The following is a 56789-nucleotide window of genomic DNA, read 5'->3' on the forward strand; positions in this document are numbered from 1 at the left end:
CTGGAATCCGCAGGCCGAGGCGGAGTTCCTCGACGGCGTGCTCGGCAACCTCTACCTGCTCACCGTCGGGGAGGACCGCCCCGGCGACGCCGCGGTGCCGCTGCCCGCACTGGCCGCGTCCGTGATCGTGCCCAGCGGCATGGGCGACCCCACCAACGACGTGCTGGAGCAGGTGTCCGACGCGATGATGCGGCTGGACGACCAGTTCCGGCTGCTGGAGCCCATCGGCCTCGTCGAGTACCGGCCGGTCGACGAGGCCCTGATGGCCGACGCGGACGAGGAGCCCGCGGCACCCGTCGACGAGGCCGACGTCGCCCGCTACGGCATGGTGCGGCTCACCCCGCTCGGCCTGTACGGACTGCGCGCCCGGCTCCTGGAGGCCGGCTTCGAGGCACCCGCCGTCGGCGACCTCGCCGACAAGGGCGCCGACGCGCTGCTCGACGGCACGGCCCCCTTCCCGCCGGCCGCGGCCCACGCCGAGACCGAGCTGTGGCTGGCCGGCCGGGGCCCCCTCGCCGCGGCCCGTGAACTGCTGGCCGCGGCACGCGGCTCGGACGCCGGCGCACCCCTGCGCCGGCTGCGCTGCCAGCAGGCGCTGTCCCTGGTCGGCGCCGAGGCGGAACCCGCGCTGCGGGAGGTCCTCGACGACGGCGAGCTGGGCGGCCTGGCCAGGGTCTGGCTGACCGAGCACGGTGCCGGGGACGTCCCCGCCCCGCCGCAGGAGATGGTCTTCTGGCTGACCATCGACACGGTGGCCGCACAGCTCGCGGCCGAGGGCAACTCCGAGGAACTGCGCGCCCTGGTGGAGGGCCTGGCCGGACAGCACGGCGGGTTCTTCGACACGGCCTGGCGGGTCGAGCACCCGGCCACCCCGGACGTCCTGGAGGCCATGGGGCGGCTGCATCCCGACAAGAAGATCGCCAAAGAGGCGCGCAAGGCGGCGTTCAAGGCACGGTCGCAGCAGGGCGGCTGACGCCGGCCTGCCGGTCGGGGCGAACGGCGACCCCGGCCCCCCCCCGGCCCCCCGGCCCCCGGCGCCCCCCGGCCCCCGGCGCCCCCCGGCCCCCCGCCCCCCCCCGGCCCCCGGCGCCCCCCCGGCGCCTGCTGGATGCCGCCCTCTCGGGGCCGGGAGCCGCACGGGGGGCGCACGAACACCCGCGGTCCACGGATTCCCGCAAGCCGGCAGGGAGAGGTCGCGCTCAGTTCAACCACCGTTCAGGCGTGGGCGGGACCGTGTCGCCGAACCGAGGTCCGCCACCCTCCACGGCACGTCCACCGTCACAGGAGACACCATGTCGCTCACCCGCAGGGACTTCGCCGGCCGATCCGCGCTCACCGGCGCCGGAGTCGTGCTGGCGGGCAGCGTCGGCGCCCTCGCCACCGCCCCGAACGCCCTCGCGTCCACGGACACCGAGAGCGCGGGCGGGGAGCACGGCCACGGCTATGACCACGACCACGGCGGGGTCGGCTACGGACCGCTGCTCCCCGACCCGGAGGGCATCCTCGCGCTGCCCGCCGGCTTCCGGTACGAGATCATCACCTACTGCGGCCGGACCAAGCTGGAGACGGGCGAGTACACCCCGTCCAACCACGACGGCACCGCCACCTTCGACGGCCCGCGCGGCACCACCCTCCTCGTCAACAACCACGAGATCGGCGGCCACCGCGACGACTCGCCCCACCCCGTCCCGCTCACCGAGGGCCTCGTCTACGACCCCGCCGCCGCCGGCGGCTGCACCGTCGTCGAGGTCCGCCGCGACGGCCACGTCGCCGAGTGGGTCGGCATCGCCGGCACCGCCACCAACTGCGCGGGCGGCAGCACCTCGTGGGGTACCTGGCTGACCTGCGAGGAGACCGAGGACAGGGCCGGCGAGGAGGGGATGACCAAGGACCACGGCTACGTCTTCGAGGTCGACCCCGAGGACCGCCGCGCCAACCGGGACCCGAGGCCCGTCAAGGCGCTCGGCCGCTACGCCCACGAGGCCGTCGTCATCGATTCCAAGCGCGGCCACGCCTACCTCACCGAGGACGCCTCCAACCCCAACGGCCTCCTCTACCGCTGGGCCCCGCCGGAGGGATTCCGGCACGGCCGCGGCCGGCTGCGCACCCTCGCCGACGACGCCGGGACCCTCCAGGCCGCCAAGTGCTACGACTCCGGCGGCAAGTTCGTCGACGACCTCTCCCGTGCCACGAAGACCGGCACCGTCTACGGCGTCGACTGGATCGACGTCCCCGACCGCGAGGCGAAGACCACCTCCGTGCGCAAGCAGTTCACCGACGGGGAGGTCACCCGCGGCCGCAAGCTGGAGGGCATGTGGTGGGCCGACGGCGGCGCGTACGTCGTCTCCTCCTTCGCCCGTGACGAGAGCCCCGGCCGCCCGCACGACGGCCAGGTCTGGTTCTACGACCCCAAGCGCCGCACCCTCACCCTGAAGGTCCTCCTCGGCGTCAACCCCGACCCGTCGGCGGACGGCGCCTTCGACGGCCCCGACAACATCACCGTGTCCCCGTACGGCGGCCTCGTCATCGCCGAGGACGGCGACGGCGTCCAGCACCTGTTCGGCGCCACCGACAGCGGACGCACCTACCCCATCGCCCGCAACGAACTGAACGTCGGCTCCGAAGACGAGCCCGAGTACAGCGAGTTCACCGGCGTCACCTTCTCACCCGACGGAAAGACCCTCTACGCCAACATCCAGGACCCCGGAATCATGCTGGCGATCACCGGGCCCTGGAAGCGGCAGAAGCGCCGGTGATTAATTCGCTCGCCCGAGCGAAGGCCGCCCTTCTAGAGTGATGAACGTCCAGGTGCGAAGGCAGGACCTACTTCCACTCATAATGGGGCGGCCACGGGTTCGAGTCCCGTCACCGGCACCACGCGCCGGTGTAGCTCAGGGGATAGAGCACCTTGTCGGTTCCGCCGACCTGAACTCTGGACACCCAGAACTTCACGCACCTCCCGGTGCGCGGGCCGCGGCTACTTCGTTGTGATCGAATCCAAAGCCGCCGCCGACCTGATCTCGGGAGGCGCAGCAGATGGTGGGTGCCCGGTGCGCGGGCGGCGGGTACTTCCTTCGGCCGGACGGTTGCGGGTTCGAATCCCGTCACCGACCTCGGGTCGGTGCAGCTCAAAAGGCAGAGCATCCGTATGTTCCCGTCGCCGACTCGGCCCTCGGGCACCCTCCTTCTGCCGCGCCCTCCCACCGGAAGGAATTCGGGGGAATTCACCATGGCGCGTTTCAACACCAAGGCCGCGAAGGCACAGCCCACCTCGCGTGTGACGTCGACGGGCCGCGTGCTGCGCACCTACGAGGGCGGCCGGGGCCACGAGCGTGACGCACGCTCCGAGCTCTTCCTGCTCTCGGTCGCCAACCTCGTGTCGCAGCAGACCTCGTACGAGACCGGCGCCGCCCGCGACGACCGGTTCGCCACGCTCGTGCGCGAGCTCGCGCTCACCGACCCGTCCTGGACGGCCGGCCTGCTCGGCTGGCTGCGCGGCGAGGGCAACCTGCGCACCGCCTCCCTCGTCGGCGCCGCCGAGTACGTCAAGGCCCGCCTCGACGCGGGTGCCACCGACGGCCCGACGAACCGGCGGGTCGTCGACTCCGTCCTGCAGCGGCCCGACGAGCCCGGCGAACTGCTCGCGTACTGGACGTCGACGTACGGCCGCGCCGTGCCCAAGCCGGTCAAGCGGGGGATCGCCGACGCCGTACGGCGGCTCTACCACGGCAAGTCGCTGCTGAAGTACGACACCGCGTCCAAGGGCTACCGCTTCGGCGACATCCTCAACCTGGTGCACGCGGCGCCCGACCCGGACAAGCCGTGGCAGGGCGAGCTGTTCGAGTACGCCCTCGACCGCCGGCACAACCCGGACACCGCGGTGCCGCCCGCCTCGAACCGCGTCCTGACCGCGCACCGCGAGCTGATGGCGCTGCCCGTCGACCGGCGGCGAGCGGTCGTCACCGCGCCCGACGGTGCCGAGCGGCTCGCGGCGGCGGGCATGACGTGGGAGATGCTGGCGGGCTGGCTCCAGGGGCCGATGGACAAGGCCGCCTGGGAGGCGGTGATTCCGTCCATGGGGGCGATGGGTCTGATGCGCAACCTGCGTAACTTCGACGAGGCCGGCGTGTCCGACGAGGTCGCCGCCCGGGTGGCGGCGCGGATCAGCGACCCGGCCCAGGTGGCGCGCTCGCGGCAGTTCCCCTTCCGCAACCTCGCCGCGTACCGTCACGCGCCGTCGCTGCGCTGGTCGTACCCGCTGGAGCAGGCGCTCGGCCACTCGCTGGCCAACGTGCCCGCGCTGCCCGGCCGGACGCTGGTCCTCGTGGACCGCTCGGGCTCGATGTTCCACTCGCGGATGTCGGACCGCTCGGAACTCGACCGGGCCGACGCGGCGGCGGTCTTCGGCACGGCGCTCGCGCTGCGGGCGGCCAACGCGGACCTCGTCGAGTTCGGTACGTCGAGCAACCGTGTGAAGTACCGCAAGGGCGAGTCGGTGCTGAAGATCCTGGAGCGCTTCGGTGACCTCGGCGGCACCGACACGACCGAAGCGGTCCGCCGGCACTACAAGAAGCACGACCGGGTACTGATCGTCACCGACGAGCAGTACGCGTACAGCCGGCACGGCGACCCGACCGAGCAGGTCCCCGAGCACGTGCCGGTCTACACCTGGAACCTGGCCGGGTACCGGGCGGGCCACGGCCCGTCGGGCAAGGCAGGCCGGCACACCTTCGGCGGCCTGACGGACGCCGCCTTCCGGATGGTTCCGCTGCTCGAAGCCGCCCGGGACGCCGACTGGCCCTGGGCGGCCTGAGCCGGCGGCCGGCCCGCACCCCGCGCAGGGAGTGCGGGCCGGGTCGCGGAGCAGCGCGGTAGGGTGCGCGCGGAAGGTTGCCTGGTGGGCGGGGAGTGACGGGATGGCGCAGGTCAGGCCCATGCGTGCGGATGCCCGGCGTAATCGTGAGCGGTTGCTCGTGGTGGCGGCACAGGCCTTCGCCGAGCACGGTGAGGGTGCCTCGCTGGACGAGATCGCCAAGCGCGCGGGGGTCGGCGTCGGCACGCTGTACCGGCATTTCCCGACGCGGCAGGCGTTGCTGGAGGCCGCTTACCTGGAACGGATCGAGGCCATCGCGGCGCGTGCGGACGTCATCGCGGGGGAGCTGGCGCCGGGCGATGCCCTGGTCGCGTGGCTCGACGAGCTCGCCGCCGGGATGCTCCAGGTGCGGGGGCTCAGGGCGCTGCTGGGTACGGCCGTCACTGAGGGCGGGGCGGCGGCGGACCGGGCGTGCGGTGACTGCGTGCGGGGCGCCGTGACGCGGTTGGTCAGGGCCGCGCAGGACGAGGGCACGCTGCGTGCGGACGTCGAGCCGATCGAGGTGCTGCGGCTGGCGCACGGGGTGGCGACCGCGGCCGAGTCGACGGAGGGGGAGCACGGGACGTCCGTCCGGCGGTACCTGTCGCTGGTGTGGCGGGGACTGCGGGCGTAGGCCGTCGGCGGGGCGCTCCCGGTGCCGGGAGCGCCCCGCCGGCCGGCTGCTACAGCGCCTGGGCCGACGGCTTCACCATGCCCCGGACCGTGCGGGACTTGACGAAGTCGCCCATGGCGGTCATCTCCCACTCGCCGGAGTACTGACGGATCAGCTTCGCCATCATCACGCCGGTCTGCGGCTCGGCGCTGGTGAGGTCGAAGCGGACCAGTTCCTCACCGGTCGCGGCGTCCATGAGACGGCAGTAGGCCTTGGCGACCTCCGTGAACTTCTGGCCGGAGAACGAGTTGACCGTGAAGACCAGGCCGCTGACCTCCTGCGGGAGCCGGCCCAGGTCGACGGTGATCACCTCGTCGTCGCCGCCGCCCTCTCCGGTGAGATTGTCCCCGGAGTGCTTGATCGCGCCGCCCACGATCTGGAGCTTGCCGAAGTAGCAGCTGTCGATGTGGTTGCGCTGCGGGCCGTACGCGATGACCGACGCGTCCAGGTCGATGTCCTTGCCGCGGTACGCCGGCTCCCAGCCGAGGCCCATCTTGACCTGGGAGAGGACCGGCCGGCCGCCCTTGACGAGGGAGACGGTCTGGTTCTTCTGGAGGCTGACCCGGCCCTTGTCGAGGTTGATCTTGCCGGTGCCCGGGGCGGGGGCGGGCGGTGCGGCCGGTGCCGTGGGGGGAGCGGAGGGCATCGTGGGCGCGGCGGCGGGCGGGGCCGGCGGGGTGACCGCCCGGGCCCGGGGCGGGGCCGCCGGCTGCGCGGGAGCCGCAGGCTGGGCGGGGGCCGCGGGTTCCTCCACCGTGACGCCGAAGTCCGTCGCGATGCCGGCGAGGCCGTTGGAGTAGCCCTGGCCGACCGCGCGGGCCTTCCAGGCGCCGTTGCGCAGGTAGACCTCCACGATCACCAGCGCGGTCTCGGTGCCGAGCTGCGGGGGCGTGAAGGTGGCGAGGACGGAGTTGTCGTCCGCGTTGCGGATGGTGGCGGTCGGTTCGATGCCCTGGAAGGTCTGCCCGGCGGCGTCCGGGCTGGCGGTGACGACGATCTTCTCGATGCCCGGCGGGACCGCGGAGGTGTCGACCACGATCGCGTCCGGGGCGGCGCCGCCGCCGGAGCGGTAGGTCACGCCCTGGCCGGTGGGCTGGTTGTAGAAGATGAAGTCGTCGTCGGAGCGCACCTTGCCGTCGGCGGTGAGCAGCAGGCCCGATACGTCGAGCCGCACGGGCGCGGCGACGTCCACCGTCACGCGGGCGGCGGAGAGGGGGATGTTCGAGCCGGGGGTCATAGCTGTCATGCCGGGTGAACGAGCGAGGGCGTTTTACCGTTCCCTTACCCGGGGGCCAATCGGGTCGGGGGTGGTGGGGCGGCGTTCTCGGGGTTCTTCGCCCCCGCCGCCCCTTCCCGTCCCCGGGGGCTGCGCCCCCATACCCCCTCTTCAGGTCTCCGGCCTCGTCCTCGAACGCAGGACGGGCTGATCATCACGGCACGACCACGATCTTCCTGCCCACCCCCGCCGTGAACTGCTCCAGCGCCTGCGGGTAGCGGTCCAGCGGGATGCGGTCGCTGATGAAGACGTCAGGGTCCAGGACGCCGTTGGCGAAGAGTTCGGCCGCGCGTTCGTAGCTGTGCAGGACCGCCATCGAACCCGTGATGGTGATCTCCTGGTTGTAGATGCGGTACGGGTCGATCTGTACGCGCGTCGCGTAGTCGGCGACGCCGAACTGGAGGAACGTGCCGGCCTTGGCGACCCGGTCCAGGCCGTCCTGGATGGCCGCCGCGTTGCCGGTCGCGTCGATGACCAGATCCCAGCCCTGGGGGCGGTCCAGCTCGTCGGGGGTCGCGGCCGAGGCGGAGACGCCGAGGCCGCGGGCCGTCTCCAGGCGGGCCGGGTTGAGGTCGACCATGTCGACACTGGCCGCGCCGGTGCGCTTGGCCAGCTCCAGCATCATCAGGCCCATCGTGCCGGAGCCGTAGATCAGGACGTGGGCGCCGAGGCGGGACTGGAGGACGTCGTAGCCGCGGACCGCGCAGGAGAGCGGTTCGATCAGGGCCGCGTCCTGGGTGCGGACGTGCTCGGGGAGCTTCACGCAGTTGGCCACGGGTGCCACCGCGTACTTCGCGGCGCCGCCCGCCGTCGTCACACCGATGGCCGCCCAGCGTTCGCAGAGGTTGTTGTGGCCGGTGCGGCAGTAGCGGCACTCGTAGCAGTAGAGGGAGGGGTCGACGGCGACCTGGTCGCCGACGGAGACCTCGGTGACCTGCGCGCCGACGCCGGCCACCTCGCCTGCGAACTCGTGGCCCGGCACGATGGGGAGCTTGGGGGCGAACTCGCCCTGGAGGATGTGCAGGTCGGTGCCGCACAGGCCGCAGGCGGCGACCTCGACGACGACCTCGCGCGGCCCTGGCGTCGGGTCGGGGACCTCGGTGACGACGGCGCGGCCCACGGACTCGATGACGGCGGCCTTCATTTCACGGCTCCAAGCGACAGGCCCTGGACCAGTTTGTCCTGGGCGGCGAACCCCGCGGCGAGCACCGGCAGGGAGATGACGAGCGACGCGGCGCACACCTTGGCCAGGAAGAGGCCCTGGCTGGTGATGAAGCCGGTCAGGAAGACGGGGGCGGTCTCGGCGACCACGCCCGTCAGCACCCGGGCGAAGAGCAGTTCGTTCCAGCTGAAGATGAAGCAGATGAGGGAGGTCGCGGCGATGCCGGGCAGGGCGATCGGGGCGACCACGCGGGCCAGGACGGTCGGCAGTCTCGCGCCGTCCACGCGGGCCGCCTCGATGATCGCGACCGGGACCTCGGCCAGGAAGGACTGCATCATCCAGACCGCGATCGGCAGGTTCATCGAGGTGTAGAGGATGACCAGCAGCCAGATGTTGTCCAGCATGTCCGTGTTCTTGGCGAACAGGTAGATCGGCAGCAGGCCCGCCACCACCGGCAGCATCTTGGTGGAGAGGAAGAAGAAGAGGACGTCCGTCCACTTCTTCACGGGGCGGATCGAGAGGGCGTACGCGGCGGGCAGGGCCAGGACCAGGACCAGGAGTGTCGAGGCGACCGACGCGACCGCCGAGTTGATCAGCGCCGGCCAGGGGCTCGCGCCGCCGTCCGCACCGAAGAACTCGCGGTAGCCGTCCAGGGTGAGGGAGGCAGCGAAGGACGGCGGGTTGGTGGCCGCGTCCTCCTCCGAGTGGAAGGAGGTCAGGGCCATCCAGGCGATGGGCAGGAAGAAGACGATCCCGGCCAGCCAGGCCACCAGGCCCAGACCCGCGCCCGCCTTTCGGCGGGCTCGTACGGGCTTGGTGCCGGTGGTGCCGGTGGCGGCGGGTCGTACGGCGGTGGCGCTCATGCGCGGCCGACCTCCTCGCGGAACAGGGACGACACCACGCGCAGCGCGAAGGTGGCGATGATGACGGAGCCGATGACGACCAGGACGCCCGCGGCCGATGCGAGGCCGTTCTCGTGGGCCTGGTAGAAGCTCTGGTAGACGGTGTAGGGCAGGTTGGCGGTGCCCAGGCCGCCGGACGTGATCGTGAAGACCGCGTCGAAGTTCTGGACGATGTAGATCGAGCCGAGCAGGGCGCCGAGTTCCAGGTAGCGGCGCAGGTGGGGCAGGGTGAGGTGGACGAAGATCTGCCAGTCGCTCGCGCCGTCCACCCGGGCGGCCTCGATCTGCTGCTGGTCACGGCTCTGCAGGCCGGCGAGCAGGATCAGCATCATGAAGGGCGTCCACTGCCACACCAGTGAGGCCTCGACCGCGAGCAGCGGGGTGTTCGAGACCCAGTCGGGCTGCGGGCCGCCCACATAGTGCAACAGGCCGTTGAGCAGGCCGTATTCGGGGTTGTAGAGGACGTGCTTCCAGAGCAGGGCCGCCGCCACCGGGACCACCAGGAACGGGGCGATCAGCAGGGTGCGGACCACGCCCCGGCCCTTGAACCTCCGGTCGAGGAGCAGGGCGAGTGCCAGACCGAGGACCAGGCTGGCCAGGACCACGGCCACCGTCAGCAGGATCGTCGTCCACACCGACTTGCGCAGGGCCGGGTCGCTGAGGACGTCGCCGTAGTTGGCGAAGCCGGTGAAGTGCCGGGCGTCCGGGTAGAGGGAGTTCCAGTCGAAGAAGGAGATCACCAGGGTCGCCACGAAGGGCAGCTGGGTGACCACGATCATGAAGATCAGGGCGGGGAGGAGGGGGGCCCGGGTGGCCCAGGCCCGCAGCCGGGAGGACGGCGGGCGGACGGTGGTCCGTGCGTGGTCGGGTGCGGCCGAGGGGGCCGTCGTCGTGGCGGTCATCGTCCCTCGTACTCCTCGGAGATCTTCTCGGCGAGCTGCTGGGACTTCTTCAGGGCCTCCTCGACGGACTGCCGTCCGGCGATGGCCGCGCTGATCTCCTGGGAGACCTTGGTGCCGAGGTCGGTGAACTCGGGGATGCCGACGAACTGGATGCCGGGCGCGGGACGCGGCTGCACGCCGGGGTCGTTCGGCTTGGCGCCCTCGATGGCCTCGCGGGTCATCTCCTGGAAGGCGGCGGCCTCCGCTCGGTAGGCCGGGTTCTCGTACGTCGAGGCGCGCTTGCCGGCGGGGACGTCCGACCAGCCGATCTCGTCGCCGACGAGCTGCTCGTACTCCTTGCCGGACGCCCAGGAGACGAACTTCCAGGCCTTGTCGGCGTTGCGGGAGGCCTTCTGGATGCCCCAGGCCCAGGTGTAGAGCCAGCCGGCGGACCCGGTCTTCTCCACGGGGGCGGACGCGTAGCCCATCCTGCCCTTGACGGGGGAGTTCGCCGACTCCAGGGAGCCGGCCGCGGAGGTGGCGTCGTACCACATGGCGACGTTGCCCTGGGTCATGTTGTTCAGGCACTCGGCGAAGCCGGACTGGGCGGCGCCGGACTGGCCGTGCTCGCGGACGAGGCCGACATAGAACTTCGTCGCCTTCTCCCACTCGGGGGAGTCCAGCCGCGCCTGCCAGTCCTGGTCGAACCAGGTACCGCCGAAGGTGTTCACGACCGTCGTGAGCGGTGCCATCAGCTCGCCCCAGCCGGGCAGGCCGCGCAGGCAGATGCCCTTCATGCCGGGCTGTGCCCCGTCGAGTCGGGCGGCGAACTCGGCCACCTGGGTCCACGTGGGGTGCTCGGGCATCGTCAGGCCCTCCTTGGCGAACACGTCCTTGCGGTACATGAGGAAGGACGACTCGCCGTAGAAGGGCTGGCCGTAGAGCTTGCCGTCGTCGCCGGTGAGGGACTCGCGCATCGGCCCCAGGACGTCCTTCTCGTCGTACGCCGGGTCCTCGGCGACGTAGGAGTCCATCGGCCGCAGCCACTCGTTGCGGGCGTAGATCGGTATCTCGTAGTTGGAGAGGGTGGCGACGTCGTACTGGCCCGCCTGGTTGGCGAAGTCCTGGCTGATCTTGTCGCGGACGTCGTTCTCCGGCAGGACGGTGAAGTTCACCTTGATGCCGGTCTCTTCGGTGAAGTGGTCCGCGGTGAGTTTCTGCAGCTCGGCCATCTGCGGGTTGTTGACCATCAGGACGTTGATGGCGTCGCCGCCGGATCCGGCCCCGCCCGCCCCGACCCAGCAGCCGGAGAGCAGCGGGGCGAGCAGCGTCCCTGCGGCGGCCATGGCGAGCGTGGCTCGCGGCCTCCGTCGGCTCTGGGTTCGCATGGATCGCTCCTGAACATATGGGGAGGTATGGGGCAGCGGAGGGTGTGAGGGTGCCCTCCGGGGGTGTGAGTCGGTTGTCAGACGCGGATGACCTGCGGGCCGAGCAGTGAGTAGCGGTGGGCCTCGGCCGTCGGCAGCAGTGTGCTGGTGACGATCGCCTCCAGGGCGCCGACCTCCGCGAACCGGCAGAAGCTGACCGCCCCGAACTTGGTGTGCGTGCCCGCGAAGACGGTGCGGCGGGCGGCGCGGATCGCCTGGGTCTTCACCTCGCTGACCGCCGGGTCGGGGGTGGTGAGGCCGTGCTCGCGGGAGATGCCGTTGGCGCCGATGTACGCCAGGTCGATGACGAAGCCGGCCAGCATCTTCGTCGTCCAGTGGTCGACGGTGGCCAGCGTGCCCGAGCGGACCCGGCCGCCGAGCAGCAGCACGGAGGTGTCGCCGGCCTCGGCGAGCGCGCCGGCGACCGGCAGGGACGCGGTGACCACGGTCAGCGGCCGGTCCCGGGGGAGGGCTTCGGCGATGAGCCGGGGAGTGAAGCCCTCGTCGACGAAGACCGTCTCCGCGTCGCCGAGCAGTTCGGCCGCCGCGGCGGCGACCCGGCGTTTCTCGGGCACGTGGCTGGTGGCGCGGAAGGCGAGCGTGGTCTCGAAGCCGGCGCTCTCCACGGGGTAGGCGCCACCGTGGGTGCGGCGGACCAGGCCGTGGTCCTCCAGGGCGCGCAGGTCCCGTCGTACGGTCTCCTTGGCGACGCCCAGGTCGGCCGCGAGCGCGGTGACGTCGACCGAGCCGGTGGCGCGGGCGACCCGCACGATCTCGTGCCGGCGTTCCTCCGCCGTCCTCGTGCCCATGTCCGACACCCGCCTCACCGCCTCGCGCCGTCTCCTTGCCCGTTCGGGCCCGTTCGGCCCTTGGGGGAAGTTCTACAGCGGCCGTGCGGCACCGACCAGGCCTGTTGCGGACCCGATGCTGCCCGGTTGTGCCCGTTCCGGTCCCCGGGGGCCCGCCGCGGACCTGGGAGGCGGCCGTGCGGAGGGTGGGAACGGGCAGTGCGGATGCCCGTACGCGGAAGCGGGCGGGCCCGTTCGGTGCCCGCCCGCCTCGTGTTCGACCGGTTCCGGTCAGTACGGCCAGATCGGGGGGTCGGTCACGAAGTGGCCGCCGAGGCAGGCGTGCGCCGGGTTGTCCGGGTCGAGGTCGCCCTGCTCGGCGAGGAGCTTCTCGGCGTACGGCTCGGAGTCGTCCTGCGGTGTGTAACCGAGCGCCCGCGCGGAGGTGAGGTCCCACCACAGGCGGGTGTTGGCGGAGGAGCCGTGGACGACGGTGTGCCCGACGTTCTCGGCGGTCAGGGCGGCGTGCAGGAGGCGGGCGCCGTCGGCGGGGCTCATCCACACCGAGAGCATGCGCACGCTGGTCGGCTCGGGGAAGCAGGAGCCGATGCGGACCGAGACGGTCTCCAAGCCGTGCTTGTCCCAGTAGAGCTGGGCGAGGTCCTCGCCGAAGCACTTGGACAGGCCGTAGAAGGTGTCCGGGCGGCGCGGCGTGTCGATCGGGATGAGGGGGTCGTCCCCCTGGGGGCGCGGGGTGTAGCCGACGGCGTGGTTGGAGGAGGCGAAGACGACACGTCCGACGCCTTCCTCGCGGGCGGCCTCGTAGAGGTTGTAGGTCCCCTCGATGTTGGCCTTCAGGATCTTCTCGAACGGGGCTTCCAGGGAGATGCCCGCGAGGTGGATGATCGCGTCGACGCCCCGGACCGCCTCCCGCACGGCCGCCCGGTCGGCGAGGTCGGCGACGATCGCGTCCGGCTCCCCCTCGACGGGGCGCAGGTCGAGCAGGCGCAGCTCGTAGCCGAAGCCGGGGAGCAGGTCCCGCATCAGGGTGCCGAGGCCGCCGGCGGCGCCGGTGAGCAGGACGGTGCGGGGAGCGGGCATCCTCGGGACTCCTAGGTCTCCTGTGGGTCTCTGCTGAAGCGGCAGCCGCCGCGTGAACGGCTGCCGCTCCAGCAGCAGCCGTGCGCATGAGCGGCTGGCGTTCATATGCGTGGACACGCTAAGGAATCGGTGGTCAGCCGTCAAGAGCTGGCCTGCTTGACGGTGTTCGCGGGGCGGCTTAGCGTGGTGGCGTTCAGAAATATAGACACAGATCACGAATATGATGTCGGCCGGTGGGCCGACCATGCATATGGAATGGGGAGCGCCCGTGACCTCAGCCCCTCTCGTCGCCCGGCTCGCCGCCCCCAGCGGCCCGCTGTTCTTCCCCGTCACGCCGTACGGCCCCGGCGGCGAGGTCGACCTCGACGTCTTCCGCACGCATGTGCGGCGCGGCGTCGAGGCCGGGGCCGCCGCCGTGTTCGCCTGCTGCGGCACCGGCGAGTTCCACGCCCTCACCCCCGAGGAGTTCCAGGCCTGCGTGCGCGCGGCCGTCGAGGAGACCGGCGGGCGGGTGCCCGTCCTGGCGGGCGCGGGCTACGGCACCGCCCTCGCCGTGCGCTACGCCCGCCTCGCCGAGGAGGCCGGGGCCGACGGGCTCCTCGCCATGCCGCCGTACCTGGTGCTCGCCGGGCAGGAGGGACTGCTGCGGCACTACCGGGAGGTGGCCGCCGCGTCCTCCCTGCCCGTGATCGTCTACCAGCGCGACAACGCCGTGTTCACCCCGGACACCGTGGCCGAACTGGCCCGCACGGACGGAATCGTCGGCCTCAAGGACGGGCTCGGCGACCTCGACCTCATGCAGCGGATCATCAGCGCCGTGCGCACCGGGGTGCCCGGCGACGGCGAGGCGTCCGGAGGCGACGGCTTCCTCTACTTCAACGGGCTGCCGACCGCCGAGCAGACCCAGCTCGCCTACCGCGCGCTCGGCGTCACCCTCTACTCGTCCGCCGCGTTCTGCTTCGCTCCCGAGATCGCCCTCGCCTTCCACCGGGCGCTCCGCTCGGACGACGACGCCGTCGTGCACCGCCTGCTCGACGGCTTCTACCGGCCGTTCGTCGAACTGCGCGCCCAGGGCCGCGGGTACGCCGTCGCCCTGGTCAAGGCGGGTGTACGGCTGCGTGGCCTGGACGTGGGGGAGGTGCGGCCGCCGTTGCAGGAGCCGACCGAGGACCACGTGAAGCGGCTCGCCCAGGTGATCGAGCGGGGTTACGCGCTGCTCGACGAGGAGGCCGGCAGGTGAAGGCGTCCGCGTTCGTCTACCCCTGGGACGTCAACGGCGACCCGCAAGCGCCCGCCTCGGTCGCGGGGCTCGGCGTCGAGCAGGTGACGCTCGCCGCCGCCTACCACTCCACCCGCGCCCTCACCCCCCGCCACCCGCGCCACCGCGTCGTCACCGCCGAGTACGCCGCCGCCCTCTACCCGCCGGACGCCGCCCGCTGGGAGGGCCGCGAGCCGCGCCCGTACGAGGCCGGCGACTGGGCGCCCGGCGACGCCTGGGGCGAGGCCGCCGCCGCGCTCGCGGACGCCGGACTGGAGGTGCACACCTGGGTCGTCCTCGCCCACAGCTCCCGCCTCGGCGCCGAGCAGCCGCACACCTCCGTCGTCAACGCCTACGGCGACCGCTACCCCTGGGCGCCCTGCGTCGCGCAGCCCGCCACGCGCGCGTACCTCACCGACCTGGCCGCGGAGGCCGCGGTACGGCCCGGGGCGCGCGGCACCGAACTGGAGTCCCTCGGCTGGTACGGGCTCGCCCACCTGCACGCCCACGACAAGACCGGCGGCGTCGGCCTCGGGGACGCCGGGCAGTACCTGATGTCGCTGTGCTTCTGCCCCCACTGCCGGGCGGGCTACGGCGGACAGGGCCTCGACCCCGACGAACTGGCCGCCGCCGTGCGCGCCGCGCTGGAGCCGGTGTGGCGGGGCACGGCGCCGTCGGACGGCGGTTGGGCGGGCGTGGAGAAGCTGCTCGGCGAGGCGCCGGCGAACGCCACGCGCGCGTGGCGGGACGACACCGCCCGCACCCTCCAGGAGGCGGCCGTCACGGCCGTGCGCGCCGCCGCGCCCGACGGCTTCCAGGTCCTGCTGCACGCCGACCCGGTGTCGTACCACTGCGGTGCCAACGCCGGCGTCGACCCCGCGCACATCCTGTCCTTCGCGGACGGCGTGGTCGTGCCCTGCACGGGCGGCGCGGGCCTGCTGACGCCGTTCGCCGAGCAGGACCGTGCCGGGGCCGTCCTCGCCGCCAACCTCACCGTGGTCTCCGGTATGGGGGGCCGGCCGGACACCCTCGCCGCGGACGCGGCACGGGCGCGTGAGCTGGGCGCGACGGAACTGCGGCTGTACCACGCGGGGCTGGCGTCGGACCGGGATCTGGAGGCGGTGCGGTCGGGGCTCGCGAAGGTGTGAACCGGCGGGCCGCGGGCGGCTCGGGAAGAGGGGCGGATCAGGCCGGCGTCGCGTCCGGGGCGGGATGATCCGAGGCGTCACGTCCGGTGTCCGCCGACCGCCGGACGAGCGCCCCTGCCGTCGCCAGCAGGACGACGCCCAGGGCCGGCAGCAGCCACCGGAGGCCGACCGTCTCGACCAGCGCCGCGCCCACCGCCAGGCCGAGCACGTTCGGCGCGAACACCAGGGAGCCGGCCGTGGCGCTCACCCTGCCCAGGAGCGGTCCGGGCGTCTCGTGCTGCACGGCGGTCACAGCGGCGACCAGCACCGCCGGCAGCCCCACGCCGGCCGCCGCACCGGAGGCCCAGGCCACGGCGTCGTACGGGATCGCCCGCACCGCCACCGCCACCGCGAACAGGGCGGTCCCGGCCGCCGCGAACCGCCGGGCGCCCAGCCGGCGCATGGCGGCCCCGGACAGCAGCCCGGCCACCACCGAACCGGCGCCCTGGACGGCGTACAGCACACCGGCGTACGCGGGCGAGTGGCCGAGCGCCTCGACGACGGCGTACGCCGTGGCGCCGCCGATCCCCGCGCACAGCATCGTCACACCGCCCGCGACGACGAGCGGACGCAGCCTGGCGTGTCCCCACAGGTACCGGACGCCCTCGGCCGTACGGCGCCGCCAGTTCGCCGTGGGGGGCTGCGGCGTCGCCTCGCGCACCCGCAGGGCGGCGTAGGCCCCCGCGGCGAGCACGAACGTCACCGCGTCCAGCAGCGCCACACTCGGACCGCCGTACGCCGCGTAGAGGCCCGCCCCGGCCAGGGGCGCCACGAGCTTCATGCCCTCGTTCGCCGTCATGCGCAGCCCGTTGAAGTCGCCGAGCAGGCGTGGCTCGACGGCCGAGGCGACCAGCGCCGACTCGGCCGCGTCCTGGACGACACCGGCCGCGCCGTATCCGAGCAGCACCGCGAACAGCAGCCACAGGCGGCCCGGGGAGTCGACGGCGAACAGCGCGAGCAGCAGCCCGGCCGGCACCAGGTTCGCGGCGATCAGCAGCGGCTTCCGGCGGACGCGGTCGGCCACCGCGCCCAGCGCCGGACCGGCCAGGGTCGGCGCCCACACGGCGAGCAGGCACAGTGCCGCCAGCCCGTCCGAGCCGGTGAGGTCCTTCACCCACACCCCGGAGGCCAAGGAGAGCGCCGAGGAACCGAATCCGGACACCACCACCCCGGTGAGATACAGGCCCGCGTTGCGGTCGCGCAGGACACGGGCCACGGGCCAGGCCCCCCGCGGCGTCTTCCTCGTATGCATCGTCCTTGCCGTCATGCCTGTTCATCGTGGGTCTGAGGCAGGGGGGCGGGCATCGGGCAGATGCCTCAGAAGCGGACCCGGCGACCGATGAGTTTCGCGGTCGCGATCGGTCTGCCTCCGCAGAGAGCCGGCCGCGCGTACCGAGGAGAAGCACATGAGCCACGACACCCCCCACCCCCGACCTCGGACCGCAGACGCGGATCCTGGCACGCCTCGCCGAGGGCGTCGGCGACGCGCGGCTCGCGGACCCGGCCCCGTGCCCGGACCTGGCCGTCCGCGACCTGCTCGGTCATCTGACCGGCCTGGCCGTCGCCTTCCGCGACGCCGCGCGCGAGGACCTGGGCGCCACCACCGACACCGGCCCCGGGGCGACCGCCTCGGACATCGGCGCCGGCCGGCGCGAGGAGCTCGTCGCGCCGGCCGGCGCGAGGAGCTCGTGCGGGTGCTCGGTGGACTCGCCGAGGCATGGCGCGTCCCGGACGCCTGGACGGGCATGACCCGGGCCGGCGGCGTCGGCCTGCCCGGTGCCGTCGCCGGTGCCGTGGTGGCCGACGAGCTGGTGATCCACGGCTGGGACCTGGCCCGCGCGACCGGCCAGGAGTACCGCCCCGACCCGGCCGCCCTTCAGGCGGCGTACGGCTTTCTCGCCGCCGCCGCCGCCGACGACGACGAGCCCGACCGGGACGGCGCCCTGTTCGGGTCCGTCGTCCCCGTCCCCGCCGACGCCCCGCTGCTGGACCGGGCGGTGGGGCTGAGCGGGCGGGACCCGGGCTGGACGTCCCCCGCACAGGCCCGGGACGGCCGCCCGGGGTCGGTGCCGCGCAACCTCAACTTCCTTTGTCAGAACCATTGACGTGGCTCCGCCGCCCTCTTACCTTCAACGCGTCGTACTCCGTACGTCATATATGAGACGCGATACGCGAGATCGGATATCCCAGATCGGATATCCGATGTCCGCGCATCCGACGCGAGATCCGAGAGGCGCGCATGACCTCTGTGCCCACGCCGATCCCCTCACGCACGCAGTACGTGCTGGAGGAGATCAAACGCCGCATCCTCACCGGCCGGCTCACCCCCGGCCAGGCTCTGGTCGAGACCGACCTCGCCGCACAGTTCGGGGTGTCCAAGACACCGGTGCGCGAGGCGCTCAAGACGCTGGCCGGCACCGGACTGGTCGTGATGAGCCAGTACAAGGGCGTCACGGTGCGCATGGTGGACGCGGACATGGCGCGCGAGGTCTACGACGTGCGGCTGCTCCTGGAGCCGGAGGCCCTCAAGCGCGCGGTGCGCCGAGGGGCCTCCCTGGACGCCGCCCGTGATGCGCTGAGCCGGGCCGACGGGGCCACGGACACGGCCGAACGGTCCCTGGCCAACAGGGAGTTCCACCGTGCCCTGTACGTGCCCTGCGGCAACCCGCTGCTCGGCCGGATGCTCGACGAGGTCCGCGACCAGGCGGCCCTCGTCTCCGCCGTCGCCTGGGCCGCCGACCCCTCCTGGGAGCGGGAGGCGGGCGAGCACCAGGAGATCCTGCGTCTCGCCCTCGCCGGTGACGCGGACGGCGCGGCCCGCGCCCTGCACGCGCACATCGCGTTGTTCGTCGAGCGGGCCTTCCCGGAAACGGGAGCACAGGCCCAGGAAGAGGACGGTCAGGCATGACAGCGACGTTCGAGTCCCAGCGGGCGGCCCTGGCCGACGTGGTGGCGATCCCGGCGACCCCGTTCGCCGAGGACGGCTCCGTCGACCCCGCCACGTACCGGGCCCTGCTGCGTCGTCTCCTCGACGGTGGCATCACGACCCTCACCCCCAACGGCAACACCGGCGAGTTCTACGCCCTCACCCCGGCCGAGCGGCGCCTCGTCACCGAGCTGACCGTCGAGGAGGCCGGCGACCGCGCGGCGATCCTGGTCGGTGTCGGCCACGACGTGCCGACCGCGGTCGCCTCCGCACAGCACGCCCGCGACCTGGGCGCCTCCATGGTGATGGTCCACCAGCCCGTCCACCCCTACGTCTCCCAGGGCGGCTGGGTCGACTACCACCGCGCCATCGCCGAGGCCGTGCCCGCCCTGGGCGTCGTGCCCTACATCCGCAACGCGCAGCTCACCGGTGCCCGCCTCGCCGAACTCGCCGACGCCTGCCCCAACGTCATCGGCGTGAAGTACGCCGTCCCGGACGCCGCCAGGTTCGCCGCCTTCGCCCGCGACGCCGGCCTCGACCGCTTCGTCTGGGTCGCGGGGCTGGCCGAGCCGTACGCGCCCTCGTACTTCTCCGCCGGCGCCACCGGCTTCACCTCGGGGCTGGTGAACGTCGCCCCGGCCGTCTCGCTGAACATGATCGAAGCGCTCCGGGCCAGCGACTACACGGCCGCCATGAAGGTCTGGGAGCAGATCCGCCGCTTCGAGGAACTGCGCGCCGCCAACGGCTCCGCCAACAACGTCACCGTGGTCAAGGAGGCCCTCGCCTCGCTGGGCCTGTGCCGCAGGGAGGTCCGCCCGCCGAGCAAGCCGCTGCCCGAGAGCGAGCGCGCCGAGGTCGCCGCCATCGCCGCGGGATGGTCGATATGACGGACACGCCGGACACGGCCGGCCGCAGGCGCCCCGAAGACCTCCGCAGCCACCAGTGGTACGGCACCGACGGCCTGCGCTCCTTCAGCCACCGCGCCCGCACCCGCCAGCTCGGCTACCTGCCCGAGGAGCACCTCGGCAAGCCCGTCATCGCGATCCTCAACACCTGGTCCGACATCAACCCCTGCCACGTCCACCTGCGCGACCGCGCCCAGGCCGTCAAGCGGGGCGTCTGGCAGGCGGGCGGCTTCCCGCTGGAGTTCCCGGTCTCCACACTCAGCGAGACCTTCCAGAAGCCGACCCCGATGCTCTACCGCAACCTGCTCGCCATGGAGACCGAGGAGCTGCTGCGCTCCTACCCGGTCGACGGCGCCGTGCTGATGGGCGGCTGCGACAAGTCCACCCCCGCCCTGCTCATGGGCGCCGCCAGCGTCGACCTGCCCGCCGTCTTCGTGCCCGCCGGGCCCATGCTCCCCGGGCACTGGCGCGGCGAGACCCTCGGCTCCGGCACCGACATGTGGAAGTACTGGGACGACAAGCGGGCCGGCCTCATCGGCGACTGCGAGATGCAGGAACTGGAGAGCGGCCTGGCGCGCTCGCCCGGCCACTGCATGACGATGGGCACGGCGTCCACGCTGACCGCCGCCGCCGAGGCCCTCGGCGTCACGGTCCCGGGCGCCTCCAGCATCCCGGCCGTCGACTCCGGGCACGACCGGATGGCGGCGGCGGCGGGTCTGCGCATCGTCGAACTGGTCCACAAGGACCGGAAGCTGAGCGACATCCTCACCGCGGACGCCTTCGAGGACGCCGTCACCACCGTCCTCGGCCTCGGCGGCTCCACCAACGCCGTGATCCACCTGATCGCCATGGCGGGCCGCGCGGGAGTCACCCTCACCCTCGACGACTTCGACCGCGTCGCCCGCACGGTCCCGGTGCTGGCCAACGTCCGTCCCGGCGGACAGACGTACCTGATGGAGGACTTCCACCACGCCGGCGGCCTGCCCGGCTTCCTCTCCCGCATCCCGGACCTGCTCCACCTGGACCGGCCCACGGTGTCGCACGACACGATGCGTGAACAGCTCGCAGGCGCCCTCGTCCACCACGACGACGTCATCCGCCCCCGGGACAACCCCGTGGCGGACGAGGGCGGGGTCGCCGTCCTGCGCGGCAACCTCTGCCCCGACGGCGCCGTCATCAAGCACATCTCCGCCGAACCGCACCTGCTCAAGCACACCGGCCCCGCGGTCGTCTTCGACGACTACCGGACGATGCAGCGCACCATCAACGACCCGGCCCTGAACATCACCGCCGACAGCGTGCTGGTGCTGCGCAACGCCGGTCCCAAGGGCGGCCCGGGCATGCCCGAGTACGGGATGCTGCCCATCCCCGACCACCTGCTCAAGCAGGGCGTGCGGGACATGGTCAGGATCTCCGACGCCCGGATGAGCGGCACGAGTTACGGCGCCTGCGTGCTGCACGTGGCACCCGAGTCGTACGTCGGCGGGCCGCTGGCCCTGGTCCGCACCGGCGACCCGATCACCCTCGACGTCGAGGCGCGCTCCCTCCAGCTGGGCGTGGACGACGAGGAACTGGAGCGGCGCAGAGCCGAGTGGACGCCGCCGCCCGCCCGCTACGAGCGCGGCTACGGCGCCCTCTACAACGAACAGATCACCCAGGCCGACACCGGCTGCGACTTCGAGTTCCTGGCCCGCCCGGGCAAGGTGCAGGACCCGTACGCCGGCTGAACCACCCGCAGGCCGCGGGGCCGCGCACAGCCCTGCCCCCTCAGAAAGCGCTTCCCGCACGAACCGCGCACCACCCATGCAAGCCGCACCAGAACGGAGAACTGTCATGGCCCAAGCCGCAGCCGTGGCGAAACCGCCCGCGCCACCCCGGCGGCGCCGTGCCTCCGCCACACCGCGCAGGCTCCCGTACCTGCTGATCGGACCGGCCGCCCTGCTGATGCTGGGCTTCATCGCCTACCCGGTCATCAGCGTCTTCTACTACAGCCTGCAGGAGTACAACCCCACCAAGCCGTGGCGGAACGGCTACGCGGGCTTCGACAACTTCGTCAAGATCTTCACCGACGACCCGGTCTTCTGGGACACTCTCGTCTTCAGCGCCAAGTGGGTCTTCGTCGAGGTCGGACTCCAACTGCTCTTCGGCCTGGCACTGGCGCTCATCGTCAACCAGACCTTCGTCGGCCGGGGCATCGGGCGCGCCCTGGTCTTCTCCCCCTGGGCCGTCTCCGGCGTGCTGACCTCCGCGATCTGGGTGCTCCTCTACAACTCCCAGACCGGCATCACCCGCTACCTCGCCGACATGGGCATCGGCGACTACGGAACCAGCTGGCTGTCGGACACCTCGACCGTGTTCTCCGCGGCGGTCGTCGCGGACCTGTGGCGCGGTGTCCCCTTCTTCGCCATCCTCATCCTCGCCGACCTCCAGTCCGTCTCGAAGGACCTGTACGAGGCCGCGGAGGTCGACGGGGCGAGCCGTATCAAGCAGTTCTGGCACATCACGCTGCCCCACCTGAAGGACGCCATCATCCTGTCCACGCTGCTGCGCGCGGTGTGGGAGTTCAACAACGTCGACCTGCTCTACACCCTGACCGGCGGCGGACCCGCGGGAGCGACCACCACACTGCCGCTGTACATCGCCAACACCAGCGTCGACGCGCACGACTTCGGTTACGCGTCGGCCCTCACCACGGTCGCGTTCGTGATCCTGCTCTTCTGCTCGATCGTCTATCTGCGGCTGAGCAAGTTCGGAGGCGACAACAAGTGATCACCAAGGAGGCCACCGCGCCCGCCCCCGTGCCCGCGCGGGCCGACCACGAACCACCGCGGCCGGCGAAGAAGCACCGCCCCGCCTGGGACGAGGTCCCCCGCTGGCAGATCTACCTGCCGCTCGGCATCTACCTCGTCTTCACCCTGATCCCGTTCTACTGGATCCTGCTCTTCGCGCTGCGCCCGGCCGGCTCGACCTCGCTCGTGCCCTGGCCGATGACCTTCGACCACTTCGAGAAGGTGTGGACCGACCGAAGCTTCGGCACCTACTTCGAGAACAGCCTGTACGTCGGGCTCGCGACCCTGGTGATGACGACACTCGTCGCCCTGGCCGGCGGCTACGCCCTCGCCCGGTTCGATTTCAAGATCAAGCGGGTCTTCATGCTCGCTCTGCTCTGCTCCCAGTTCGTGCCCGGCGCACTCCTGCTGGTCCCGCTCTTCGAGATCTTCGCCGAGCTCCAGCTGATCAACTCCCTCGGCAGCGTCATCATCGCCGAGACGGTCTTCCAGCTGCCGCTGTCGATCATCCTGATCAGCAACTTCATCAAGAACGTGCCGTACACCCTGGAAGAGGCCGCCTGGGTCGACGGCTGCGGACGGATGCGGGCCTTCCTGGTCGTCGTCCTGCCGCTGCTGAGGCCCGGACTGATCGCCGTCGGTTCCTTCGCCTTCGTGCACTCCTGGAACCACTTCCTGTTCGCCCTGATGTTCCTCAACAACCAGGGCAAGCAGACCATCCCGGTCGGCCTCAACACCCTGATGAGCGCGGACAGCGTCGACCTCGGCGCGCTCGCCGCCGGCGGCATCATCGCGGCCGTACCCGTGGTGCTCGTGTTCGCCTTCATCCAGAAGTGGCTGATCACCGGCTTCAGCGCGGGGGCGGTCAAGGGATGAGCCGGATCCCCGTCGTCCTCGCCGGCGCCCGCGGTCACGGCCGCTGGCACGTCGCCAACATCCGCCGCCTGGAGCGGGCGGGACTGGTCCGGCTCGCCGGCATCTGCGAACTGACGCCGCTGACCGAGGAGGAGGCGGGCGGGGAACTGCCCGAGCAGTCCGCCGACTTCGGCACCCTCCTCGACTCCACCGGCGCCCGGATCGCCGTGATCTGCACGCCGATCCCCACCCACACCGACCTCGCCCTGACCGCCGCCCGCCGAGGCGTGCACCTGCTGCTGGAGAAGCCTCCGGCACCGTCGTACGCCGAGTTCCGCCGGATGGCCGACGGGGTCGCCGAGGCCGGCGTCGCCTGCCAGGTCGGCTTCCAGTCGCTGGGCTCGCACGCCGTGCCGGCCATCCGCGAGCTGGTCGCCTCGGGCGCGGTCGGCGAGGTGACGGGCATCGGCGGGGCCGGTGCCTGGGTGCGCGACGAGGCCTACTTCCGCCGGGCGCCCTGGTCGGGCCGGCGGCGGCTGAACGGCGCCGACGTGATCGACGGCGCGCTGACCAACCCCCTGGCGCACGCCGTCGCCACCGCCCTCGCGCTCGGCGGCGGCACCCGTGCCGAGGACGTCGCCGGCATCGAGACCGAGCTGAGCCACGCCAACGACATCGAGGCCGACGACACCTCCTGCGTACGCGTCACCACCGCGCGCGGCCTTCGCGTCACCGTCGCCGCGACCCTGTGCGCCGAGCGGGCGGACGAGCCGTACGTCCTGCTGCACGGCAGCAGAGGCCGCATCACCTTCTGGTACAAGCAGGACCGCGTCCTGCTCCAGCGCGGCGGCCACGGCCCCGAGGAGTACCAGTACGGTCGCACCGACCTGCTGGAGAACCTGGTCGCACACCTCACCACCGGCGCCGGCCTGCTGGTCCCGCCGGACGAGACGGGCGCCTTCATGCGGGTCGTCGAGGCGATCCGCCGGGCCCCCGACCCGGACCGGCTGCCCGACGCAGCCTGGCGCCACGTCCCCGGCGAGAGCCGCCGCGTGGTCCCCGGCATCGACGGCCTGGTGGCCGCCGCCGCCGACACCCTCTCCCTCTACTCCGAACTGGGCGCGCCCTGGGCGCCGCGCACGGAGCACCCGCTGAACGAGGTGAGCACCCGATGACCGGCAACGACACCCCGGTGCTGCGCGTGGCGGGCCGCCCCGTCGGCCGGTACGTCACCCGGCCCGAACTGCCGGCCCGGCTCTCCCCGCGCCCCTACCTGCACCCCGTCACCACCCTGGCCGGCACCGCCGTGACCGAGTTCAGCCCCGCCGACCACCTCCATCACCTCGGCGTCGGTGTCGCCGTTCCCGACGTCGAGGGGCACAACTTCTGGGGCGGACGCACCTACGTCCGCGACCGGGGGCCGACCGAGCTGGACAACCACGGCGCCCAGCGGCACGCCGCCTTCCAGCTCCGCGACCCCGACGGCTTCGTCGAGGAACTGCGCTGGGTCGCCGCCGGCACCGAGCTGCTGCGCGAGCGCCGCACCGTCGCGGCCACCGGACTCACCACCGCCGAAACCGCCGCCGGACCCGCCGCCACGGCCTGGGCGCTGGACTTCACCTTCTCCCTCACCAACGTCACCGCGGACCCGCTCACCATCGGCAGCCCCGCCACCAACGGGCGCCCCGGCGCGGCCTACGGCGGCTTCTTCTGGCGCGCCCGCAAGGAGAGCACGGCCCCCCGGGTCTTCACCGCCGACCGCGAGGGCGAACGGGAGGTGCACGGCCGCCGCGCCGACTGGCTCGCCCTGACCGGCGACACCTGGTCGCTGGTGTTCGCCGGGGCCACGCAGGAGACGCGACGCGACCCCTGGTTCGTCCGCACCGAGGAGTACCCGGGGGTGGGTTCCTCCCTGGCCCACGACGAACGGCTGGCACTCGCCCCGGGCGACACCGTCGTCCGCCGGATCGTCACCGTCGTCGCCGACGGCCGTCTCGACGCCGACGGCGCCGCCACCCTCGTACGAAAGGCGGTGAGCCCGTGACCCCCGAGAGCGCTCGGACGTACACCAACCCCGTTCTGAACGCCGATTGGTCCGACCCGGACGTCGTCCGCGTCGGCGAAGACTTCTACCTGACCGCCTCCAGCTTCGGCCGCGTCCCCGGCCTGCCGCTCCTGCACTCCCGCGACCTGGTCAACTGGACCCTGGTCGGGCACGCCCTGCCCCGCCTGGAACCGGCACAGGCGTTCGCGACGCCCCGCCACGACTGCGGCGTCTGGGCCCCGTCCCTGCGCCACCACGCGGGCCGCTTCTGGATCTTCTGGGGCGACCCCGACCACGGGATCTTCCAGGTCAACGCCCCCGAGATCCGGGGCCCGTGGACCGCGCCCCACCTGGTGAAGGCCGGCAAGGGCCTGATCGACGCCTGCCCCCTGTGGGACGACGAGACCGGCGAGGCCTACCTCGTGCACGCCTGGGCCAGGTCCCGCTCCGGGATCAAGAACCGGCTCACCGGGCACCGCATGCGCCCCGACGGCACCGGACTCCTCGACGAGGGCAAGGTGATCGTCGACGCCGACCGCCTCCCCGGCTGGTTCACCCTGGAGGGGCCCAAGCTCTACAAGCACGACGGCTGGTTCTGGATCCTGGCACCCGCCGGGGGAGTGGAGACCGGCTGGCAGGGCGCCTTCCGCTCCCGCGGCTTCTTCGGGCCGTACGAGGAGAAGGTCGTCCTCGAACAGAAGGACACCGACGTCAACGGCCCCCACCAGGGCGGCTGGGTGCGCACGCGGTCCGGCGAGGACTGGTTCCTGCACTTCCAGCAGCGCGGGGCGTACGGGCGGGTGGTCCACCTCCAACCGATGAGGTGGCGCGCTGACGGCTGGCCGCTACTGGGCGACGACGGCGCTCCCGTCGCCGAGCACCCGCGTCCCGCCCTGCCCCCGCAGCCGCCCGCCGCGCCCGCGACGGACGACGACTTCCCCGGCGGACGGTTCGGCCGCCAGTGGTCGTGGACGGCCAACCCCCGGGACGGCTGGGCCACCCAGCACTCCGGGGACGGGCTGCGGCTCGCCTGCGTACGCTCGGCCGACGCGCACGACCTGCGCAGACTGCCGAACGTGCTCACGCAGCGGCTGCCCGGCGACCCCGCGGTCATCGAGGTGGAGCTGCGCCTGGACGGCGAGGAGCCGGGCGCGCGGGCCGGTCTCGCGGTGCTCGGCGACGCCTACCGCTGGATCGGGCTCCAGCGGGGCGCGGACGGGACCGTGCACCTGGTGCACCGGTTCGCCGAGTCGGTGGCCGAGGCCGAGCGGGACGCGGACCATCCCCGGCCCGCACCGGAGGGACGGGTACGGCTGCGGATCGAGGCCCGTCCCGGGGCACGCTGCCGCTTCTTCCACGACCTGGGTGACGGCATGCGCCCCACCGGCCAGGAGTTCGCCGCCACCCCCTGGCGCTGGGTCGGTGCCCTGCTCGGCCTGTTCGCTCTCGCACCCGCCGGCCAGGGACACGCCGGCGCCGCCACCTTCACGCAGTTCCGGATCGGACCTCAGTAACCCACCTCACCCGCACGCCTGTTGGGAGCCGCAATGACGCACCTCCGTAGCAAGCGCATGCCGGGATCCGGCAGGATCCTGGCCGCCGTCCTCGGTCTGGTCGCCGCCCTGGCACTCGGAACGGTCGGTCAGGCCCGGGCAGCCCCGGCCGGGGAGACCGGGACGCCTCGCCCCACCGACCGGGCGCACGGTTTCGCCTCCCTCGCCGGCGGCACCACCGGCGGCGCGGGCGGCGAGGTCGTCACCGTCACCGACCAGGCCGCGCTGGCGAAGTACGCGGCGGCGAAGGAGCCGTACGTCATCCGGGTGGCGGGTACCATCGCCGTCGCGCCCTTCGGTTCGGACATCGTGGTCGGCTCCGACAAGACGATCATCGGCGTCGGCGACACCGGCGAGATCGTCCACGGTGAGCTGCACCTGAACCCCGGCACGCACAACGTGATCATCCGCAACCTGACGATCCGCGACAGCTACGTCGAGGGCGACTGGGACGGCAAGACCACCGACTTCGACGCGATCCAGATGGACTCCGTCCACCACGTCTGGATCGACCACAACCGCCTCACGCACATGGGCGACGGACTGCTCGACGTCCGCAAGGACAGCGAGTACATCACCGTCTCCTACAACCGGTTCGAGAACCACAACAAGGCGCTCGGCATCGGCTGGACGGACAACGTCCGCACCCAGATCACCATCGACCACAACTGGTTCACCGGCACGAAGCAGCGCAACCCGTCCGCCGACAACTGCGCCTACGCGCACCTGTACAACAACCTCGTCTCCGCGCAGGTGGCCGACGGCGACCCCCTGTGGACGTACGGGAACTGGGCGCGCGGCGCGACCCGGATGGTCATCGAGAACAGCTACTACGACGGTGTCCAGCACCCCTACCAGGCGGACGCCACCGCGGAACTGGTGCAGCGCGGATCGATCCTGAAGAACACGACCGGCCGGCACGACGCGTGGGGCGACGCCTTCGAACCGGGTGACTTCTACGACTACCGGCTCGACCCGGCGGCCGCCGTTCCGGCCCTGGTCAAGCGCTCCTCCGGGCCGCAGAAGCAGCTCGGCACGCACTGAACCACGCACCGAGCCCTGTACCGGACCGGCCCCGGCCCACGCACCGGACCAGGCCCCGGCCCCGGCCATGCACCGCACCGGGGCCACCCACTGACCCTCCCCACGTGTTCAGCACTTCACCGCACCGTTCCACCGCACCGTTGGATCCAGAAGAAGAGAGCCGACCAATGAAGATCAGCAATCGCAGCAGCAGAAGCACAGGCGGGCGCCGGGCATCCGCCGCCGTCGCCCTGGGGGCCGTGCTCGCGCTGACCGCCACCGCCTGCGGTGACGACGGCAGCGGGGCGGGCGGCGACAAGGGCGCCGAGGGCAGCGGCAAGGGGAAGATCGTCTTCTGGGACAACAACGGCGGTATCCGTACGGCCGTCTGGAAGGAGATCATCGCCGACTTCGAGAAGGCGAACCCGGACATCGACGTGGAGTACGTCGGGATCGCCGCCACCGAGTACCAGTCCAAGGTCGACACCGCCATCCAGGGCGGTGGCCTGCCGGACGTCGGCGGTGTCGGCGCGGCGATGCTCGCCGGGTTCTCGGCCCAGAAAGCGCTGGAGCCGCTGGACGACCGGCTCACCAAGTCCTCCCTGAGCGGCAAGCTCAACAAGGACATGGTCGAGTCCCTGAAGGCGGCCGGCGGCGGTGACGGCACGCTGTACTCGGTGCCGACCTCCGCGAACAACGGCGTCCTCTACTACCGCACCGACCTGTTCGAGAAGGCCGGGCTGGACGCGCCGACGACGTGGGACAAGTTCTACGAGGCCGCCGAGAAGCTGACCGACGAGGACAAGAACGAGTTCGGCTACACCATCCGCGGCGGCTCCGGCTCCGTAGCCCAGGCGCTCGACGCGATGTACGGGCAGTCCGGCATCACCTCGTTCTGGGACGCCGGCAAGAAGAAGACCACGGTCAACGACCCGAAGAACGTCGAGGCGCTGGAGAAGTACGCGGCCCTCTACAAGAAGGTCACGCCGGCCGCCGACGTCAACAACGACTTCGCCAAGATGACCGCCCAGTGGGACACGGGCACGATCGGCATGCTGAACCATAACCTGGGCTCCTACCAGGACCACGTGAAGGCGCTCGGCGTCGAGAAGTTCCGCGGCATCCCGCAGCCCGTCGGCGCCTCCGGCAAGCGGGTGCAGGTGTCCAACCCGGTCGACGGGCTCGGCGTGTTCAAGAGCTCCAAGAACAAGGAGGCCGCCTGGAAGTTCATCGAGTTCGCCACCTCGCCCGAGCAGAACTCGAGGTTCAACGAGTCGGCCGGACAGGTGCCGTCGCACGCCGACGCCGCGAAGGACGCGTGGATCCAGAAGGCCGAGCCCACGAAGCTGGCGGCCGAGGCGCTGAACGACGGGTCCACGACCATCGTCCAGCTGCCGTACTACCTGCCGGACTGGAACACGCTGTCCAAGTCGGAGAGTGAGCCGGAGTTCCAGAAGGTGCTGCTCGGGAAGACGAGCGCGAAGGCTTTCCTGGACGGGCTGGCCGAGAAGCTGAACGAGGCGCAGGCCGAGTGGACGGAGCAGATGGGCTAGTTCCTTCCGGGTCTCGCCACGGGCGGTCCGCGGTGTGCGGGCCGCGGGCCGTCCGTGGCTGGTCGTGCCCAGGCCGCGGAGCCGCGTATCGATACAGCCCCGCGCCGAGGAGCTGTCCGTCCCCTCTCCCGAAAGGCAACCGACGTGTCACTCACCAGAAGACAGGTCACTGCGGCAGCCGTCTCCGCCGTCCCTCTGGCGTTCGCCGCCACCGGTACCGCGCAAGCCGGCGGACGCCGCGACCGCACCCTCTACATCGCCGGTGACTCCACCGCCGCGCAGAAGTACGCCGACGCCGCGCCCGAGACGGGGTGGGGAACGGCGCTGCCCTTCTTCCTCCGCAAGGACCTCCGTGTCGCCAACCACGCAGTGAACGGGCGGAGTTCCAAGAGCTTCGTCGACGAAGGGCGGCTGGACGTCGTCCTGGACGCGATCCGGCCGGGCGACTTCCTGCTCGTCCAGTTCGCGCACAACGACGAGAAGCAGGCCGACCCCACCCGTTACACCGAGCCCTGGACGACGTACCAGGACCACCTGCGGCTGTACGTCGACGGAGCGCGGGCCCGTGGGGCGCGGCCGGTGCTGGCCACACCCGTGGAGCGGCGGCGGTTCGACGCCGGGGGCGACGCGGTGCCCAGCCACGGGGAGTACCCGGCGGCGATGCGGGCGCTCGCACGGGAGGAGGGCGTGGCGCTGCTCGACGTACAGGCGCTGTCGCTCGCGCTGTGGCAGCGGCTCGGCGTGGAGGAGACCAAGGCGTACTTCAACTGGACCGCCACCGAGCAGGACAACACCCACTTCAACCCGCCGGGCGCGATCGCGGTCGCCCGGCTCGTCGCGCGGGAGCTGCTGCGCGCGCGGGTGCTGGCGCGCCGGGACGTGCGCCGGCTGGACGAGGAGATCCCCGAGTCCTGGATCAGCTGGCCGGCGCCGGCCACCGCGTAACAACCCTCCGACCTCCGAGAAAGGGAGAGCCGCACCATGAGCACCCACAGATGGCATGGGCATGCCACAACGAGAGCCGCCGCGCTGGTCGGCTGCACCGCCCTCGTGCTGAGCCTGACCGCCGCCACCGCGCAGGCCCGCCCCGGCCACCACCACCCCCGCGACACCGCCCGGCAGACGCTGCCGGCGAACGACGGCTGGGCCTCCCACGGCACCGGCACCACCGGCGGGGCCGCCGCCGACGCGGAGCACGTGTACACCGTCACCACCTGGGCCGAGTTCAAGGCCGCCCTCGCCGCCGGCGGGGACGCTCCGCGGATCATCAAGGTGAAGGGCACGATCGACGCCGTCTCCGAGGGCTGCGAGGCCTTCGCCGCGCCCGGCTACGACTTCGACGCCTACCTGGAGAAGTACTCCCCCGACAACTGGGGCCTGGAGACCGACCTGAGCGACGAGCCCGACGCCAGCCCCGAGGGCCTGCGCCGCGCCTCCGCCGACCGGCAGAACCAGGCCATCAAGGCGAACATCCCCTCCGACACCACGATCATCGGCGTCGGGCGGAACGCCGGTATCAAGGGCGCCAGCCTGCAGATCAAGAGCGTGGACAACGTCATCGTCCGCAATCTGACGCTCGAGAGCCCCGTGGACTGCTTCCCGCAGTGGGACCCCACCGACGGCGACAAGGGCAACTGGAACTCCGAGTACGACAGCGCCGTCGTCTACGGCTCCACCCACGTCTGGCTGGACCACAACACCTTCACCGACGGCGAGCACCCCGACAGCGAGGCGCCCACCTACTTCGGCATGCTGTACCAGCAGCACGACGGCCAGCTCGACATCGTGCGCGGCGCCGACTACGTCACCGCGTCCTGGAACGTCTTCACCGAGCACGACAAGACGATCCTGATCGGCAACAGCGACAGCGAGTCCACCGCCGCCGGCGACCGCGGGCACCTGAGGACGACCTTCCACCACAACCTGTTCAAGGACCTCGTCGAGCGCGCCCCCCGGGTGCGGTTCGGACAGGTCGACGTCTACAACAACCACTTCGCGGCCGGCGAGGACTACGCCTACAGCTTCGGCGTCGGCAAGGAGTCCCAGCTCGTCGCCGAGCACAACGCCTTCACCCTGCCGGACGGCGTCGGCCCCGCGAAGGTGCTGAAGCGCTGGAACGACTCGCCGGTCACCGCCGCGCACAACCGCGTCAACGGCCGCACCGTCGACCTGATCGCCGCGCACAACGCGGAGAACCCGGACGCCGCCCTCCGGTCCGGCGCGGGCTGGACCCCCACCCTGCGCACCAAGGTCCTCCCGGCCCGGGCGGTCCCCTTCGTCGTCGACCACGGCGCGGGCGCCGGCCGCCTGCGCTGACGCCCCCCCGAACCGAGGGCCGGGGCGCCCGCACCGCCCCGGCCCTCACGCACCGCACCGCACGCGCACCCGAAGGAGCACCGGCATGCACCGACCCGCCCTGTCCCGCAGAGGCTTCCTCCTGACGACCGCCGGCGCGGGCGCCGCCCTCGGTCTCGCGGCCGGCCCCGCCGTCGCCGGCACCCGGCCACGCCCGCGCCCCTTCGGCAGGTACGGCTCACCGGCCGCCCGCCGCACCCCGAAGACCCTGTACGTCGACCCGCACGGCCGCGGCGACTTCACCTCCGTCCAGGCCGCCGTGACCGCGGCCGAGGGCCCCGGCTGGACGCTCGTCCTCGCCCCCGGCACCTACCGCGAGACGGTCTCCGTGGACGCCGGCCGCACCGAGGCGACCTGGATCGGCGCCGCCGAGGACCCGCGCGACACCGTCATCGTCTACGACAACGCGGCCGGCACCCCGAGGCCCGACGGCTCCGGCACCTACGGCACCAGCGGCTCCGCCACCACCACCGTGCGGGCCGACGGCTTCACGGCCCACCGGATCACCTTCGCCAACGACTGGCTGCGCGCCGACCACCCCGGCGTCACCGGCACCCAGGCCGTCGCGATCAAGGTCCAGGGCGACCGCAGCGCGTTCCACCACTGCCGCTTCCTCGGCCACCAGGACACCCTCTACGCCGACACCCGCGACCTCGGCCACTTCGCCCGCCAGTACTACGCCCACTGCTACGTCGAGGGCGACGTCGACTTCGTCTTCGGCCGGGCGACGGCCGTGTACGAGCGCTGTCACTTCCGCACCCTGGTCCGCACCGACCTGACCGGCGCCCCCTACGGCTTCGTGTTCGCCCCGTCCACGGCGGGCGCCAACCCGCGCGGCTACCTCGTCACCCGCGGCCGCGTCAGCAGCGAGGCCCCCGACGGCTACTACAAGCTGGCCCGCCCCTGGGTACCCAGCTCCGACACCACCGCCCGCCCGATGCTCACCGTCCGCGAGACCCACCTCGGCGCGGGCATCGACGCGGTCGCCCCCTACGCCAACATGCGGGACGCGCACCCCTGGCAGGAGCAGCGCTTTTGCGAGTACCGCAACACCGGCCCCGGTGCCGCGGTCACCGTCCCGGAGAACCGGCCCCGGCTCACCCGCGCCGAGGCGGCGTCGCACACCCCTCAGGCGTACCTCGGCGACTGGCGGCCGTATGACCGCCGGCGGTGACCCGGCCGACGACACGGCCGGTGTGCTGCCCGCGTTCCATCCGGCGCTCAAGGACGAGCTGACCTTCCCGCTCGCCTGGGGCACCTCACCGGAACGGGACTTCGAGGCGTGGCGACGGACGGCACGCGCGACGGTCGAGGAACACCTCCTCGTCGGCCGGCAGGACGACACGCCGTACGCCCCGGAGTTCACCGCCCGCTCGGACGGCGACGGGTACACGCGGGAGCTGGTCACCCTCTCCCTCACCCGCTACGGACGGGTCCGCGGCGCCCTGCTCACCCCGCACGGCGCCGGGCCCTTCCCGGCCGTCCTGCTCCTGCACGACCACGGCTCCCGCTTCGACATCGGCAAGGAGAAGGTGGTCCGGCCCTGGTACGACGACGCGCGGCTCGCCACCGCCGAACAGTGGGCCGACCGGCACTTCGACGGACGCTTCCTCGGCGACGAACTGGCCCGGCGCGGGTACGTGGTGCTCTGCGCGGACGCCCTGGGCTGGGGCGACCGCGAACCGCTCACCTACACCCGGCAACAGGCCCTGGCCGGCAACCTCTTCCACCTCGGCAGCTCGCTGGCCGGCCTCCTCGCCCGGGAGGACGAGCGGGCCGCCGGCTTCCTGGCAGGCCTCGACCGCGTGGACGCCCGGCGCGTCGCGGCCCTCGGCTTCTCCATGGGCGGCTACCGCGCCTGGCAGACCGCCGCCCTCAGCGACGACATCGCCGCCGCGGTGAGCGTGTGCTGGATGACCGGCCTGAAGGAGATGCTGGTGCCCGGAAACAACAGCCTGCGCGGGCAGTCGGCGTTCCACATGCTCCACCCCGGACTCGCCCGGCACCTCGACATCCCCGACGTGGCGAGCATCGCCGCGCCCAGGCCGATGCTGTTCCTCGGCGGTGCACAGGACCACCTGTTCACCGCCGAGGGTGTCCGCGCCGCCCACGACAGACTGCGCGCCGTCTGGCACTCCCGCGGCGCCGCCGACCGGCTCCGCACCCAGACCTGGCCGGACGTCGGCCACGCCTTCCCGGCGCGCATGCAGGAGGAGGCCTTCGCATGGCTGGGGTCGGTCACCACCGCACCGGACCGGCCGGTCACGGGGCCGGCACCACCGCCTCGACGGTCCAGGAGCGCTTCGTGCCGTCCGCGGCCGTGACCGTGTAGGTCTGCGGCGTGCGGAAGTCGCGGCGCGAGCCCGACCGCGGGCTGAGTGTCGCGCCCTCGCCGACCCACAGCTTCGGGGCGAGGCCGCGCAGGTTGGTGCGGGGCCCCACCGGCAGGACGACCGTGCTCGTCTCCTCGCTGACGGCCGCGTATCCCCGCTGCCCGCGCGCCGTGGCGTCCACGACCGACGTGGGGCTCGCCGGGTAGGCGGCCAGCAGCCGGTCGTACTCCGCCCGCGTCACCGGGATCACCGTGCCGTGCCGCGGGCTCGCGGGCAGCTGGTAGCCGGCCGACGGCGTCCACTCGCCCGATGCGAGGTCGGTGGTCTCGAAGGGCAGGTAGCCCCGGCCGCCGTACTCGTCCACGAACAGGTACCACTTCTTCTCGGTGTTGGACTCGAACACCGTCGGCCCCTCACCGCGGTCCATCGCGCCCCGGCCGATGCAGTCCGACACGAGGTCGTACGAGGTGTCGGTCAGGGACGTCGACTTCTCGCCGGTGATGAACTTCGAGCAGGGCGAGCCGGAGGACGGGTCGCGCTCGTCCTTCGTGTACCGGTAGTACGTGCCGCCGTGCTGGACGACCGTCGAGTCGATGACCGAGTAGCCCGGGTCGCTCCACACCTTCGGCTCGCTGAAGGTGCGGAAGTCCTTCGTGGTCGCGTACAGCATCCTGTTGTACGTCGAACCGGTGTGGTCCGGGTCGTCGTCGGCGTACAGCTTGGACGCCCAGAAGACGACGTACGCGTCGAGCTCGTCGTCCCAGTAGGCCTCCGGCGCCCAGGTGTTGCCCGCGTTGTCCGGGGACACCCGCACCAGCCGCTGGTCGGTCCAGTGGACCAGGTCGGTGGACTCCCACACCATGACCGACTTGCTGCCGTGCCGCTGGACCTCGTCCCAGCTGCCGCTGCTGCCCCGGTACATCCGCAGGTCGGTGGCGATCATGTAGAACCTGTCGCCCTCGGGGGAGCGGATCACGAACGGGTCGCGCAGCCCCTTCTCGCCGATGGTGGACGTCAGCACCGGCTTGCCCGCGTTCAGCTCGCGCCAGTGCAGGGCGTCGTTGCCGCGGCTGAGGGCGTACCGGATCTGTTCGCCGTCGGCGGTGCCCTCGCCGGTGAAGTAGGCGAAGAGATAGCCCGCGTACTTCGGGGACTTGGCGGGGGGCGCGGGCCGTGGTCCCGAGTGCGCGGCGCCCGGCGGGGCGGCGAGCAGGGCGAGGAGCAGAGCGAGGAAGGGGGCGAGAAGCGTGCGACGAGCGGTGTGACGGCGCATGACACTTCCTGTGGGAGTCTGAGGGTTTCTGTTGGATGGCGTGCCCTCGGAGTGTCACCAGTGGGGGGCGACGCGTCAACGGGACGGCAGGGGCCGAAACTTTCGGCCCCTTCGCGGAGTCCTGACACGGGAACGCCCCCGCCGGTCGTCACCGGCGGGGGCGTTCGGCGGGCCGGCCGAGTGGGGGGCTCGGGCGGCGCACACCGGCCCGGGGGGCGGGCCGGCGGTCCTGGCGGCTACTTGTAGCTGATGTCCGCGGCGGTGAAGTCGCACGTCTTGCCGTACGGGCCGACCGGGGAGAGCTTCTTGGGCTCCTTGCCGGTGTTGTTGCCCTCGAAGCGGACGCAGGTCTCGGTCTTCTTCTTGCTGTCGCCGTGGATGCGGATGTTGCGCAGGGCCGCCGTGTCGCCGTAGTTCTGGTTGACGCCGACGATCGACTTGCCGGGTGCGGTGATGTCCACGTCGTTGATGATGATCGTGCGCTTGTACTGCTTGCCGCAGTTGCCGCAGGAGCGGACCAGCTTGCCGAAGTTCTCGACCCGGAACTTCGAGACGACGAGCTTGCCCGCGCCGTTGAACTGGAGCACCTTGTCGTCGGCGTTCTTCGCGCCGCCGCCGTACACCGTGTACACCGCCGAGGCCGAGGTGCCCTTGAAACTGGCGGCGTCCTCGCCGACGTCCAGCCACCACACGTTCTGCAGCGTGCAGGAGCCCTTGCAGTGGACGCCGTCGGCGGCGGGGGTGCCGATGATGACGTTCTTCAGCGTGGCGCCGTCCGCCAGCTCGAAGACCGGGTCCTGGCCCTCGTCCTGGCCGTCGCCGCCCAGGTCGCCGGTGCCGTAGAACTTCTTCATCCCGCCGTCGTACGTCCCCTTGACCGGGATCGTCGACGAGACGGGCTTGCTGCCGGTGTCCTCGGGCCAGGACGACGCGGCACCCGCGGTGGACAGCATCGTCGTGGTGACGATCGCCGCGCCGGTGAGACCGAAGGCAGCGGTTCCGGCGATCACCGCCCGCCGCTTGGTGACCCGGCGGCGGTGGCGGACGCGCTGTTCAGCTCGTGCAGTCATGCCCATGTTCCTTGCGTGGGGAGAGGATCTTTGCGCTTCCTGGTCGCCACCGGTGCGGAATGGGTTGCCGCGTCTTCAGATCTTTTTCACGAGCCGCCGTCACGAGCCGCCGTCACGAGCCGCCGTCACGAGCCGCCGTCACGAGCCGCCGTCACGAGCCGCCGTCACGAGCCGCCGTCACGGAGCCCGACGGCCGTCACGAATCGTCGTCGCGGGGTGCGAAGTCGCCCTTCACCGAGAGCTGTCCGGACCCGGCGGTGGCCGTCGCGGTGTAGCGGTCGCCGTGCGCGTCCCGGCCACCGCGCTCGTGGTTGTACTGGCCGGCGAACATCCACTCGCCCGCCGGGACCGTCCGGCCCTGCTTGAGCGTCCACCGGTGGACGAGGAAACCGTCCCGCTCCTCGACCGTGAACGTGAAGTCGCCCTCCGGCAGCGACCGCCAGGCGCCGGTGGAGGTGACGCCGCCGGTCTGCGCCACCCGGAGCTCGACGGTGAGCGCGGTCAGCGGCTCACCGGTCTTCAGGGTGACGTTGCTCTGGGCCCAGAAGTCGTTGCTGTGCGGGTCGACCGAGCCGTCCGACCACAGCGGGCCGTCCTCGACGGCGGAGGCGGGCGGCCTGGCGGTCCCGGTCCCCGGCGCGGTCGGTGGCCGGGAGGGCGCGGGGGTGTCCGGGGCCCGCGTCCCTGGCGGGGCGCTCCGCGTCGGGTCGGCCGGCGGGGCGGGCGCCCGGCCGGTGGTGGCGTCCGGTGACGGTGCGGGGGTCTCGGAGGTGGCGACCGAGCGCTGCGGGGCGGCGTCGTCCTTCACCGCCGACGCGACCGCGTAACCGCCGACCGCGAGGACTCCCGCCACCGCGGCCGTGGCACCGGCCACCCGCGCCCAGCCCAGCAGTGGCGGACGCGCCGCCCGGTGGTGCCCGGGACGGTCCTGGCCCCGGCCCGCCATGCCGCGCTCGACCCGGGCCAGGATGCGCGCCCGGTCGGGCTCGTGTGCCCCGGCCGCCTCGTGCAACCGGGTGCGCAACTCCTCGTCCCGGTCCCGCTGCCCGGTCATCGGTTCCTTCCCGCGGCTCCACCACTGCGCGCGATCGCCGCGTGCACCTGCTTCTGAACTCCCCGTGTGCCGAGCAACCGCTGCAGTTCGGCCATTCCCTTCGACGTCTGGCTCTTCACCGTACCCACCGAGACGCCCAGAGCGAGCGCCGTGTCCTTCTCGGAGAGGTCGAACGCGTGTCGCAGTACCACGCACGCCCGCTTGCGGAACGGCAGCCGGCGCAGCGCCTCCTGGACGTCCACCACACCGGCGACGTCCGGATTCTCCGTCTTCTCCTCGCGCTGCGACCAGAACAGGGCGATCCGTCTGCGCTCGCGCACGGCGGTGCGGATGCGGGTGCGGGCGAGGTTGGCGACGACACCGCGCGCGTACGCCGCCGGATGGTCGGCCGAGCGGACCCGGTCCCAGCGGTGCCACAGGGCCAGCAGGGCGTCCGCGGCGAGGTCGTCGGCGGCGTCCGGCTCGCCGGTCAGCAGGTGGGCGAGCCGGGAGAGTTCGGCGTAGTGACGCTCGAAGAAGGCGTGGAACTCCACGGAGGCGGCGTCGTCGACGACTGTCCCCACAGGCGGACTCTCCTCGCAGCGGATTCCCCGGCGTCGAACAGCCGTGCGCCGGGCCGGATCCGGAACTGTAGCAGCGTCCGACGCACCGGCCGTACGGTGCGTCGAACGCCGTATGACAGAGCGAACCCGCCGAGACCTAGCCCTTGAGCGCCGCCTCCATCATCGCCTTGGCCACCGGGGCCGCCAGGCCGTTGCCGCTGACCTCGGAACGGGCCGCGTCGGACTGCTCGATGATGACCGCCACGGCGACCTCCCGGTCCGACGAGTCGGACTTGGCGTACGAGGTGAACCAGGCGTACGGGGTCTTGCTGTTGTTCTCGCCGTGCTGGGCCGTGCCCGTCTTGCCGCCCACGGTCGCGCCGGAGATCTGCGCGTTGGACCCTGTGCCCTTGTCGACGACGGTCTCCATGGCCGACTGCAGCTGCTCGGCGGTGGAGGAGCTGAGGATCCGCTTCGAGTCCGCGTCGCCGTGGTCCTCCAGGGTGTCACCGCCGCCGTCGGTGACCTGCGACACCATGTGCGGTGAGACCAGCTCGCCGCCGCCTGCGACGGCCGCCGACACCATCGCCATCTGCAGCGGGGTCGCCGTCACGTCGAACTGGCCGATGCCGGTCAGGGCGGTCGACGACTTGTCCATGTCCTTCGGGTACACGCTGGTGTAGGCCCGTACCGGCACGTCCTGCGTCTCGTCGTTGAAGCCGAACTTCTCGGCCATGGCCCGCAGCTCGTCCTGACCGAGGTCGACGGCCATCTTCGCGAAGACGTTGTTGCAGGAGTACTGCAGCGCGGTGCGGATCGTGGCGTTCTCGCAGGGGGCGTCGGGGTTCTCGTTGGTCAGGTCGGTCACGGTGCCCGGCAGCGTGTACGGGTCCGGGCTGTCGGTCTTCTCGTCCACCGACCCGTACAGCCCGTCCTCCAGCGCGGCGGCGGCCACGACCAGCTTGAACGTCGAACCCGGCGGCAGCGGCTGGCGCAGCGCGCGGTTGGTCAGCGGCTTGTCCGGGTCGCCGGTGAGCTTCTCCCAGGCCTCGCCGGCGGTGTTGGCGTCGGTCAGCGAACCCGGGTCGTACGACGGGGTCGACACGACCGACAGGATCTCGCCCGTCCTCGGGTCGATCGCGACGGCGGCGCCCTTCGTCTCGCCCAGCGCCTCGAACCCGGCCTTCTGCACGTCCGGGTCGATCGTCGTGACCACGCTGCCCGGGTCGGCCCGGGTGTCGGTGACCGTGTCCATCACCGTCTTCAGCCGCGGGTCGGTGCCGTTGAGCACGTCCTGGTAGATGCCTTCCAGCTGCGTCGGCGCGTACGCCTGCGAGGCGTAGCCGGTCACCGCCGCGTACAGCCTGCCCTCCTCGTAGGTGCGCTTGTGGGCGAGGTCGCCCCCCTTCGTCGGTGCCGAGCCGGTGATCGGCCGGCCGGCCACGATGATGTTCCCGAGCGGCTCCGCGTACGTCTCGATCGCGTTGCGCCGGTTTTCCTTGTCGTCCGCGAGTGCCCGGCCGTCGTAGAACTGCACCCAGGTCGCCCTGATCAGCAGAGCGAACACCAGGAGCAGCGTGAAGACCGATGCGCGCCTGATCGTCTTGTTCATCCCGGTGACAGGACGAACGGGCGGGAGCGAATCGTTCCCATGCGCCCCGTTTTCTCATCTTCCGTTCATGAAGCCGGCTTCGTGAAGCCCGCCTCGTAGGCCCGGATGACGGCCTGGGTGCGGTCCCTGGTGCCGGTCTTCGCCAGCACCGACGCGACATGGGTCTTCACCGTGGCGGGCCCCACCCGCATGCGCCCGGCGATCTCCGCGTTGGTCAGCCCGGTCGCCATCAGGCGCAGCACCTCGCCCTCGCGGCCGGTGAGCCGCGCCACCCAGGCGGGCGGGGCGGGGTTCGCCCGCGCGTGCTCGGCGGCCAGCGTCCGCACCGCCGACGGGAACAGCAGCGTGTCGCTGTGCGCCACCAGCCGTACGGCCTGGACGAGGGTGTCGGCGTCGGCGCGCTTGAGCAGGAAGCCGGCGGCCCCGGCGCGCAGGGCGTCGTAGACGTAGGAGTCGTTCTCGAAGGTGGTCACGACCACGATGCGGGGCGGCTCGGCGAGCGTGGCGAGGATCTGCTCGGTGGCGCGGATGCCGTCGGTCTCGGGCATGCGGACGTCCATCAGGACCACGTCCGGCCGGGTCTCCCGCACGACGGAGACGGCCTCGGCCCCGGTGGCGGCCTCACCGGCGACCTCCAGGTCCGGTTCCGCGGAGAGGATGGCGCGCAGGGCGGTGCGCACCATGCGCTCGTCGTCGGCGAGGACGATCCGGATCGGCGGGCGGGTCATGGGGTCCTCCGCTGGTGGGGCGCACGGCTCTTCGGACGGGTCGTGCGGTTTCGTGCGGTGTCATGCGGTTCGTGCGGTCCGGTGCGGCAGGGGGCAGGTCGTGCGGTCCGGTGCGGCAGGGGGGCCGCCCGGTCCCGCTCCCGCAGGCCGTTCGGCCTCCTCCGGGCGGGGCGGCCGGGCCTCAGCGAGGGCCGCGGGACGACCCTCCCGGGGCGGGCCGTCCGCGGGCGGGGCGCCCGGTCCTCTCCGGCCGGTCACGCGTTGCCCCGCAGCGGCAGCCGTACGTGGAGCCGCCACGCGCCCTCGACGGCGCCCGCCTCGGCCGCGCCGCCCAGCAGGCGGGCCCGGTCGGCGATGCCGCGCAGGCCGTGGCCGCCGCCGGGGCGTGGGGGGAGGGCCTCGCCGGCCGTGTCGGCCTCGCCGAGGGGATTCTCGACGGTGATCCGCAGGTGATCGTCCAGCACGTCGACGCGCAGCGCCGCGGTGGCCTGACCGCCCGCGTGCTTGAGCGCGTTGCTCAGTCCCTCCTGCACGATGCGGTACGCCTCGCGGGAGACCAGCGGCGGAAGCGACTCCGGGTCGGCGGCGACGGTGGCCGTCACCCGTAGTCCGCCGGCGCGGGTGCGGCGCAGCAGGCCGTCGAGGTCGCCGGCGAGCGTCGGCGCCGGAGCGGTGCCGGGGGAGTCGCCGTCGCGCAGTACACCCAGTACGGCGTCGAGTTCGCCGACCGTGCGGCGGGTGGTGTCCTCGATCGCGGCGAGGGCCTCGCGGACGAACTCCGGGTCGGTGTCCAGGACCCGGCGGGCCGCGCTCGCCTGGAGGGTGACCGCGCTCAGGGCGTGACCGACGGAGTCGTGCAGCTCGCGCGCGAGCCGGTTGCGGACGGCGAGGTCGGCGGCGCGTGCCTCGGCGGTCGCGACCCGGTCCTCGGGGGAGGGGCCGAGCAGCGCGGGCGCCCAGCGGGCCAGCAGCGTGCCGCACCCGGCGGCGCATGCGGCGAGCGCGACCAGCATCGCGGCGCCCGCGACCGGCGAGAGCGCGAGCGCCCAGGCGTGGTGGAGGACGCCGGGCAGTCCCGTCCGGTCGTCGCGCAGCGCCGGCACGAAGGGCAGCGCGATCAGCGCGGCCGCGAACGGCGGCACCGCCAGCGACATCCCCGCGATGATTCCGCCGGCCCCCAGGTGCAGCGTGAACCAGGCCGCCGTGCGCCCCTTCTCGCCCTTCGTCCGGGCGGGCCCGTACGCGAGCCGGTCGCCCTCCACACCGCACAGCCAGCGCACGACGCCGGACTCCAGGGGACGGGTCAGCGGGAACAGCGAGGTGACGGCCGCCAGCGGCAACCCGAGGGCGAACGAGGCGAGTTGCAGGGGAAGGGAGCCGAAGACGTTGTCGACGCCGGTGAACGGGCCGACGACGACCGAGCCGACGAGGACGTACGGCATGGCGAGCGCGCCGCCGAGGATCAGGTGGATCCACCGCAGGCGGGCCTGCCGGCCGAACAGGAACCGGGCGAGCGCGGTCACGGCCGCGTGCGGGCCGTGGCCGACCGTCGGGCGAGGAAGTGGGCGCCGACTGAGGCGAGGAGGAGGCCGACGGTCATCTGACCAGCGTAGGTGAGCGTCATCAGCAGTGTCGGGCTGTCGGCGGAATCGCCGGCCGGGAGCAGCGTGGCGAGCAGGACCCAGCCGCCCCAGCAGGCCGCGGCGCCGGAACAGACCCACGTCGCGGCGAGGGGCACCGTGACCGGCAGGGCGGGGGCGCGGCGGAAGGCGAGCAGCAGGGTGCCGGTGACCGCCGCCGCCAGGAACGCGACGTGCATGCCTTCCAGCACCTGGAAGTCACTGGTGCGGTCCGCGGTGCGGAGCCCCGCCGTGCCGCCGCACGCCCAGTACGCCCGGACGGCGAGCGGGAACGACGCGAGGACCGCCCCGGCCAGGGCGACGGCCCTGTACGGCGTCCCGACGACGCCGGCCGGCAGCTCCCGCACCCGTCCGCGCCACAGATGTCCCCAGCGCTCACGCGCGTGGAGCACGAACAGCGTCCCGAGGGCGAGTCCCTGCACGATGAACCCGGTGTACACGAGCCCGAACACCCATGCGTCGAGGAAGGGTTCGCGCCCCGGGCCGGACGCCGTCGCGGTGTCGCCGCCGAACGCCCGGGTGAGGAGCTGCAGCGGGAACCCCGCCATGATCGGCGCGAGCAGTCCCCCGGCGGCCCACACGGGGAACGCCAGCGGCCACGCGGGCACCCGCAGGCCCCACGGCCGGGTGAGCACCAGGACCAGCACGATCACACAGCTGTCCAGCAGCAGGGTGAGCCCGTTGGCCACGGCCATGGTGACCCGGTGGTCCAGCAGCACGCTGCCGTCCGGGATCCCGGCCCGGCTCCCCGCGATCCAGGCCCCCTTGAGCCCGAGGTAGGGCAGGCAGGAGAGCACGGCCACGGCGCGCAGCAGCCGGCGGGCCCGGGTGGTACCGGGCGCTGGGGCGGGAGTGGTGCCCCGGGGGGCGAACGTCCGCGTCATGCGTCCACGCTCCCGCGCGAACACCCCCGGGCACGTCCTGCGCACCGACGATCCGCCTCCGCCGCGCGGCGGAGCGGGTCAGTCCGTGAGGTGGAGTACGACCTCGTCGATCTCCTCGCCCCGGGCCGCGGCGAACCCCCGGGCCAGGGCGCTCGTCTCGAAGCCGCACTTCTCCAGCACGCGCCGCGACCCGTCGTTGTCGGCCGCCGTCCGCGCGTACAGCGGGCGGTCCTCGACCTCGGCGAGCAGGGCCCGCAACGCCGCCGTGGCCACCCCCCGCCCCCAGTACGCCCGGTCGACCCAGTACGTCACCTCGCGCTCGCCCGGCTCCCCGTACACCGCCGCGCTGCCGATGACGTCACCGTCGCCGAGGACCGTCCGTACGACGGCGGAGGACGCGCGGATCTTCGCCCAGTGGGCCTCGAAGGCGTCCCGGTCGGCGGGATCCGCCGGGGTGAAGGCCGCCATGCGCAGGGCCTCCGGGTCGTTCATCTGCCGGAAGAAGACGGGCAGGTCGCTGTCGTGTACCTCGCGCAGAGCGATGTGCATGACTCAGAGCCTACGCGTGGCCAGCAACAGCCGGTCCCGTGCGTCGAACAACGCGTCCTTCACCATCTGTTCGTGCGCGGGCGTCAGCCGCGCCACCGGCACCGAGCAGCTGATCGCGTCCCGGGCGGGCGTGCGGTAGGGGACCGCGACGCCGAAGCAGCGCAGCCCCAGCGTGTTCTCCTCGCGGTCCACGGCGAAGCCCTGCTCCCGCACCTGGTGCAGCTCCTCGATGAGCTTCTCCCGGTCGGTGATCGTGTGCTCGGTCAGCGCCGGCAGCGTCTCGGGCAGCATCTTGCGCACCTGCTCGTCGGCGTACGTGCTCAGCAGCGCCTTGCCCAGCGAGGTCGAGTGCGCGGGCAGCCTGCGGCCGACCCGGGTGAACGGCCGCAGGTAGTGCTGCGACTGGCGGGTGGCCAGGTACACGACGTTGGTGCCGTCCAGCCGCGCGAGGTGGATGGTCTCCGTCGTGTCGTCGGAGAGCCGGTCCAGCGTCGGCCGCGCCGCCGCGACCACCTCGTCGCCGTCGATGTAGGACGTGCCGACCAGCAGCGCCCGTACGCCGATCCCGTACCGCGTGCCCGTCGCGTCCGTCTCCACCCAGCCCAGCTCGACCAGCGTGCGCAGCAGCATGTAGAGACTGGACTTGGGATAACCGACGGCCTCCTGGACCGACGCGAGGGAGTGCATACCGGGGCGTCCGGCGAAGTACTCGAGCAGTTCAACCGTCCGTACGGCGGACTTGACCTGCGCTCCGCCCCCCGTCTCGCCAGCCGACATCGCCCTTGACCCCTTCGTTCGACGAGAAGCTGAAGATATAGTCTCCAACAGCATATTCATCACCAGAGACAGCGTTCAGTATATCGAACGAGTCCGATGCGCAGCACGTCCGATGCAGAGCACGTGGAGGGACCGCGGTGGCAGCAGCACCAGTCTGGAGTGTCGACCCCCGAACCGGGAAGCAGCGCGAACAGGTCGCGGTGGAAGCCACGGCCCAGGAGGTGGACGCCGCCGTCCGGGCCGCGCACGCCGCCCGGGACGCCCTCGCCGACCGCACCGTCCGAGCTGCCTTCCTGCGCACCGCCGCCGACGAACTGAAGGCGGCCGAGAGCACCCTCGTCGAGGTGGCCGACGCGGAGACCGCGCTCGGCCCGGTCCGGCTCACCGGAGAACTCGCCCGCACCTGCTACCAGCTGCGGGCCTTCGCCGACATCGTCGACGAGGGCGAGTTCCTCGGTGTCGTCATCAACCACCCCGACGACACCGCGACCCCGCCCATCCCGGACCTGCGCCGCTACAAGGTGCCCCTCGGGGTCGTCGCCGTCTACTCGGCCTCCAACTTCCCCTTCGCCTTCTCCGTCCCCGGCGGTGACACGGCGAGCGCGCTCGCGGCCGGCTGCCCGGTCGTCGTCAAGGCACACCCCGACCACCCCGCCCTGTCCGAACTGGTCGCCAAGGTGCTGCGCCGGGCCGCGGCCCGGCACGACCTCCCGGACGGCGTCCTCGGCCTGGTGCACGGCTTCGAGGCGGGCGTCGAACTGATCAAGCACCCGCTGGTCGCCGCCGCGGGCTTCACGGGGTCGGTCCGCGGTGGCCGCGCCCTGTTCGACGCCGCCGCCGCGCGCCCGGTCCCGATCCCCTTCCACGGCGAGCTGGGCTCGCTGAACCCGGTCGTCGTCACGCAGGAGGCGGCCGCCGAGCGCGCGGAGGCGATCGGCGCCGGGCTGGCCGGCTCCATGACGCTGGGCGTCGGCCAGTTCTGCGTGAAGCCCGGCCTGGTCCTCGTGCCGACGGGCGCCGCCGGTGACGGCCTGGTCAAGTCCCTCACGGACGCCGTCGGCGACACCGACGCCGGCGTGCTGCTCGACCACCGCATGCGGGACAACTTCGTCGCCGGCGTCGCCGAGCGCGCGGCACTGCCCGACGTGGACGCCCCGGTGACGCCGGGCTCGGGCGGCGAGCACAGCGTCGCCGCCGGGTTCCTCACCGTGCCGGCCGGGCGGCTGGCGGCCCAGGGCGAGCACGACCTGCTCCTCGAGGAGTGTTTCGGACCGGTCACCGTGGTGGCCCGCTACGAGGACGAGGCCGAGGTGCGGGGAGTCCTGTCCCGGCTGCCGGGCAACCTCACGGCGACCGTGCAGCTCTCCACCGAGGAGGCGGCGGGCCAGGGGCGCGGGGCGGAGATCCTCGCGGAGCTGACGCCGCTCGCGGGGCGGGTGCTGGTGAACGGCTGGCCCACCGGGGTCGCCGTGGCGGCGGCCCAGCAGCACGGCGGGCCCTACCCGGCCACGACGTCGACGTCCACGTCGGTGGGCGGTACGGCGATCGAGCGGTGGCTGCGGCCGGTCGCGTACCAGGGTGCGCCTGAGGCGCTGCTTCCGGCGGAGCTGCGGGACGGCAATCCGCTGGGGCTGCCCCGTCGGTTCAACGGCGTTCTCGAGCGATAGCACCGTGGGCGTCCACCCGGCCTGAGAGGATCAACCGATGGATCTGGAACTTCCCGAACTGCCCTTTTCCCTCCGTGCCCATGGCCCCGACGGGTCCTGGTCCTACGAGAACGGTGTCCTCACCGGATCGGCCGGACCCCGGCAGGACCGGTTCGTGCCGCCGACGGGGGAGGCGCTGGAGCCGGAGTCCGACGCGCCGCGACTGCTGGGGGCGCCCGACGGGGACTTCCAGCTGATCGCCCGCGTCACGGTCGGCTTCAAGGGCGCCTTCGACGCCGGGGTCCTCTACGTCCACGTCGGCGAGCGGGCCTGGGCCAAGCTGTGCCTGGAGTACTCCCCGGACGTGCCCACCGTCTGCACGGTGGTCACCCGGGGACACTCCGACGACGTCAACTCCTTCACCGTGGAGGGCGATTCCGTCTGGCTCCGGGTCAGCCGCACCGGACGCGCCTTCGCCTTCCACGCCTCCCTCGACGGTGAGCGCTGGACCTTCGTCCGGCTGTTCACCCTGGGCGACGAGAAGGAGACCGGCGCCGCACTGGTCGGCTTCCTGGCCCAGGCGCCGGTGGGGGAGGGGTGCGAGGTGACGTACGACCACCTGGAGTTCCGGCCGGCCTGGCCGGCGGACCTGCGCGACGGCAGCTGACGCAACCGGAAGGCCCGGCTCCCGCGTCCTGCGTTGCATGATCAACGAACGTGTGACCGGAAGCCGGGTGATCCGCACCGTCCTGCCCGCCGAGGCGGAGACCGTCGCCGCCCTGCACGCCCGGGCCAGGGCGACCTACTACCCGGACGGGCTCCCCGACGACGGCTTCGACTGGGTGGCCGCCTGGCGCGGCGCCGTCGAACGGCCCGACGGGCACGTGCTGTGCGCCGTGGAACGGGGCGGCCTCGTCGGCATCGCCTCCTTCCGGGTCCCTCAGGACGGCCCGGCGGACACGGTCCGGCTGTTCCAGTTCCACGTCGACCCCGACCACTGGCGCACCGGCATCGGCACCACCCTGCACGCCGCCTGCGTCGAGCAGTGGTGCGCCGACGGGATGCGGACCGCCGTCCTCGACGTACACGTCGACAACCGGCGCGCCCAGGCGTTCTACGCCCGCCGTGGCTGGGTCCCCGACCCGGAGAACCCGCCCGCCGAGGACGACCACCACCTGTTCCTGCGGTATCGCGTGCCCGGGGAATGAGCCCCGCTGCTTGAACGTTCACGTACGAGGCGGAGGGGCCTCCGCACCCGTACGACCTGGAGAAGAGCCGAGACATGCGCGTCGAGATCTGGAGCGACATCGCCTGCCCGTGGTGCTACGTGGGCAAGGCCCGCTTCGAGAAGGCGCTGGCCGCCTTCGAGCACCGGGACGGCGTCGAGGTGGTCCACCGGTCGTTCGAGCTGGACCCCGGGCGGGCCAAGGACGACGTCCAGCCCGTGCTGACGATGCTCACCGCCAAGTACGGCATGAGTGAGGCGCAGGCGCGGGCCGGTGAGGACAACCTCGGTGCGCAGGCCGCCGCCGAGGGACTGGACTACCGCACCCGGGGCCGTGACCACGGCAGCACCTTCGACATGCACCGGCTGCTGCACCTCGCCAAGGAGCAGGGCCGGCAGGAGGCGCTGCTGGACGCGCTCTACCGGGGCAACTTCGCCGACGAGCGCTCCGTCTTCAACGACGACGAGCGGCTCGTGGAGCTGGCCGTCGCCGCCGGCCTGGACGCGGACGCAGCCCGCGCGGTGCTCGCCGATCCCACCGCCTACGCCGACGAGGTGCGCGCCGACGAGCGCGAGGCCGCGCAGCTCGGGGCCACGGGCGTGCCGTTCTTCGTGCTCGACCGGGCGTACGGCGTCTCCGGCGCCCAGCCCGCCGAGGTCTTCGCCCAGGCGCTGACGCAGGCGTGGGGCGAGCGCACGCCGCTGAAGCCGATCGACGACGGGGGCGCCGAGGCGTGCGGCCCGGACGGGTGCGCGGTGCCCCGGAACTGAAACTCCGGGCGAGGGTGCTCGCATAAGGGTTCCTTGGAGGAACCGCGCAGAAATGCGCGATGGACGGGCAGGTCGCTCGGGCAGCACAGTGTTCTCATGGAGAGCTTCGAGAACCTCGTGAGTGCCGAGTTCGCCCCGAAGACCACGTACCTGAACACCGCCAGTACCGGCCTGCTCCCGGCCCGGACCCTCGTCGCGATGCGTGACGCGGCGGCGTCCGCGGCGGCCGGGCAGCCGCTCGACATGTTCGCCGACGTCGAGGCGAGCAGGTCCGCCTTCGCCCGGCTCCTGGGGGTGCCCGCCACCCGGGTCGCGGCCGGTGCGTCGGTCGCCACGTTCAGCGGGCTCGTCGCCGCCTCGCTGCCCGCGGGCGCCGAAGTCCTCACCGCGGAGGCCGACTTCAGTTCCCTGGTGAACCCCCTGCACACGCGCGCCGACCTGAAGGTGCGCAGCGTGCCGCTGGAGCGGATCGCGGAGTCGGTCGGTCCGCAGACCGCGCTCGTCGCGGTCAGCTCCGTCCAGTCCGCCGACGGGCGGATCGCCGACCTGGCGGCGCTGCGGGACGCCGCCCGGACGCACGGCGCGCGGACGCTGGTCGACGCCTCGCAGTCGAACGGGTGGCTGCCGCTGTCCGCCGGCGACTTCGACTACGTGGTCGCCGTCGCCTACAAATGGGTGCTCTGCCCGCGCGGCGTCGCCTTCCTCGTCGTACCGGAGGATCTGGGAGAGTCGGCCCAACTGACGCCGCTGTTCGCCGGGTGGGCGTCGGGTGAGCGCCCCTGGGACAGCTGCTACGGCCCCGTCGAGGAACTCGCGCACTCCGCGCGGCGCTTCGACGAGAGCCCGGCCCTCTTCTCCTACACGGGCGCCCGGCACTCACTGGCCCTGATCGAGGAACTCGGCGTGGAGGCCGTGCACGCCCATGACACCGCCCTCGCCGACCGGTTCCGGCAGGGGCTGGGCTCCCTGGGGCACGAGCCGGTGCCCGCGCCGGGCTCCGCGATCGTGTCCGTGCCCGGACTGGGCCACCGGCAGGCCGAGCTGGGCCGGGCCGGCGTGCAGGTATCCGACCGGGCGGGCAATCTGCGGGCCGCGTTCCACCTGTACAACACGGTGGCGGACGTCGACCGGCTGCTCGACGTGCTGGCGGACTGAGCCGGCCGGGCGGGGGCCGGATACGGTCCGGCCGGGCGGGGCCGAGACGGCCCGGCCGGCTGGGACAGCCGGGCCGGGACGGCATCGGGCAGGGGCCTCCCGTCCCACACGAAGAGGCCCCTGCCCGGGTTCGGATGCGGGTCACCTCACCGGAGTGAAGTCCCGTGCCCCGATGAACTCCGGCCGCCGGATCGGTGCCGCGAACGGCTCGACCGCCGTGTTCTCCACGCTGTTGAACACGATGAACACGTTGCTGCGCGGGAACGGCGTGATGTTGTCGCCCGAACCGTGCATGCAGTTGCAGTCGAACCAGGTCGCCGAGCCGGCCTTGCCGGTGAACAGCTTGACGCCGTACTCCGAGGCCATCTTCGTCAGCGCCTCGTCGGACGGGATCCCCGCGTCCTGCATCTGCAGGGACCTCTTGTAGTTGTCCTTCGGCGTGGCCCCCGCGCACCCGAGGAACGTCTTGTGCGACCCCGGCATGATCATGAGACCGCCGTTGGTGTCGAAGTTCTCGGTGAGCGCGATCGAGACCGAGATGGTGCGCATGTTCGGCAGGCCGTCCTCGGCGTGCCAGGTCTCGAAGTCCGAGTGCCAGTAGAAGCCGCTGGCCCCGAAGCCCGGCTTGACGTTGATCCGCGACTGGTGGACGTAGACGTCCGAGCCGAGGATCTGCCGGGCCCGGCCGACCACCCGCTCGTCGCGCACCAGCTTCGCGAACACCTCGCTGATCCTGTGCACTTCGAAGACCGACCGGATCTCCTTGGACTGCGGCTCGACGATCGAGCGCTCGTCCGCGCGAATGGCCGGGTCCGTGGTGAGCCGCTCCAGCTCGCGCCGGTAGACCTCGACCTCGTCCGGTCCGATGAGCTGGTCGATGGCGAGGAAGCCGTCGCGCTCCAGCGCCTGCAGGTCACCGGCCGAGACCGGCCCGGGAGTGTCCGGGGAGCCCCAGACGACCGGGTCCTGCCGGGGAGTCACCACCTCCGTGGCGCCGCGGGTGGGATAGAGATCGGTGACGTTGGTGGTCGTGGTCGTGGTCACGGTGACTCACACCTCCTCGGTGAGCAGCGGGTAGACGCCGTTCTCGTCGTGATCCTCCCGTCCGGTCACGGGCGGGTTGAAGACGCAGATGCAGTGGAAGTCCTCCTTGACCTTGAGCGTGTGCCGCTCATGGCCGTTGAGGAGATACATCGTGCCCGGCGTGATGTGGTACGTCTTCCCGGTCTCGCGGTCGGTCAGCTCGGCGTCGCCCTTGGTGCAGACGACGGCCTCGATGTGGTTCGCGTACCACATCGACGTCTCCGTACCCGCGTACAGAATCGTCTCGTGGACGGAGAAGCCGACCTTCTCCTTGGCCAGGACGATGCGCTTGCTCTCCCAGGTGCCGGACGCCGACTTCACGTGCCGGTCGGTGCCTTCGATCTCCTTGAACGAACGGACGATCACGGTGTTGCGATGCCTCCTAGGTGAAGGGTGTGCAAGGGTCCCCGGCGCCTTCGGCCCACGGTCGCGCGGACCGAAGGCGCCGGAAGCGGTGGTGGTGTCAGGCGGTCTCGCGCACGGCCCGCGCGAGGGTCTTCATGCCCTCGTCCAGCTCGTCGGGCGTGATGGTGAGCGCCGGGAGCAGCTTGACGACCTCGCTCTCGGGGCCGGACGTCTCGATGAGCAGCCCGAGCTCGAAGGCGCGCCTGGCGATCCGGCCGGCGCGGTCCTTGTCGTGGAACTCCAGGCCCCAGACCAGGCCGCGGCCCCGGTACTCCTTGATGTCGGCGAGGTTCTCCTCGGTGATGGCGATCATGTGCTGCTCGACCTGCTCGCCGCGCTTGCGGGTCTGCTTCTCCATCGCCGACCCGTCGGCCCAGTACGCCTCCAGCGTGGCGGTCGCCGTGACGAAGGCCGGGTTGTTGCCGCGGAAGGTGCCGTTGTGCTCGCCCGGCTCCCAGACGTCCAGCTCGGGCTTGAACAGGGTGAGCGCCATGGGAAGGCCGTAGCCGCTGATCGACTTGGAGACGGTGACGATGTCCGGCGTGATGCCCGCCTCCTCGAAGGAGAAGAACGCGCCGGTACGGCCGCAGCCCATCTGGATGTCGTCGACGATGAGGAGCATGTCCTGGCGTTCGCACAGCTCGGACAGGGCGCGCAGCCACTCGGCCCGGGCGACGTTGATGCCGCCCTCGCCCTGCACGGTCTCGACGATCACGGCGGCCGGCTTGTTGAGGCCGGAGCCCTGGTCCTCGAGCAGCCGCTCGAACCACAGGAAGTCCTCGACGGTGCCGTCGAAGTAGTTGTCGAACGGCATGGGCGTGCCGTGCACCAGCGGGATGCCGGCGCCGGCCCGCTTGAAGGCGTTCCCGGTCACGGCGAGCGAGCCCAGCGACATGCCGTGGAAGGCGTTGGTGAACGACACGATCGACTCGCGCCCCTTCACCTTCCGCGCCAGCTTGAGCGCGGACTCCACGGCGTTGGTGCCCGTCGGGCCGGGGAACATGACCTTGTACGGCAGGTCACGCGGTCGCAGTACCAGGTTCTGGAACGTCTCGAGGAAGCGGCGCTTGGCGGTGGTCGACATGTCGAGCCCGTGCGTGACGCCGTCCCGCTCCAGGTAGTCGATCAGCGCGCGTTTCAGGACGGCGTTGTTGTGCCCGTAGTTGAGTGAACCCGCTCCGGCGAAGAAGTCGAGGTACTCGTGGCCGTCCTCGTCGTACATGCGGCTGCCGAGCGCGCGGTCGAAGACGGTGGGCCAGCCGCGGCAGTAGCTGCGCACCTCGGACTCGACGGTCTCGAAGACGCTGAGGTCGGGCTGGGTGATGGTCACGACGAATCGCTCCTCGTGGGGTGAGGGTGGGAGAGGAAGGTCGTACGGATCCGGGGGACCGGTGCGGTCCCGGCCGGGAAGTCTGGGTGCCGGACCGGCACGGGGTGCCGGGGCCGTTCGGGGAGCCGTCCGGGGAGCCGGCCGGTCAGCGGGCGGCGGCGGTCAGGGGGCCTATGCGGTACAGGACCTCGGGCTCGTGCGGGCCGTCGGGGAACTGGCCGGTGTCGAACAGCACCTCGCGCTCCAGCCGGGCGCCGTGCCGCTCGGCGAACGAGGTGAACAGCCGCTGGGAGGGGGTGTTGTCGGGTGAGATGGTGGTCTCGACGGTTGTCGTCCCGCGTTCCGCGACGGTCCGGGCGGCCAGCCCGTCGAGCAGGAGAGCCGCGAGCCTCCGTCCACGGTACGCACGGTCCACCGCCACCTGCCACACGAGCAGGGTGTCGGGCCGGTCCGGCCGCATGTAGCCGGTGACGAAGCCGACCGGTTCACCGCGCTCGTCGCGGGCGACGGCCGACGTGCCGGCGAAGTCCCGGCACCAGAGCAGATAGCTGTAGGACGAGTTCAGGTCGAGGACCTCGGAATCCCTCGCTATCCGCCACAGAGCGGCCCCGTCGGCCACTCTCGGACGGTCGATTTGCAGGTCTGCTTGCGCGGCAGTCATGCAAATTGAATTTACCCAGGGAAATTTGAAATTGCATCGCCGGACGGGGTTACGTATGAGCGTGTCATGTGTTATCACGCGGGCGCGTGCTTCCGCGCGAGGGAGCGGCGATATGTGCGGGTTTGACCGGGAGGTATGCCGCAAAGCGGGCAGCATGTGGATCGGGTCACAATCATGTAACCCGTGTGAGACGTGCCCGAAATGCGAAGATCAAGTTTCGCGAAATCTCTGTGTTTAGGTCCTCGGAAAGCGGGCAGAAGAATACGGGAAGCTGTGCTGAGAGTAATTCCTTAATTCTGTTTGTGTGAGCTTCGGTAATTCCTTGAATTCACGCTTACGAAAGCACGGGACCGGCCGGCCGCTCCCAGGTGTCCTCGACGGCCCGCCGCGCCGCCTCCGGGTCGGCCTGCAGGCCCTTCGCGGTCAGCGCGGCACCCAGTGCCGTCAGAGAGCCCTGGACGGCACCGCGCGTCGCCTGCGGGCCGTAGTGGTTGACACGGACCATCTCCTTGGCCAGCGGGCCCCCGCCCGCCGCCAGCGGCAGCGCCGGATCGGCTTCCAGGGCCCGGGCCACCAGCTCGGACGCGTCGACGTTCGACGGCACCCGCAGCGTCGTCGCGACCGGCGCCGCGTCCCTCGCCTCGTACACGTACGGCTCCAGGCCGCCGCCCAGCGCGAGCGCGCCGGCCCGGGTGGCCGCCGCCGCCGACGCGTGCCGCGCCATCACCGCCGCCGGGCCCTCCGCCTCGATGCGCTCCACGCACGCGTCCAGGGCGAGCATCTCCAACTGCGCCGGAGCGTGCGGCAGCACCTTGCGCCCGCCGTCGGTCCAGCGCTCCTTCCAGTCCAGCAGGGAGAGGTACGACCGGCGCGGCGCTTCGGGGTTCGCCGCCATCCGCGCCCACGCCCGCTCGCTCACCGACACCGCCGACACCCCGGCCGGACCGCCCATCGCCTTCTGCGCGCCGATGACGCACAGGTCCACGCCCCACGCGTCGGGCAGCACCGGCTCGGCGCCCACGGAGGCCACGGCGTCCAGGTAGAACAACGCGCCGTGCGCCCGCACCACCTCACCGATCTCCGCGACCGGGTTGGTGTTCCCGGTCGCCGCCTCGGCGTGCACCAGGGACACGAAGTCGATCTCCGGGTGCTTGGCCAGGGCCGCGCGGACCTGCTCGGCGGACACGGCCGTGTGGAAGGGCACGGAGAGGTCGTGCACGGTCGCGCCGCAGTCCCGCAGCCAGTCCCCGAACGTCTGCCCGTACGGCCCCGTGACGACGTTCAGCGCGACGGTGCCCGGCCCCGCGGCGGCGCGGATCGCGCCCTCCAGCGGCAGCAGCGCCTCGCCCTGCATGATCACGACGTCCTGGCCGGTGCCGAGCAGGCGCGCGACCCGGTCCTCGATCGCGGCGAAACGGCCGGCGCTCAGCGGGGCGAGGTCCAGGAAGGGGTGGGTCACTGTGGTGCTCTCTTCGCTCACGGTCAGGTTGTACGGCAGGTACGGGGTCGAGAGTAACCACGGCCCCTGCCGCGACTCGCGCCGGAGGGCATCCGTTGCGACACCCACACGCCCGGAATGACAGCTTCCGCCACGGCCTCGTGAGTGCCGAGCCGATGAACCCGCACGGGTGTTCGCTCTCCTGCTGCTCCTCCGGGTGCGTCATCCCGGCGTCGCCGTGCTCGCCCTTCGGGCCGTCGCCGGCGTCGTCGCGGCCGGATACGCGACCGAGCCGCGCGCCCGCGTGACAGCGCGCGACGGCGGCCGGTGACCGGGCCTTCGAACGGCCCCGGGGCCCGGTCTAAGGTGCGGGGCATGAGCGATCGCACGGTGCTGCACGTCAAGGGTCGGGTGCTCGTCGGACCGGAGGAGGTCCGCGACGAGTTGTGGGTGATCGACGGCAGGATCTCCCACGACCGTCCCACCGGCGCCGCCGACGTGCGCACCGTCGAGGGCTGGGCGCTGCCCGGCCTGGTCGACGCGCACTGCCACGTCGGCCTGGACCAGCACGGCGCCGTCCCCGAGGACGTCGCCGAGAAGCAGGCGCTGACCGACCGCGAGGCCGGCACCCTCCTCATCCGCGACGCGGGCTCGCCCTCCGACACCCGCTGGACCGACGACCGCGAGGACCTCCCGAAGATCATCCGGGCCGGCCGGCACATCGCCCGCACCCGCCGCTACATCCGCAACTACGCCTGGGAGGTCGAGCCCGAGGACCTCGTCGCGTACGTCGCCCAGGAGGCCCGGCGCGGCGACGGCTGGGTGAAGCTGGTCGGCGACTGGATCGACCGCGACCTCGGCGACCTGTCCGCCTGCTGGCCGCGCGGCGCCGTCGAGGCCGCGATCGCGGAGGCCCACCGGCTCGGCGCCCGCGTCACCGCGCACTGCTTCGCCGAGGACTCCCTGCGCGACCTGGTCGAGGCCGGCATCGACTGCGTCGAGCACGCCACGGGGCTGACGGACGACACGATCCCGCTCTTCGCCGAGCGGGGCGTCGCCATCGTGCCCACCCTCGTCAACATCGCCACCTTCCCCGCGCTCGCCGACGGCGGCGAGTCCCGGTTCCCGCGCTGGTCGGCCCACATGCGCCGGCTCCACGAACGCCGCTACGACACCGTGCGCAGCGCCTACGACGCCGGGGTGCCGGTCTTCGTCGGCACCGACGCGGGCGGCTCCCTGGCCCACGGCCTGGCGGCGGCGGAGGTCGCCGAGCTGGTCACCGCCGGCATCCCGCCCGTCGAGGCCATCGCCGCGACGACCTGGGCCGCCCGGCGCTGGCTCGGCCGTCCCGGCCTGGACGAGGGTGCGCCGGCGGACCTGGTGGTGTTCGACGAGGACCCGCGCGCGGACGTGCGCGTGCTCGCCGCCCCGCGCCGGGTGGTGCTGAACGGGCGGGTCGTCGGTTAGCCCAGGGCGGTGCCGTACGCCTCGGGGTGGTGCCGTACGTCTCAGGCCGGCGCCGTACGCCCTCAGGCCGGCGCCGTACGCCCTCAGGCCGGTGCCGTGCACCTCGGGGCAGCGCCGTACCCCGCACAGGCAGGGTCCGCCACCGCTCGCCCCAGCGCCCGCAGGAAGCCGTCCGTCGTGGACCGGTCCCGTACCGCCAGGCGCAGCCACTCCTCGCCCAGCCCCGGGAACGTGTCCCCGCGCCGTACCGCGTACCCGAGGCCGCGCAGCCGGTGGCGTACCGCGGCGGCGTCCGGCAGGCGGACGAGGACGAAAGGGCCCTCGGCGGGCTCGACGACCCGCAGTCCGGCACCGGTGAACTCCGCCAGCCCGGCGACGAGACGCTCCCGGTCCGCGGCGACGCGGTAGGCGGCGTGGGCGGCCTCCGCCAGCGCCTGTGGCGCCACGCACACCTCGGCCGCGGCCAGCGCGGGCGTGGACACGGGCCACAGCGGCTGGGCGCGCTCCAGACCGGTGACCGTCTCCGGGTCAGCCAGGACGTATCCGATGCGCAGCCCGGCCAGCCCCCACGTCTTGGTGAGGCTGCGCAGGACGACCAGCCCGGGCACGTCCGTGCGCCCGGCCAGCGCCTCCCGCTCGCCCGGCACCGCGTCCATGAACGCCTCGTCCACGACCAGCGTCCGCCCGGGGCGGGCCAGTTCCGTGAGCGCGGCCGCCGGGTGCAGCACCGACGTAGGGTTCGTCGGGTTGCCGATCACCACCAGGTCGGCGTCCTCGGGGACGGCCGCCGGGTCCAGCCGGAAGCCGTCCGCCTCCCGCAGCAGCACCCGGTCGACCGTGTGCCCCGCGTCCCGCAGCGCCGCCTCCGGCTCCGTGAACTGGGGGTGCACCACGACCGGCCGGCGCACCTTCAGCGCCCGCGCCAGCAGCACGAACGCCTCGGCCGCGCCCGCCGTCAGCAGCACCCTCTCCACCGGCAGCCCGTGCCGCGCCGCCACCGCCGCCCGCGCGGCCCGCCCGTCCGGGTAGGCCGCGAGGGAGCCGAGCGAGGCGGCGACGTGCTCGCGCAGCCAGGCCGGCGGCGTGTCCGCGCGGACGTTCACCGCGAGGTCCACCAGTACCGAGCCGTCGTCGCGGACCTCGGCGTCCCCGTGGTGCCGCAGGTCGGGGCCCCCGAAACCGGCCCCGGCCCCGTCCTCAGTGCGCATGGGAGTGTGCGTGTCCATGCCCGTGATGGTGCCCGTGGTGGTGATGGCCGTCGTCGTCGGGGTGGAAGTGCGGCTGCTGCGGCAGCCCCACCTTGTCCTCGAACCCGGGCAGCGCGATCCGGTACACGCACGAGTCGCAGTTCATCCGGAGGTCGCCCTTCACCGCCTCCTCGTACCGCTCCCACACCAGGTCGAGCAGCTCCGGCTCCGGCCCGATGACGTCGGCCGACCGCACCTCCGTCTCCGGGTGCGCGGCGGCCCACTGCTCGGTCTGGTGCCGGACCCGGTCCGGGAGGATGCCGGTGAACAGGAAGTACGGCAGGACCACGACCCGCCGCGCCCCCAGCCGCACGCACCGGTCCAGGCCGCCCGGCACGTCCGGCTTCGCCAGCGACACGAACGCCGTCTCCACGGCCCCGTACCCGCGC

General features: G+C 72.4%; 50 protein-coding genes, 1 tRNA gene and 3 pseudogenes (2 of these 54 running past the window's edge). 29 read left to right on the plus strand and 25 right to left on the minus strand.

Features of this window, described 5'->3' with window-relative positions; translation table 11 throughout:
- From ACH4F2_RS25740 to ACH4F2_RS25760, 5 genes are all read left to right on the plus strand, one after another.
- Positions 1-973 carry the 3' portion of a hypothetical protein gene (locus tag ACH4F2_RS25740; RefSeq protein WP_398135103.1) on the plus strand. It extends 455 nt beyond the left edge of the window, so the window shows 973 of its 1428 coding nt (coding positions 456-1428); its start codon lies off the left edge, out of view; its stop codon occupies positions 971-973.
- A 319-nt stretch (positions 974-1292) separates the two neighbouring features.
- The gene (locus ACH4F2_RS25745; RefSeq protein WP_398135104.1) at positions 1293-2756 is read left to right on the plus strand and encodes an alkaline phosphatase PhoX; all 1464 of its coding nucleotides are present in this window, start codon (positions 1293-1295) and stop codon (positions 2754-2756) included.
- Positions 2749-2877, plus strand: a tRNA-Met gene (locus tag ACH4F2_RS25750). Before ACH4F2_RS25745 ends, ACH4F2_RS25750 begins: the two co-directional genes overlap by 8 nt.
- Positions 2878-3229: 352 nt before the next feature.
- Positions 3230-4813, plus strand: coding sequence for a TROVE domain-containing protein (locus ACH4F2_RS25755; protein WP_398135105.1), 1584 nt, complete (start codon positions 3230-3232; stop codon positions 4811-4813).
- A gap of 103 nt (positions 4814-4916) precedes the next feature.
- Positions 4917-5486: a TetR/AcrR family transcriptional regulator gene (locus tag ACH4F2_RS25760; RefSeq protein WP_398135106.1), complete on the plus strand. Its 570-nt coding sequence runs from the start codon at positions 4917-4919 to the stop codon at positions 5484-5486.
- Positions 5487-5535: 49 nt separating this feature from the next.
- Here the strand turns inward: ACH4F2_RS25760 and ACH4F2_RS25765 are convergent, their stop codons facing one another.
- From ACH4F2_RS25765 to ACH4F2_RS25795, 7 genes are all read right to left on the minus strand, one after another.
- Positions 5536-6762, minus strand: coding sequence for a TerD family protein (locus ACH4F2_RS25765; protein ID WP_398135164.1), 1227 nt, complete (start codon positions 6760-6762; stop codon positions 5536-5538).
- Between the two features lie 193 nt (positions 6763-6955).
- Entirely contained in the window at positions 6956-7945 is a 990-nt protein-coding gene (locus tag ACH4F2_RS25770) for a zinc-dependent alcohol dehydrogenase family protein (RefSeq protein WP_398135107.1), read from the minus strand.
- On the minus strand, positions 7942-8826 hold the full coding sequence (locus ACH4F2_RS25775; RefSeq protein WP_398135108.1) for a carbohydrate ABC transporter permease: 885 nt from the start codon (positions 8824-8826) through the stop codon (positions 7942-7944). Before ACH4F2_RS25775 ends, ACH4F2_RS25770 begins: the two co-directional genes overlap by 4 nt.
- On the minus strand, positions 8823-9767 hold the full coding sequence (locus tag ACH4F2_RS25780; protein WP_398135109.1) for a carbohydrate ABC transporter permease: 945 nt from the start codon (positions 9765-9767) through the stop codon (positions 8823-8825). The genes ACH4F2_RS25775 and ACH4F2_RS25780 overlap by 4 nt, the downstream gene beginning before the upstream one ends.
- Positions 9764-11134, minus strand: a complete 1371-nt coding sequence (locus ACH4F2_RS25785; RefSeq protein ID WP_398135110.1) for an ABC transporter substrate-binding protein — start codon at positions 11132-11134, stop codon at positions 9764-9766. Before ACH4F2_RS25785 ends, ACH4F2_RS25780 begins: the two co-directional genes overlap by 4 nt.
- A gap of 77 nt (positions 11135-11211) precedes the next feature.
- Positions 11212-11982: a DeoR/GlpR family DNA-binding transcription regulator gene (locus ACH4F2_RS25790; protein ID WP_386320824.1), complete on the minus strand. Its 771-nt coding sequence runs from the start codon at positions 11980-11982 to the stop codon at positions 11212-11214.
- A gap of 270 nt (positions 11983-12252) precedes the next feature.
- On the minus strand, positions 12253-13062 hold the full coding sequence (locus tag ACH4F2_RS25795) for an NAD-dependent epimerase/dehydratase family protein (RefSeq protein WP_398135111.1): 810 nt from the start codon (positions 13060-13062) through the stop codon (positions 12253-12255).
- Between the two features lie 268 nt (positions 13063-13330).
- Between ACH4F2_RS25795 and ACH4F2_RS25800 the strand changes: the two genes are divergently transcribed.
- Together ACH4F2_RS25800 and ACH4F2_RS25805 are read left to right on the plus strand one after the other, a co-directional pair.
- Positions 13331-14302: a 5-dehydro-4-deoxyglucarate dehydratase gene (locus tag ACH4F2_RS25800; protein WP_398135112.1), complete on the plus strand. Its 972-nt coding sequence runs from the start codon at positions 13331-13333 to the stop codon at positions 14300-14302.
- Positions 14299-15468 carry a hypothetical protein gene (locus ACH4F2_RS25805; protein WP_398135113.1) on the plus strand — a complete coding sequence of 390 codons (1170 nt, stop codon included), beginning with the start codon at positions 14299-14301 and terminating at the stop codon, positions 15466-15468. The genes ACH4F2_RS25800 and ACH4F2_RS25805 overlap by 4 nt, the downstream gene beginning before the upstream one ends.
- 37 nt (positions 15469-15505) lie before the next feature.
- Here the strand turns inward: ACH4F2_RS25805 and ACH4F2_RS25810 are convergent, their stop codons facing one another.
- Positions 15506-16774, minus strand: coding sequence for an MFS transporter (locus ACH4F2_RS25810; protein WP_398135114.1), 1269 nt, complete (start codon positions 16772-16774; stop codon positions 15506-15508).
- 185 nt (positions 16775-16959) lie between these two features.
- On the opposite strand from ACH4F2_RS25810, the pseudogene ACH4F2_RS25815 reads away from it, so the two are divergent.
- The 15 genes and pseudogenes from ACH4F2_RS25815 to ACH4F2_RS25885 all read left to right on the plus strand — a co-directional run bounded on the left by ACH4F2_RS25815 (position 16960) and on the right by ACH4F2_RS25885 (position 33834).
- Positions 16960-17612: pseudogene (locus tag ACH4F2_RS25815) on the plus strand (TIGR03086 family metal-binding protein).
- A 134-nt stretch (positions 17613-17746) separates the two neighbouring features.
- On the plus strand, positions 17747-18415 hold the full coding sequence (locus tag ACH4F2_RS25820; protein ID WP_398135115.1) for a GntR family transcriptional regulator: 669 nt from the start codon (positions 17747-17749) through the stop codon (positions 18413-18415).
- On the plus strand, positions 18412-19320 hold the full coding sequence (locus tag ACH4F2_RS25825; RefSeq protein ID WP_398135116.1) for a dihydrodipicolinate synthase family protein: 909 nt from the start codon (positions 18412-18414) through the stop codon (positions 19318-19320). The genes ACH4F2_RS25820 and ACH4F2_RS25825 overlap by 4 nt, the downstream gene beginning before the upstream one ends.
- Complete coding sequence (gene araD / locus ACH4F2_RS25830; protein ID WP_398135117.1) at positions 19317-21065, plus strand: L-arabinonate dehydratase; 1749 nt, start codon at positions 19317-19319, stop codon at positions 21063-21065. Before ACH4F2_RS25825 ends, araD begins: the two co-directional genes overlap by 4 nt.
- A gap of 106 nt (positions 21066-21171) precedes the next feature.
- Positions 21172-22107, plus strand: a complete 936-nt coding sequence (locus tag ACH4F2_RS25835) for a carbohydrate ABC transporter permease (protein ID WP_398135118.1) — start codon at positions 21172-21174, stop codon at positions 22105-22107.
- A complete protein-coding gene (locus tag ACH4F2_RS25840; RefSeq protein ID WP_398135119.1) occupies positions 22104-23003 on the plus strand; it encodes a carbohydrate ABC transporter permease in 900 nt (299 codons plus the stop codon). The genes ACH4F2_RS25835 and ACH4F2_RS25840 overlap by 4 nt, the downstream gene beginning before the upstream one ends.
- Positions 23000-24157 (plus strand): Gfo/Idh/MocA family protein, encoded by a 1158-nt coding sequence (locus ACH4F2_RS25845; RefSeq protein WP_398135120.1) that lies wholly within the window; start codon positions 23000-23002, stop codon positions 24155-24157. The genes ACH4F2_RS25840 and ACH4F2_RS25845 overlap by 4 nt, the downstream gene beginning before the upstream one ends.
- Positions 24154-25026 carry a PmoA family protein gene (locus ACH4F2_RS25850; RefSeq protein WP_398135121.1) on the plus strand — a complete coding sequence of 291 codons (873 nt, stop codon included), beginning with the start codon at positions 24154-24156 and terminating at the stop codon, positions 25024-25026. Before ACH4F2_RS25845 ends, ACH4F2_RS25850 begins: the two co-directional genes overlap by 4 nt.
- Positions 25023-26540 (plus strand): family 43 glycosylhydrolase, encoded by a 1518-nt coding sequence (locus ACH4F2_RS25855; protein ID WP_398135122.1) that lies wholly within the window; start codon positions 25023-25025, stop codon positions 26538-26540. The genes ACH4F2_RS25850 and ACH4F2_RS25855 overlap by 4 nt, the downstream gene beginning before the upstream one ends.
- 33 nt (positions 26541-26573) lie before the next feature.
- Positions 26574-27617, plus strand: a pseudogene (locus tag ACH4F2_RS25860) (polysaccharide lyase family 1 protein); the annotation flags it as partial.
- Positions 27618-27790: 173 nt separating this feature from the next.
- Positions 27791-29155, plus strand: coding sequence for an ABC transporter substrate-binding protein (locus ACH4F2_RS25865; protein WP_398135123.1), 1365 nt, complete (start codon positions 27791-27793; stop codon positions 29153-29155).
- A 144-nt stretch (positions 29156-29299) separates the two neighbouring features.
- Positions 29300-30100, plus strand: a complete 801-nt coding sequence (locus tag ACH4F2_RS25870; RefSeq protein ID WP_398135124.1) for a rhamnogalacturonan acetylesterase — start codon at positions 29300-29302, stop codon at positions 30098-30100.
- A gap of 36 nt (positions 30101-30136) precedes the next feature.
- On the plus strand, positions 30137-31471 hold the full coding sequence (locus ACH4F2_RS25875) for a polysaccharide lyase family 1 protein (protein ID WP_398135125.1): 1335 nt from the start codon (positions 30137-30139) through the stop codon (positions 31469-31471).
- 85 nt (positions 31472-31556) lie between these two features.
- Positions 31557-32684, plus strand: a complete 1128-nt coding sequence (locus tag ACH4F2_RS25880) for a pectinesterase family protein (protein ID WP_398135126.1) — start codon at positions 31557-31559, stop codon at positions 32682-32684.
- Positions 32668-33834: a dienelactone hydrolase family protein gene (locus ACH4F2_RS25885; RefSeq protein ID WP_398135127.1), complete on the plus strand. Its 1167-nt coding sequence runs from the start codon at positions 32668-32670 to the stop codon at positions 33832-33834. Before ACH4F2_RS25880 ends, ACH4F2_RS25885 begins: the two co-directional genes overlap by 17 nt.
- Here ACH4F2_RS25885 and ACH4F2_RS25890 read toward each other — a convergent pair.
- The 10 genes and pseudogenes from ACH4F2_RS25890 to ACH4F2_RS25935 form a co-directional block, all read right to left on the minus strand.
- Positions 33788-35116: pseudogene (locus ACH4F2_RS25890) on the minus strand (glycoside hydrolase family 43 protein); the annotation flags it as partial. The gene ACH4F2_RS25885 and the pseudogene ACH4F2_RS25890 overlap by 47 nt on opposite strands.
- A 236-nt stretch (positions 35117-35352) precedes the next feature.
- Positions 35353-36186 carry a pectate lyase gene (locus ACH4F2_RS25895; protein WP_398135128.1) on the minus strand — a complete coding sequence of 278 codons (834 nt, stop codon included), beginning with the start codon at positions 36184-36186 and terminating at the stop codon, positions 35353-35355.
- 196 nt (positions 36187-36382) lie between these two features.
- Entirely contained in the window at positions 36383-37240 is an 858-nt protein-coding gene (locus tag ACH4F2_RS25900; RefSeq protein WP_398135129.1) for a hypothetical protein, read from the minus strand.
- Positions 37237-37803, minus strand: a complete 567-nt coding sequence (locus ACH4F2_RS25905) for a SigE family RNA polymerase sigma factor (RefSeq protein WP_398135130.1) — start codon at positions 37801-37803, stop codon at positions 37237-37239. The genes ACH4F2_RS25900 and ACH4F2_RS25905 overlap by 4 nt, the downstream gene beginning before the upstream one ends.
- Before the next feature lie 136 nt (positions 37804-37939).
- On the minus strand, positions 37940-39394 hold the full coding sequence (locus ACH4F2_RS25910; RefSeq protein ID WP_398135131.1) for a peptidoglycan D,D-transpeptidase FtsI family protein: 1455 nt from the start codon (positions 39392-39394) through the stop codon (positions 37940-37942).
- Between the two features lie 65 nt (positions 39395-39459).
- On the minus strand, positions 39460-40122 hold the full coding sequence (locus tag ACH4F2_RS25915; RefSeq protein WP_398135132.1) for a response regulator: 663 nt from the start codon (positions 40120-40122) through the stop codon (positions 39460-39462).
- 254 nt (positions 40123-40376) lie between these two features.
- Positions 40377-41645: a sensor histidine kinase gene (locus ACH4F2_RS25920; RefSeq protein WP_398135133.1), complete on the minus strand. Its 1269-nt coding sequence runs from the start codon at positions 41643-41645 to the stop codon at positions 40377-40379.
- Positions 41642-42646, minus strand: coding sequence for a hypothetical protein (locus tag ACH4F2_RS25925; RefSeq protein ID WP_398135134.1), 1005 nt, complete (start codon positions 42644-42646; stop codon positions 41642-41644). Before ACH4F2_RS25925 ends, ACH4F2_RS25920 begins: the two co-directional genes overlap by 4 nt.
- A 78-nt stretch (positions 42647-42724) precedes the next feature.
- On the minus strand, positions 42725-43195 hold the full coding sequence (locus ACH4F2_RS25930) for a GNAT family N-acetyltransferase (RefSeq protein ID WP_398135135.1): 471 nt from the start codon (positions 43193-43195) through the stop codon (positions 42725-42727).
- 3 nt (positions 43196-43198) lie between these two features.
- Complete coding sequence (locus tag ACH4F2_RS25935; protein ID WP_398135136.1) at positions 43199-43972, minus strand: IclR family transcriptional regulator; 774 nt, start codon at positions 43970-43972, stop codon at positions 43199-43201.
- A gap of 137 nt (positions 43973-44109) precedes the next feature.
- Between ACH4F2_RS25935 and ACH4F2_RS25940 the strand changes: the two genes are divergently transcribed.
- From ACH4F2_RS25940 to ACH4F2_RS25960, 5 genes are all read left to right on the plus strand, one after another.
- Positions 44110-45639 carry an aldehyde dehydrogenase (NADP(+)) gene (locus ACH4F2_RS25940; protein ID WP_398135137.1) on the plus strand — a complete coding sequence of 510 codons (1530 nt, stop codon included), beginning with the start codon at positions 44110-44112 and terminating at the stop codon, positions 45637-45639.
- A gap of 37 nt (positions 45640-45676) precedes the next feature.
- Positions 45677-46285, plus strand: a complete 609-nt coding sequence (locus tag ACH4F2_RS25945; RefSeq protein WP_398135138.1) for a DUF1349 domain-containing protein — start codon at positions 45677-45679, stop codon at positions 46283-46285.
- A gap of 37 nt (positions 46286-46322) precedes the next feature.
- Complete coding sequence (locus tag ACH4F2_RS25950) at positions 46323-46826, plus strand: GNAT family N-acetyltransferase (RefSeq protein ID WP_398135139.1); 504 nt, start codon at positions 46323-46325, stop codon at positions 46824-46826.
- 74 nt (positions 46827-46900) lie between these two features.
- Positions 46901-47614, plus strand: a complete 714-nt coding sequence (locus ACH4F2_RS25955; RefSeq protein WP_398135140.1) for a DsbA family oxidoreductase — start codon at positions 46901-46903, stop codon at positions 47612-47614.
- A gap of 96 nt (positions 47615-47710) precedes the next feature.
- Positions 47711-48769: an aminotransferase class V-fold PLP-dependent enzyme gene (locus ACH4F2_RS25960; RefSeq protein ID WP_398135141.1), complete on the plus strand. Its 1059-nt coding sequence runs from the start codon at positions 47711-47713 to the stop codon at positions 48767-48769.
- Between the two features lie 141 nt (positions 48770-48910).
- On the opposite strand, the gene thpD is transcribed toward ACH4F2_RS25960, so the two are convergent.
- The 5 genes from thpD to ACH4F2_RS25985 form a co-directional block, all read right to left on the minus strand.
- Positions 48911-49813, minus strand: coding sequence for an ectoine hydroxylase (gene thpD, locus ACH4F2_RS25965; RefSeq protein ID WP_398135142.1), 903 nt, complete (start codon positions 49811-49813; stop codon positions 48911-48913).
- A 6-nt stretch (positions 49814-49819) separates the two neighbouring features.
- Positions 49820-50218, minus strand: coding sequence for an ectoine synthase (locus tag ACH4F2_RS25970; protein WP_043374438.1), 399 nt, complete (start codon positions 50216-50218; stop codon positions 49820-49822).
- 97 nt (positions 50219-50315) lie between these two features.
- Positions 50316-51587 (minus strand): diaminobutyrate--2-oxoglutarate transaminase, encoded by a 1272-nt coding sequence (gene ectB / locus ACH4F2_RS25975; protein ID WP_398135143.1) that lies wholly within the window; start codon positions 51585-51587, stop codon positions 50316-50318.
- Positions 51588-51732: 145 nt separating this feature from the next.
- Complete coding sequence (ectA, locus tag ACH4F2_RS25980) at positions 51733-52248, minus strand: diaminobutyrate acetyltransferase (protein WP_398135144.1); 516 nt, start codon at positions 52246-52248, stop codon at positions 51733-51735.
- A 334-nt stretch (positions 52249-52582) separates the two neighbouring features.
- Positions 52583-53707, minus strand: a complete 1125-nt coding sequence (locus tag ACH4F2_RS25985) for a pyridoxal-phosphate-dependent aminotransferase family protein (protein WP_398135165.1) — start codon at positions 53705-53707, stop codon at positions 52583-52585.
- Between the two features lie 169 nt (positions 53708-53876).
- Here ACH4F2_RS25985 and ACH4F2_RS25990 point away from each other — a divergent pair, with 169 nt between their 5' ends.
- Both ACH4F2_RS25990 and ACH4F2_RS25995 read left to right on the plus strand, forming a co-directional pair.
- Positions 53877-54017, plus strand: coding sequence for a hypothetical protein (locus ACH4F2_RS25990; RefSeq protein ID WP_398135145.1), 141 nt, complete (start codon positions 53877-53879; stop codon positions 54015-54017).
- Between the two features lie 44 nt (positions 54018-54061).
- A complete protein-coding gene (locus ACH4F2_RS25995; RefSeq protein WP_398135146.1) occupies positions 54062-55153 on the plus strand; it encodes an amidohydrolase family protein in 1092 nt (363 codons plus the stop codon).
- An 83-nt stretch (positions 55154-55236) separates the two neighbouring features.
- On the opposite strand, the gene cobC is transcribed toward ACH4F2_RS25995, so the two are convergent.
- Both cobC and ACH4F2_RS26005 read right to left on the minus strand, forming a co-directional pair.
- A complete protein-coding gene (cobC, locus tag ACH4F2_RS26000) occupies positions 55237-56379 on the minus strand; it encodes an Rv2231c family pyridoxal phosphate-dependent protein CobC (RefSeq protein ID WP_398135147.1) in 1143 nt (380 codons plus the stop codon).
- Positions 56351-56789, minus strand: the 3' end of a protein-coding gene (locus ACH4F2_RS26005; RefSeq protein WP_398135148.1) for a sirohydrochlorin chelatase. It continues 482 nt past the right edge of the window; only the last 439 of its 921 coding nucleotides appear in the window; its start codon lies off the right edge, out of view; it ends in the stop codon at positions 56351-56353. Before ACH4F2_RS26005 ends, cobC begins: the two co-directional genes overlap by 29 nt.

Source organism: Streptomyces sp. NPDC017890 (genome assembly GCF_044328675.1).
Classification (GTDB): Bacteria; Actinomycetota; Actinomycetes; order Streptomycetales; family Streptomycetaceae; genus Streptomyces.

Bases quoted from the DNA above. Each gene is read 5' to 3' on its own strand.
- ACH4F2_RS25745 (WP_398135104.1), top strand. From the start codon at position 1,293: ATGTCGCTCACCCGCAGGGACTTCGCCGGCCGATCCGCGCTCACCGGC.
- ACH4F2_RS25755 (WP_398135105.1), top strand. From the start codon at position 3,230: ATGGCGCGTTTCAACACCAAGGCCGCGAAGGCACAGCCCACCTCGCGT.
- ACH4F2_RS25760 (WP_398135106.1), top strand. From the start codon at position 4,917: ATGGCGCAGGTCAGGCCCATGCGTGCGGATGCCCGGCGTAATCGTGAG.
- ACH4F2_RS25765 (WP_398135164.1), bottom strand. From the start codon at position 6,762: ATGACCCCCGGCTCGAACATCCCCCTCTCCGCCGCCCGCGTGACGGTG.
- ACH4F2_RS25770 (WP_398135107.1), bottom strand. From the start codon at position 7,945: ATGAAGGCCGCCGTCATCGAGTCCGTGGGCCGCGCCGTCGTCACCGAG.
- ACH4F2_RS25775 (WP_398135108.1), bottom strand. From the start codon at position 8,826: ATGAGCGCCACCGCCGTACGACCCGCCGCCACCGGCACCACCGGCACC.
- ACH4F2_RS25780 (WP_398135109.1), bottom strand. From the start codon at position 9,767: ATGACCGCCACGACGACGGCCCCCTCGGCCGCACCCGACCACGCACGG.
- ACH4F2_RS25785 (WP_398135110.1), bottom strand. From the start codon at position 11,134: ATGCGAACCCAGAGCCGACGGAGGCCGCGAGCCACGCTCGCCATGGCC.
- ACH4F2_RS25790 (WP_386320824.1), bottom strand. From the start codon at position 11,982: ATGGGCACGAGGACGGCGGAGGAACGCCGGCACGAGATCGTGCGGGTC.
- ACH4F2_RS25795 (WP_398135111.1), bottom strand. From the start codon at position 13,062: ATGCCCGCTCCCCGCACCGTCCTGCTCACCGGCGCCGCCGGCGGCCTC.
- ACH4F2_RS25810 (WP_398135114.1), bottom strand. From the start codon at position 16,774: ATGACGGCAAGGACGATGCATACGAGGAAGACGCCGCGGGGGGCCTGG.
- ACH4F2_RS25820 (WP_398135115.1), top strand. From the start codon at position 17,747: ATGACCTCTGTGCCCACGCCGATCCCCTCACGCACGCAGTACGTGCTG.
- ACH4F2_RS25825 (WP_398135116.1), top strand. From the start codon at position 18,412: ATGACAGCGACGTTCGAGTCCCAGCGGGCGGCCCTGGCCGACGTGGTG.
- araD (WP_398135117.1), top strand. From the start codon at position 19,317: ATGACGGACACGCCGGACACGGCCGGCCGCAGGCGCCCCGAAGACCTC.
- ACH4F2_RS25835 (WP_398135118.1), top strand. From the start codon at position 21,172: ATGGCCCAAGCCGCAGCCGTGGCGAAACCGCCCGCGCCACCCCGGCGG.
- ACH4F2_RS25845 (WP_398135120.1), top strand. From the start codon at position 23,000: ATGAGCCGGATCCCCGTCGTCCTCGCCGGCGCCCGCGGTCACGGCCGC.
- ACH4F2_RS25850 (WP_398135121.1), top strand. From the start codon at position 24,154: ATGACCGGCAACGACACCCCGGTGCTGCGCGTGGCGGGCCGCCCCGTC.
- ACH4F2_RS25865 (WP_398135123.1), top strand. From the start codon at position 27,791: ATGAAGATCAGCAATCGCAGCAGCAGAAGCACAGGCGGGCGCCGGGCA.
- ACH4F2_RS25875 (WP_398135125.1), top strand. From the start codon at position 30,137: ATGAGCACCCACAGATGGCATGGGCATGCCACAACGAGAGCCGCCGCG.
- ACH4F2_RS25880 (WP_398135126.1), top strand. From the start codon at position 31,557: ATGCACCGACCCGCCCTGTCCCGCAGAGGCTTCCTCCTGACGACCGCC.
- ACH4F2_RS25885 (WP_398135127.1), top strand. From the start codon at position 32,668: ATGACCGCCGGCGGTGACCCGGCCGACGACACGGCCGGTGTGCTGCCC.
- ACH4F2_RS25895 (WP_398135128.1), bottom strand. From the start codon at position 36,186: ATGACTGCACGAGCTGAACAGCGCGTCCGCCACCGCCGCCGGGTCACC.
- ACH4F2_RS25900 (WP_398135129.1), bottom strand. From the start codon at position 37,240: ATGACCGGGCAGCGGGACCGGGACGAGGAGTTGCGCACCCGGTTGCAC.
- ACH4F2_RS25910 (WP_398135131.1), bottom strand. From the start codon at position 39,394: ATGAACAAGACGATCAGGCGCGCATCGGTCTTCACGCTGCTCCTGGTG.
- ACH4F2_RS25915 (WP_398135132.1), bottom strand. From the start codon at position 40,122: ATGACCCGCCCGCCGATCCGGATCGTCCTCGCCGACGACGAGCGCATG.
- ACH4F2_RS25925 (WP_398135134.1), bottom strand. From the start codon at position 42,646: ATGACGCGGACGTTCGCCCCCCGGGGCACCACTCCCGCCCCAGCGCCC.
- ACH4F2_RS25930 (WP_398135135.1), bottom strand. From the start codon at position 43,195: ATGCACATCGCTCTGCGCGAGGTACACGACAGCGACCTGCCCGTCTTC.
- ACH4F2_RS25935 (WP_398135136.1), bottom strand. From the start codon at position 43,972: ATGTCGGCTGGCGAGACGGGGGGCGGAGCGCAGGTCAAGTCCGCCGTA.
- ACH4F2_RS25945 (WP_398135138.1), top strand. From the start codon at position 45,677: ATGGATCTGGAACTTCCCGAACTGCCCTTTTCCCTCCGTGCCCATGGC.
- ACH4F2_RS25950 (WP_398135139.1), top strand. From the start codon at position 46,323: ATGATCAACGAACGTGTGACCGGAAGCCGGGTGATCCGCACCGTCCTG.
- ACH4F2_RS25955 (WP_398135140.1), top strand. From the start codon at position 46,901: ATGCGCGTCGAGATCTGGAGCGACATCGCCTGCCCGTGGTGCTACGTG.
- ACH4F2_RS25960 (WP_398135141.1), top strand. From the start codon at position 47,711: ATGGAGAGCTTCGAGAACCTCGTGAGTGCCGAGTTCGCCCCGAAGACC.
- ectA (WP_398135144.1), bottom strand. From the start codon at position 52,248: ATGACTGCCGCGCAAGCAGACCTGCAAATCGACCGTCCGAGAGTGGCC.
- ACH4F2_RS25995 (WP_398135146.1), top strand. From the start codon at position 54,062: ATGAGCGATCGCACGGTGCTGCACGTCAAGGGTCGGGTGCTCGTCGGA.
- cobC (WP_398135147.1), bottom strand. From the start codon at position 56,379: ATGGACACGCACACTCCCATGCGCACTGAGGACGGGGCCGGGGCCGGT.